Source organism: Microcoleus sp. S36a_B3 (assembly GCF_036700745.1).
Classification (GTDB): Bacteria; Cyanobacteriota; Cyanobacteriia; order Cyanobacteriales; family Microcoleaceae; genus Microcoleus.
In genome coordinates this window covers 115,344-173,014 of record NZ_JAUBPN010000001.1, presented here as the reverse complement: position 1 = coordinate 173,014, position 57,671 = coordinate 115,344, and the positions used below count along the sequence as shown (strand labels likewise).

The 57,671-nt window shown below is 46.2% G+C and carries 54 protein-coding genes and 1 tRNA gene; 29 read left to right on the top strand and 26 right to left on the bottom strand.

Annotated elements, in window-relative coordinates:
- Positions 1-486: 486 nt before the first annotated feature.
- On the bottom strand, positions 487-1,173 hold the full coding sequence (locus tag QUA01_RS00735) for a peptidoglycan-binding domain-containing protein (protein WP_333088629.1): 687 nt from the start codon (positions 1,171-1,173) through the stop codon (positions 487-489).
- Positions 1,174-1,417: 244 nt separating this feature from the next.
- On the opposite strand from QUA01_RS00735, the gene QUA01_RS00730 reads away from it, so the two are divergent.
- From QUA01_RS00730 to QUA01_RS00715, 4 genes are all read left to right on the top strand, one after another.
- Positions 1,418-3,349, top strand: a complete 1,932-nt coding sequence (locus QUA01_RS00730; protein WP_333088627.1) for an SdrD B-like domain-containing protein — start codon at positions 1,418-1,420, stop codon at positions 3,347-3,349.
- A gap of 176 nt (positions 3,350-3,525) precedes the next feature.
- The gene (locus tag QUA01_RS00725; RefSeq protein WP_333088626.1) at positions 3,526-3,690 is read left to right on the top strand and encodes a hypothetical protein; all 165 of its coding nucleotides are present in this window, start codon (positions 3,526-3,528) and stop codon (positions 3,688-3,690) included.
- Between the two features lie 317 nt (positions 3,691-4,007).
- Positions 4,008-6,566: an SdrD B-like domain-containing protein gene (locus QUA01_RS00720; protein ID WP_333088625.1), complete on the top strand. Its 2,559-nt coding sequence runs from the start codon at positions 4,008-4,010 to the stop codon at positions 6,564-6,566.
- Positions 6,567-6,943: 377 nt separating this feature from the next.
- Positions 6,944-7,804: an SDR family oxidoreductase gene (locus tag QUA01_RS00715; RefSeq protein WP_333088622.1), complete on the top strand. Its 861-nt coding sequence runs from the start codon at positions 6,944-6,946 to the stop codon at positions 7,802-7,804.
- Positions 7,805-8,082: 278 nt separating this feature from the next.
- Here the strand turns inward: QUA01_RS00715 and QUA01_RS00710 are convergent, their stop codons facing one another.
- Complete coding sequence (locus QUA01_RS00710) at positions 8,083-9,111, bottom strand: hemerythrin domain-containing protein (RefSeq protein WP_333088620.1); 1,029 nt, start codon at positions 9,109-9,111, stop codon at positions 8,083-8,085.
- A gap of 332 nt (positions 9,112-9,443) precedes the next feature.
- Here QUA01_RS00710 and QUA01_RS00705 point away from each other — a divergent pair, with 332 nt between their 5' ends.
- From QUA01_RS00705 to QUA01_RS00680, 6 genes are all read left to right on the top strand, one after another.
- Positions 9,444-10,709, top strand: a complete 1,266-nt coding sequence (locus QUA01_RS00705) for a M16 family metallopeptidase (protein ID WP_333088619.1) — start codon at positions 9,444-9,446, stop codon at positions 10,707-10,709.
- A gap of 487 nt (positions 10,710-11,196) precedes the next feature.
- Positions 11,197-12,465, top strand: coding sequence for a M16 family metallopeptidase (locus tag QUA01_RS00700; protein ID WP_333088829.1), 1,269 nt, complete (start codon positions 11,197-11,199; stop codon positions 12,463-12,465).
- 684 nt (positions 12,466-13,149) lie between these two features.
- Entirely contained in the window at positions 13,150-13,950 is an 801-nt protein-coding gene (locus QUA01_RS00695; RefSeq protein ID WP_333088618.1) for a hypothetical protein, read from the top strand.
- 240 nt (positions 13,951-14,190) lie between these two features.
- Positions 14,191-16,008: an efflux RND transporter periplasmic adaptor subunit gene (locus QUA01_RS00690; protein WP_333088617.1), complete on the top strand. Its 1,818-nt coding sequence runs from the start codon at positions 14,191-14,193 to the stop codon at positions 16,006-16,008.
- Positions 16,009-16,194: 186 nt separating this feature from the next.
- Complete coding sequence (locus QUA01_RS00685; RefSeq protein WP_333088615.1) at positions 16,195-17,460, top strand: ABC transporter permease; 1,266 nt, start codon at positions 16,195-16,197, stop codon at positions 17,458-17,460.
- Between the two features lie 144 nt (positions 17,461-17,604).
- On the top strand, positions 17,605-18,432 hold the full coding sequence (locus QUA01_RS00680) for a class I SAM-dependent methyltransferase (protein WP_333088613.1): 828 nt from the start codon (positions 17,605-17,607) through the stop codon (positions 18,430-18,432).
- A 50-nt stretch (positions 18,433-18,482) separates the two neighbouring features.
- Here the strand turns inward: QUA01_RS00680 and QUA01_RS00675 are convergent, their stop codons facing one another.
- The 6 genes from QUA01_RS00675 to ndhC all read right to left on the bottom strand — a co-directional run bounded on the left by QUA01_RS00675 (position 18,483) and on the right by ndhC (position 22,305).
- Positions 18,483-19,862 carry a class I SAM-dependent methyltransferase gene (locus QUA01_RS00675; protein WP_333088612.1) on the bottom strand — a complete coding sequence of 460 codons (1,380 nt, stop codon included), beginning with the start codon at positions 19,860-19,862 and terminating at the stop codon, positions 18,483-18,485.
- A gap of 80 nt (positions 19,863-19,942) precedes the next feature.
- Positions 19,943-20,197, bottom strand: coding sequence for a type II restriction endonuclease (locus QUA01_RS00670; protein ID WP_333088611.1), 255 nt, complete (start codon positions 20,195-20,197; stop codon positions 19,943-19,945).
- Positions 20,198-20,365: 168 nt separating this feature from the next.
- Positions 20,366-20,605, bottom strand: a complete 240-nt coding sequence (locus QUA01_RS00665) for a hypothetical protein (protein ID WP_333088610.1) — start codon at positions 20,603-20,605, stop codon at positions 20,366-20,368.
- A gap of 125 nt (positions 20,606-20,730) precedes the next feature.
- Positions 20,731-21,234: an NAD(P)H-quinone oxidoreductase subunit J gene (locus QUA01_RS00660; protein WP_194067010.1), complete on the bottom strand. Its 504-nt coding sequence runs from the start codon at positions 21,232-21,234 to the stop codon at positions 20,731-20,733.
- Complete coding sequence (ndhK, locus tag QUA01_RS00655; protein ID WP_333088609.1) at positions 21,227-21,952, bottom strand: photosynthetic/respiratory NAD(P)H-quinone oxidoreductase subunit K; 726 nt, start codon at positions 21,950-21,952, stop codon at positions 21,227-21,229. The genes QUA01_RS00660 and ndhK overlap by 8 nt, the downstream gene beginning before the upstream one ends.
- Positions 21,943-22,305 (bottom strand): photosynthetic/respiratory NAD(P)H-quinone oxidoreductase subunit C, encoded by a 363-nt coding sequence (gene ndhC, locus QUA01_RS00650; protein ID WP_006635500.1) that lies wholly within the window; start codon positions 22,303-22,305, stop codon positions 21,943-21,945. Before ndhC ends, ndhK begins: the two co-directional genes overlap by 10 nt.
- A 161-nt stretch (positions 22,306-22,466) precedes the next feature.
- On the opposite strand from ndhC, the gene QUA01_RS00645 reads away from it, so the two are divergent.
- The 7 genes from QUA01_RS00645 (at position 22,467) to QUA01_RS00615 (ending at position 27,434) form a co-directional block, all read left to right on the top strand.
- Positions 22,467-22,802, top strand: coding sequence for a rubredoxin (locus QUA01_RS00645; RefSeq protein ID WP_194009013.1), 336 nt, complete (start codon positions 22,467-22,469; stop codon positions 22,800-22,802).
- On the top strand, positions 22,789-23,802 hold the full coding sequence (locus QUA01_RS00640; RefSeq protein WP_333088607.1) for a photosynthesis system II assembly factor Ycf48: 1,014 nt from the start codon (positions 22,789-22,791) through the stop codon (positions 23,800-23,802). The genes QUA01_RS00645 and QUA01_RS00640 overlap by 14 nt, the downstream gene beginning before the upstream one ends.
- Before the next feature lie 56 nt (positions 23,803-23,858).
- On the top strand, positions 23,859-24,107 hold the full coding sequence (gene psbE, locus QUA01_RS00635) for a cytochrome b559 subunit alpha (protein ID WP_194009015.1): 249 nt from the start codon (positions 23,859-23,861) through the stop codon (positions 24,105-24,107).
- 20 nt (positions 24,108-24,127) lie between these two features.
- Positions 24,128-24,265, top strand: coding sequence for a cytochrome b559 subunit beta (gene psbF / locus QUA01_RS00630; protein ID WP_194009016.1), 138 nt, complete (start codon positions 24,128-24,130; stop codon positions 24,263-24,265).
- Positions 24,266-24,274: 9 nt separating this feature from the next.
- A complete protein-coding gene (locus tag QUA01_RS00625) occupies positions 24,275-24,397 on the top strand; it encodes a photosystem II reaction center protein L (protein ID WP_194009017.1) in 123 nt (40 codons plus the stop codon).
- A gap of 69 nt (positions 24,398-24,466) precedes the next feature.
- Entirely contained in the window at positions 24,467-24,589 is a 123-nt protein-coding gene (locus QUA01_RS00620; RefSeq protein WP_006635506.1) for a photosystem II reaction center protein J, read from the top strand.
- Positions 24,590-25,181: 592 nt separating this feature from the next.
- Complete coding sequence (locus QUA01_RS00615) at positions 25,182-27,434, top strand: transglycosylase domain-containing protein (RefSeq protein ID WP_333088604.1); 2,253 nt, start codon at positions 25,182-25,184, stop codon at positions 27,432-27,434.
- Between the two features lie 386 nt (positions 27,435-27,820).
- Here QUA01_RS00615 and QUA01_RS00610 read toward each other — a convergent pair whose 3' ends face one another.
- From QUA01_RS00610 to QUA01_RS00590, 5 genes are all read right to left on the bottom strand, one after another.
- Entirely contained in the window at positions 27,821-28,408 is a 588-nt protein-coding gene (locus QUA01_RS00610; protein WP_333088601.1) for a cytochrome b, read from the bottom strand.
- Between the two features lie 198 nt (positions 28,409-28,606).
- Entirely contained in the window at positions 28,607-29,431 is an 825-nt protein-coding gene (gene cobA / locus QUA01_RS00605) for a uroporphyrinogen-III C-methyltransferase (protein WP_333088599.1), read from the bottom strand.
- Entirely contained in the window at positions 29,428-30,168 is a 741-nt protein-coding gene (locus QUA01_RS00600) for a sirohydrochlorin chelatase (RefSeq protein ID WP_442921519.1), read from the bottom strand. The genes cobA and QUA01_RS00600 overlap by 4 nt, the downstream gene beginning before the upstream one ends.
- 199 nt (positions 30,169-30,367) lie before the next feature.
- Positions 30,368-31,051, bottom strand: a complete 684-nt coding sequence (locus QUA01_RS00595) for a manganese catalase family protein (RefSeq protein WP_333088598.1) — start codon at positions 31,049-31,051, stop codon at positions 30,368-30,370.
- Positions 31,052-31,453: 402 nt separating this feature from the next.
- Positions 31,454-31,519: a 4-Cys prefix domain-containing protein gene (locus QUA01_RS00590; protein WP_333088826.1), complete on the bottom strand. Its 66-nt coding sequence runs from the start codon at positions 31,517-31,519 to the stop codon at positions 31,454-31,456.
- Between the two features lie 326 nt (positions 31,520-31,845).
- On the opposite strand from QUA01_RS00590, the gene QUA01_RS00585 reads away from it, so the two are divergent.
- The 3 genes from QUA01_RS00585 (at position 31,846) to QUA01_RS00575 (ending at position 37,454) form a co-directional block, all read left to right on the top strand.
- A tRNA-His gene (locus tag QUA01_RS00585) sits at positions 31,846-31,918 on the top strand.
- A 342-nt stretch (positions 31,919-32,260) separates the two neighbouring features.
- Positions 32,261-36,565: an AAA domain-containing protein gene (locus QUA01_RS00580; protein WP_333088596.1), complete on the top strand. Its 4,305-nt coding sequence runs from the start codon at positions 32,261-32,263 to the stop codon at positions 36,563-36,565.
- A complete protein-coding gene (locus QUA01_RS00575) occupies positions 36,543-37,454 on the top strand; it encodes a hypothetical protein (protein ID WP_333088594.1) in 912 nt (303 codons plus the stop codon). Before QUA01_RS00580 ends, QUA01_RS00575 begins: the two co-directional genes overlap by 23 nt.
- Before the next feature lie 276 nt (positions 37,455-37,730).
- On the opposite strand, the gene QUA01_RS00570 is transcribed toward QUA01_RS00575, so the two are convergent.
- Together QUA01_RS00570 and QUA01_RS00565 are read right to left on the bottom strand one after the other, a co-directional pair.
- Positions 37,731-39,011 carry a DUF3747 domain-containing protein gene (locus QUA01_RS00570; RefSeq protein ID WP_333088592.1) on the bottom strand — a complete coding sequence of 427 codons (1,281 nt, stop codon included), beginning with the start codon at positions 39,009-39,011 and terminating at the stop codon, positions 37,731-37,733.
- A 396-nt stretch (positions 39,012-39,407) separates the two neighbouring features.
- Positions 39,408-40,400 (bottom strand): ribose-phosphate pyrophosphokinase, encoded by a 993-nt coding sequence (locus QUA01_RS00565; RefSeq protein ID WP_333088591.1) that lies wholly within the window; start codon positions 40,398-40,400, stop codon positions 39,408-39,410.
- A gap of 131 nt (positions 40,401-40,531) precedes the next feature.
- Here QUA01_RS00565 and QUA01_RS00560 point away from each other — a divergent pair, with 131 nt between their 5' ends.
- From QUA01_RS00560 to QUA01_RS00535, 6 genes are all read left to right on the top strand, one after another.
- A complete protein-coding gene (locus tag QUA01_RS00560) occupies positions 40,532-40,708 on the top strand; it encodes a hypothetical protein (RefSeq protein ID WP_333088590.1) in 177 nt (58 codons plus the stop codon).
- A 110-nt stretch (positions 40,709-40,818) separates the two neighbouring features.
- Positions 40,819-41,277: a GatB/YqeY domain-containing protein gene (locus QUA01_RS00555; RefSeq protein WP_333088588.1), complete on the top strand. Its 459-nt coding sequence runs from the start codon at positions 40,819-40,821 to the stop codon at positions 41,275-41,277.
- A gap of 540 nt (positions 41,278-41,817) precedes the next feature.
- Positions 41,818-43,524 (top strand): serine/threonine-protein kinase, encoded by a 1,707-nt coding sequence (locus QUA01_RS00550; RefSeq protein ID WP_333088586.1) that lies wholly within the window; start codon positions 41,818-41,820, stop codon positions 43,522-43,524.
- Between the two features lie 59 nt (positions 43,525-43,583).
- Positions 43,584-44,291 (top strand): dethiobiotin synthase, encoded by a 708-nt coding sequence (gene bioD, locus QUA01_RS00545; protein WP_333088585.1) that lies wholly within the window; start codon positions 43,584-43,586, stop codon positions 44,289-44,291.
- Positions 44,292-44,435: 144 nt separating this feature from the next.
- A complete protein-coding gene (locus QUA01_RS00540; RefSeq protein WP_333088582.1) occupies positions 44,436-45,647 on the top strand; it encodes a M20 family metallopeptidase in 1,212 nt (403 codons plus the stop codon).
- 108 nt (positions 45,648-45,755) lie between these two features.
- Positions 45,756-46,091 carry a hypothetical protein gene (locus QUA01_RS00535; RefSeq protein WP_333088580.1) on the top strand — a complete coding sequence of 112 codons (336 nt, stop codon included), beginning with the start codon at positions 45,756-45,758 and terminating at the stop codon, positions 46,089-46,091.
- Positions 46,092-46,156: 65 nt separating this feature from the next.
- Here the strand turns inward: QUA01_RS00535 and QUA01_RS00530 are convergent, their stop codons facing one another.
- Together QUA01_RS00530 and QUA01_RS00525 are read right to left on the bottom strand one after the other, a co-directional pair.
- On the bottom strand, positions 46,157-47,137 hold the full coding sequence (locus QUA01_RS00530; protein WP_333088579.1) for an aldo/keto reductase: 981 nt from the start codon (positions 47,135-47,137) through the stop codon (positions 46,157-46,159).
- A gap of 458 nt (positions 47,138-47,595) precedes the next feature.
- Positions 47,596-48,912: a glycoside hydrolase family 10 protein gene (locus tag QUA01_RS00525; protein ID WP_333088577.1), complete on the bottom strand. Its 1,317-nt coding sequence runs from the start codon at positions 48,910-48,912 to the stop codon at positions 47,596-47,598.
- A gap of 279 nt (positions 48,913-49,191) precedes the next feature.
- Here QUA01_RS00525 and QUA01_RS00520 point away from each other — a divergent pair, with 279 nt between their 5' ends.
- The 3 genes from QUA01_RS00520 to QUA01_RS00510 all read left to right on the top strand — a co-directional run bounded on the left by QUA01_RS00520 (position 49,192) and on the right by QUA01_RS00510 (position 52,220).
- Complete coding sequence (locus QUA01_RS00520; RefSeq protein ID WP_333088576.1) at positions 49,192-50,457, top strand: FAD-dependent oxidoreductase; 1,266 nt, start codon at positions 49,192-49,194, stop codon at positions 50,455-50,457.
- Between the two features lie 143 nt (positions 50,458-50,600).
- Complete coding sequence (locus tag QUA01_RS00515; RefSeq protein ID WP_333088575.1) at positions 50,601-51,263, top strand: DUF2834 domain-containing protein; 663 nt, start codon at positions 50,601-50,603, stop codon at positions 51,261-51,263.
- Positions 51,264-51,467: 204 nt separating this feature from the next.
- Complete coding sequence (locus QUA01_RS00510; RefSeq protein WP_333088574.1) at positions 51,468-52,220, top strand: gamma-glutamyl-gamma-aminobutyrate hydrolase family protein; 753 nt, start codon at positions 51,468-51,470, stop codon at positions 52,218-52,220.
- Positions 52,221-52,224: 4 nt separating this feature from the next.
- Here QUA01_RS00510 and QUA01_RS00505 read toward each other — a convergent pair whose 3' ends face one another.
- The 9 genes from QUA01_RS00505 to QUA01_RS00465 all read right to left on the bottom strand — a co-directional run bounded on the left by QUA01_RS00505 (position 52,225) and on the right by QUA01_RS00465 (position 57,584).
- Positions 52,225-52,413, bottom strand: a complete 189-nt coding sequence (locus QUA01_RS00505; RefSeq protein WP_006635525.1) for a CPXCG motif-containing cysteine-rich protein — start codon at positions 52,411-52,413, stop codon at positions 52,225-52,227.
- Positions 52,397-52,858, bottom strand: a complete 462-nt coding sequence (locus QUA01_RS00500; RefSeq protein WP_333088572.1) for an SRPBCC family protein — start codon at positions 52,856-52,858, stop codon at positions 52,397-52,399. The genes QUA01_RS00505 and QUA01_RS00500 overlap by 17 nt, the downstream gene beginning before the upstream one ends.
- Before the next feature lie 12 nt (positions 52,859-52,870).
- Entirely contained in the window at positions 52,871-53,224 is a 354-nt protein-coding gene (locus QUA01_RS00495) for a helix-turn-helix domain-containing transcriptional regulator (protein ID WP_333088570.1), read from the bottom strand.
- Positions 53,225-53,228: 4 nt separating this feature from the next.
- On the bottom strand, positions 53,229-53,558 hold the full coding sequence (locus tag QUA01_RS00490) for a type II toxin-antitoxin system RelE/ParE family toxin (protein ID WP_333088569.1): 330 nt from the start codon (positions 53,556-53,558) through the stop codon (positions 53,229-53,231).
- A gap of 41 nt (positions 53,559-53,599) precedes the next feature.
- Entirely contained in the window at positions 53,600-54,013 is a 414-nt protein-coding gene (locus QUA01_RS00485; protein ID WP_333088568.1) for a helix-turn-helix domain-containing protein, read from the bottom strand.
- Positions 53,988-54,296: a type II toxin-antitoxin system HigB family toxin gene (locus QUA01_RS00480; RefSeq protein WP_333088566.1), complete on the bottom strand. Its 309-nt coding sequence runs from the start codon at positions 54,294-54,296 to the stop codon at positions 53,988-53,990. Before QUA01_RS00480 ends, QUA01_RS00485 begins: the two co-directional genes overlap by 26 nt.
- Positions 54,297-54,318: 22 nt before the next feature.
- Positions 54,319-55,974 carry a B12-binding domain-containing radical SAM protein gene (locus tag QUA01_RS00475; protein ID WP_333088564.1) on the bottom strand — a complete coding sequence of 552 codons (1,656 nt, stop codon included), beginning with the start codon at positions 55,972-55,974 and terminating at the stop codon, positions 54,319-54,321.
- Positions 55,975-56,291: 317 nt separating this feature from the next.
- Positions 56,292-56,801 (bottom strand): signal peptidase II, encoded by a 510-nt coding sequence (gene lspA / locus QUA01_RS00470; protein WP_194008963.1) that lies wholly within the window; start codon positions 56,799-56,801, stop codon positions 56,292-56,294.
- Positions 56,802-57,005: 204 nt separating this feature from the next.
- On the bottom strand, positions 57,006-57,584 hold the full coding sequence (locus QUA01_RS00465; protein WP_333088563.1) for a biotin transporter BioY: 579 nt from the start codon (positions 57,582-57,584) through the stop codon (positions 57,006-57,008).
- Positions 57,585-57,671 lie beyond the last annotated feature (87 nt).

Genomic DNA, 57,671 nt, shown 5'->3' with positions numbered 1-57,671 from the left:
GTGTTTGACTGCGCGATCGCCATTCTAACTTGTTGACATTCGATTTCTCAAATCGCCTCAAGCTATTTCACAAATCTTGATCGCAAGATCAACCTTTATTTGCTAATAAACTATACGATTCAGGCATTGCCTGCGAACTAGAGTCGATCGGGACAAATACTCTAATTTCAAATTTTTTATCCAAGTTTTTTTGCTTCTTGGTTCTGCCCTTCATGTATTTAACATAACACCAACTTCCGCCATGACAATACTTTGTTTACCAAACTTGACACTTTTTAAGGAAGAAGGAAGAAGTCATTAGTCATTAGTGCTGTCGCCTCGGAGCTTTCCGTACAGCGTCATCAGGAAGAAGGTATATACAGCAAGCTTTTTAGCATTCCAGACTGTATGTTTAATTAGGTTAATGGACTTAACAATTTGTACGATCGCCCGTTAGACCTCGAAGAGGATCGCGCAACGTGCATATCCGACAGTATTTGCTGGCTTTCAGCGCAGCAAAGCTTCCCAAGTAGCGCGGCCGACAATGCCGTCTGCTGGTAGTTGATATTGTAGCTGAGCAGCCTTGACAGCAGCTAGAGTTTCCGCCCCGAACACGCCGTCAGCACTAGCGCGCAAAAATCCCTTCGCCCGCAGTCGTTCTTGCAAATCTCTGACCGCCGGGCCCCGCATTCTTCTTCTCAAAACCGGAAAATTGGTGGGCTGCGGTTGTGGGTTAATCTCTGAGTTTTCTGCCGTTGCAGGATTGTTGGCGATCGGGCTTTCGATCGCCCCAGGAGTCGCAGGAAACAGCCGGTTCCAAGTATCTTGACCGACAATACCGTCTGGGGCGATGCCTGCTGCTTGCTGGAACTGAGACACAGCTTTAGCGGTGCTTTGCGAGAAAATCCCGTCTACACTATCAGCGTAAAATCCCAACAATGCAAGAGCAGCTTGAAGTTCGCGCACTTCCGAGCCGCGGCTGCCCAATTTGATTGCCGGACGGACGATCGCACCTGTTTGGGCTGTTTGGGCGATCGGGCTATTATTGTTAGCGGGTTCGGAGGCCCGTAGCTGTGCAGCAGCAGGAGTGGAGGCGATCGAACTTATTGCCAAAAAACCGCACAAACCCCAGCCTAGGGGCCAACTCAGAACCTCGCGAGCTTCATTCCAGCGTGCTGTCTGGTTTCGGGACATGGAAAATTCGACCTCTGTCTGCACAACTCTTGGCGATCGTACATCAAATCTGGCCAAAATTGGGCGGAGCGAAGCGGAGGGATGGGGAATGGGGAATGGGGAATGGGGAATGGGGCATTTTTGATTCTCAGCGCTTCCCTCCGATCAAAAAATTAATCCCCTCAAATAGCTGCAATTGGCAAAAAAACTGCTAGATTGCCGTAGAGCAAACATTGAATTGCGTTCATTGGGCCACAGCAACACCATGACCGAATCCACCATCCCCACCAGAACTGCCAGCCAAATAGACATCGGCAATGTCAACATCGGCAACTTCCAAGTCGGCAGCATCAGCGGCAATAAATACAACGACTTCAACGCCAACGGCCGCCCGGATCTCCCAGAAGTGCCAATTCCTAACTGGCAAATCTACCTCGACCTCAACAACAACGATCGATTTGACTTTAATGAACCTTCCACCCTCACCAACGCCCAAGGCAACTACACCTTCGTCAACCTGCCGCCTGGAACTTACCAAGTTAGGGAAGTCCAGCAGCCGAACTTTCGCCAAACTACGCCCAATCCCGCGCCCATCACGATTAACAGCGGGACTTTTGCTGGCAATATCAATTTTGGCAACAACTTCAACGCCGGGACGATCGCCGGGACAAAATTCAACGACATCAACAGCAACGGCAGCCAAGACCCAGGGGAACAACCCCTAGCTAACTGGCAAATTTATCTCGACCTCAACCGTAACAACAGGCTCGACGGCGGCGAACCTTCTACTGTTACAAACCTTCAAGGCAATTACGCATTTGTCAATATTCCCGCAGACACATATTTGGTGAGAGAAGTCCAGCAACCGGGTTTTATCCAAACTACGCCAGACCCTGGCCCGATTGAGGTTACTTCCAATGCCAATATCAACAACGTCAATTTTGGCAATGTCTTTTTTGTCGGCAGCATCAGCGGTATTAAGTACAATGACCTGAATGCCAACAGCATCCGAGACGCGACTGACCCGCCTCTGGCTAACTGGCAAATTTATCTCGACCTCAACGGCAACAACAGCCTCGATCCGGGCGAACCGAATACCATCACTAACCCGGAAGGTAACTACACTTTTGGCAATGTTTCCCCCGGTCGCTATTTGGTGAGGGAAGTTCAGCAGCCCGGATGGGTTCAGACTACGCCAAATCCAGGGGCGATCGACATTACGGGCAACACTAACGCTGTCGGCGTCAACTTCGGCAACAATTTCCCCACCGGCAGCATCAGCGGCTTCAAGTTCAACGACCTCAACGCTAACGGTATCAACGAACCGACGGAACCGAGAGTTGCCAACTGGCCGATCTACATCGACCTCAACAACAACAACGCTAACGATCCCAACGAACCTTCGACTTTAACCAACCCCCAAGGCAATTTCTCTTTTATCAACTTGCCCCAAGGCACTTATTTGGTGAGGGAAGTCCCGCAGCCCGGTTTTCGACAAACTACGCCAAGTCCGACTCCGATTACCGTGGGTAACGGCACAAATGCAACTAACCTCAGCTTTGGTAACGTGTTGGTAACGGGGACGATTAGCGGTGTGAAGTTTAACGATTTTAATGCCAACGGTCGCCTCGATGCTGGGGAACCGCCGATCGCCAATACCCAAATTTACATCGACCTCAACAACAACAGCAGTTTAGATCCGGGCGAAGCGAGTACCTTGAGCGACAGTCAGGGGAATTACAGTTTCCGCAACGTTCCGGTAGGTAGTTACGTAATCCGGGAAGTTCAGCCTCCGGGCTTCATTCAAACGACTCCGCCTGCGGTGGTTGTTGTCTCGTCAGATGTTCGGGGTAGCAGTATCGATTTGCTGACGGGAGAGGCTGAGGGTCGATCGGCTAAATCTTTGAATGGCGACTCGCTGACGGATGGGGGCAACTCTGCGGGGGCGGAACCGGAGGCTTTGATGGCGGCGGATAGCTTGCTTTCGAGCGCTGGTCGTGCTATTTATCCAATTAGTGATTTTTTGGTCGATCGACAAGCGGCGAGTTTAGGCAATCTTCCTAACTTGGTGCAACAGAATGTCGGTCGGGAGCTAAATGCACAAGCGGGTGAATTTGTCAATAAAAACGAATTAATTAATTGGAATCTCGGAAACTCTTTCGTGCCGTCGGGTGCGAGGGATTTGTCGGTGATGTAGTGTAAAAAAAGCTCGATCGCCGGAATGCCAAACAGCAGATCAAAATCAGGAAGTGGTTAAAGGGCGATCGCGTGATACCGTATTGTTGGCAACCTCCAACACTCAAGCCTGAGTTCCGGCAACTCCGAAGCAGGCTTGTATATTGGGTGCAAGATTCAGAGGCTGTAGGATCGATCGTGAGTGAGAAACTATCAGACAGTTCCCCAACGCCGACCGACATATTTCCAGGCAAAGCAAGTCAGTTCGAGTCCGATCGCTCGATCGATCTAAAGTTTTTTCAGGTTGGCAATCCCAGAGGCTGCGATCGCCTCTTCACAGCGAACCTTGACAAACCTGAATGATTCAGCCTGACTAGATATCGGGGAGAACACTAAGTCTTAGCCTTTTTAAAGCTCGAAACAGCAAGTACGTAGGGACACAGAAGGCGTGCAAATCTTGAAGAGGTTGCCCTCAAATTGCCAGGGTTCTTCAAAACCTGATATACTTGCCAGCGACAAAGCTTGAGGCATTGTTGTGTGAGATGGGGAACATTACCTCAAGCGCAGACGTATGTAAAATCGAGTGGCAATTGTCAGCGACTAGCAAAAGCTACTCAGCTATTGACAAACCCATACAGTAGTCTGTAATTAACTTGGATTTAGGTGTGAAGGAGAAAATCATGGCAGATTTAACTAACGAAGAACGCATTGCCCAGCAATTACAGCCAGTTGTGGTTGGGAATACTGGCCCGGCAATTTTAGGAATCAAGTTCAATGACCGAAACGGGGATGGCATCAGAAATTCTGGTGAAGAAGGTCTGGCAAATGTCCCCATCGTCCTCACTTCAGCCGGCAGTGCGCCAGTCTCAACCACGACGGACGCTAACGGCGCGTTCTCATTCATAAATCTTGTCCCTGGCAATTACGTAGTCACAGAAACGTCACCTCCAGGCTTCAGTCCTACTACTCCCAATCCCCTTGCTGTCACTCTTGGAAACACAAAGGTCAACGTTTTATTTGGCAACACATCAATTCCAGGCAGCCAGATCGTAGGATGCAAATACCTAGACATAGATGGCGACGGCTTCCGAGATGGGAATGAACCGGGAATTAAAAATGTCAGGATATATATTGATGCCAATGGCAACGGTCAACGCGATGAAGGGGAACAGAGCACCTTAACAGGCAAAGATGGTGGATGGTCGTTCAACGTAGCACCCGGGACCTACAAGATTCGGGAAGAACGGATCAGACAACAAATTAATCCTGTTACCGGACTAGAAGTTAATGCTACGGACGCAGAACCCTTAGAAACACAAGATTTTCCTCAAAGCACTCCCCCCGGCAACGTTCCCGTACTGGACGTGACGGTAGCAGCAAATCAAACCTTTGCCTGCGCTCAAGTTGGCGATACTCCGCTCTATCAAATTGAAGTTAACAAATTTCGAGACATAGACGGCAACGGCTCTCGAAATGCTATCAGTGGAGTGTTGGAACCCCCCATTGCCCGAGTACCCTTCATTTTAGATGTGAACGGGGACGGTAAATGGGATTCAAGCTCCGAACCAATCACAATCACAGATGTGAATGGAGTGGCTACCTTCAAGAATTTGCGAGCTGGCAATTACAAAGTCTTGGAAATTTTTCCATCTGTACTGCCGGCAGCAGTAGGTGGCGGTGTCCCAGGAAATTTAAATTTTCCAGTAGCAACCACTGCTAATCCCACTCTGGTTTCGGCACCAGGGCCGCAGGCACGGTTCCAGGGTACGATCAGCAAAGAGCAACCGCTGTTAGTAGTAGACCCAACCTATACACTGCAACCAAACGACCCTAAGTTCGTAGACACCAACCGCGACGGCATCCAACAGGCTGGGGAACCTTCTATTGCAGCAACGGGTGTACGACCGATTTTTGCAAACACTTCTTTCTCTTTACCAGCGACTAACCCCGCGCCAGCACTTACCTTTACTCCTGTGTTACCTAATAATGCCACTGGAGATAATGCTAGTGTGGGAAACACTCTACCTAACATCAATGTATTCAAATACAATGACCTGAACGGAGACGGTCGCTACGAGCCAACTCAGGGTGAAGCGCCCCTTAGCGGTGTCACTGTCTTCCTCGACACCAATAATAATGGAGCTCTAGATGCCGGAGAACAAAAAATAGAGACTAATGCCCAAGGGAGAGGAGCATTTACCAACTTGCAGCCGGGCAATTACACGGTGCGGGAAGTAGTAACCGCTGGTTTCTCGCCTTCTACATCTGAGGTCGTCCCGTTGACTCTCAACATTCAGGACGCTAACGTTACCTTTGCCAACACACCCAACAGCAACATTACTGGTTGTAAGTTTGAGGACTTTAACCTGAACGGTTATCGAGATGGCAATGAACCAGCTATTTCTGGTGTCACCATTGCTATCGATACCAATAACAACGGTGTTTTGGATGCAGGGGAACCCACTTCTATTACCGATCAGTTTGGTCGTTTTGCATTCACCAATTTGAGCCCTGGCAATTACAGCGTTCGGGAAGTATTACCTTCTGGCTTCTTCAAAACGACTCAACCGGTGGATGTTGTTCTCGGTGCGAATCAAACCTTTAATTGTGCTTTGGTGGGTAACTCTCGCCGTTATGACCTCTTGGTTCGTAAATTCGAAGATAACAACCGCAACGGTTTCCAAGACGCAAACGAAGGGCCGCTTGCCAATGTGCCCTTCACTTTGGATTTGAACGGCAACGGCAGCTACGATGCTGCGACTGAGCCGTTGGTGAGAACTGATGCTGCTGGTATTGCTCGGTTTAATGACTTGTCTCCAGCCACCTACTCGGTTTTGGAAGTCTTCAATACTCCGGGCGTTCCCAACAATTTCCCGATCGCAACTGGCCCCAACCCGGTTAGCTTTAGCGTGCCGGGCCCTAACACAGTACCTACAACGGCTGTGACGGCCCCAGACCCATCGGGAATAGTAAGACTAAGTAGCCTCGATCCGTTGACTGGCGACACGGGTGTGGCTGCTGCTAGCATCGATCCTTTGACCAACGGCGGCAGTTCCGCTGTGGTGCAGGCTAGCAGTGTCGATAGCTTGCTCGCTCCTGAAACTGCAGGCGTAAGTAGCTTTGACTTCAACGGGTTGAAAGACGCGGCGGAAGCTTCAATTGTCACGTTTTTAGAAGCTCAGAAGCTCGATGAACCTAAATTACTGTTGGGCGCTCCAACTTCGACTCCGCTGTTTTAAGGTTAATTGGATTCTCTAGTTTGAGACTCAGCAATTAGCAGCTAGCTGGTTTAAACTGCACCTCAAAACATGATTTTGGGGTGCATTTTGCTGCGATCGCGACTTTTGCATAAATACCTTTAGGATTTATATCAAGTCCGATCGAACTACGGTAATATCCAGGCTTGGGAAGGCTTTTTGAGATTTTCAATTATTGGTCGGTATTGTTGGTGACCCGAGTCCCTACGGAAATCGCGACTGGATGCTAGTCAAGATCCTAACAAGCGGGTGCCGATCGCCCAAACTGTCTTTAGTCGTAGAGTGCGATCGGCAAAAAGAAGGATTCGCTACCTCGAAAAAACCTTTATTTATGAAGGTAGAACTTAGAGGAATATGTTATGCCAGCTCAACAACAAACCAATCCGGCTCAACATCAAGAACAGCAACCGGGCATCGAATCTCAAATGACTCCGCAACCTGAATCCTTTGCCTCCGAGTATCGCGGCAGCGACAAACTGCGCGGCAAAGTAGCCTTAATTACCGGCGGAGACAGCGGTATCGGGCGCGCCGCGGCCCTGGCATTTGCTAAGGAAGGGGCGGACGTGGCGATCGGCTATCTCAACGAAGATGGAGATGCTAAAAAGACTAAAGGGGCGATCGAACAACTCGGCCGCCGCTGTATTGCGATCGCCGGCGACATCGGCGAAGAAAGCGTCTGCCAAAACCTTGTAGAACAAACAGTTAAAGAATTCGGCCGCCTCGACATCCTCGTCAACAACGCCGCCGAACAGCATCCCCAAGAAAGCATCGAAGACATCACCGCCGAACAATTAGAGCGCACCTTCCGCACCAACATTTTCTCAATGTTTTACCTCACAAAAGCCGCTCTAAAACACCTCAAAGAAGGAAGTGCAATTATCAACACTACCTCAGTCACCGCCTACAAAGGCAACCAACAATTGCTAGATTACTCCTCCACAAAAGGAGCAATTGTTGCCTTTACCCGCTCTTTGTCTCAAAGTTTAGCTGAGAAAGGAATTCGCGTCAACGGAGTCGCCCCCGGCCCGATTTGGACACCTCTAATTCCTGCAACTTTTCCCGAAGAAAAAGTTGCGAAATTTGGTGCAGACACGCCCTTGGGACGCCCCGGTCAACCCGATGAAGTTGCTCCCTGTTACGTGTTTTTAGCTTCAAAAGATTCGTCTTACATGACGGGTCAAATTTTGCACCCCAACGGCGGCTCTGTGATTAACGGATAGAATCTTCTCGATTCCGATGCTCGTAGGGGCGGGTTTTACCAACAATCTTTGATAAAATTCACCAAATAAATAAACCCGCCCCCACAACCAAATAAGGAAAAAGGCGGGTTTATTTATCTCTTTAATTACCCGAAAAATCTGTCGTGAAACCCGCCGCTACAAGTAATATATTGTTTTCCACAAAAAACATTAATCCCGCCACCTTGGTAGCGGGATTTATAGGTTGCAGTTTAACTATCCTCTAGTTTTGCTAGAGTGGAAATTAGCTTACTGCTGAATTAGCTCATCTTAGCCATTTCTTGCTGAATCGTGCTTTTTGCTTCTTTGAATTGAGTAGCCATTTGTTCCATTTGGGCTTCGCTCAGGTTGCGGCGAATTTGAGGGAACATATCGCCTTCTTCTTGCTTGACGTGATCCTGAACCGCTGTTTTAAGCTGTTTGATTTGAGCTTTGAAATCCGCAGAACTGGGGTTCATTGCCTTGATTTTGGCGAGCATTTGCTTCATTTCTGCTTGCTCGTCGTACAGTTCTTGGGTATCGGTGTAGTAGCTGCGAACTGCTGGATAAACTATTTGTTCTTCGGCTTCTGCGTGCACGCTTAAGTCTTTGTAAATTTGACCGAAGAATTCTTGCAGTTTTTGAGGCTCGTCGGTTTTTTCGATTTCCATAAATAGGGTATCGACTTTGCGGTGATCCATTGTGATAATTTCGACAATGTTCATCTCATCTTTGCTGCGGGTGACAGCACCGCCGATGATGCCGCTCATAGCAGCTACAGCATCTTGGACGCGAGCCCAAACGCCTTGGTCGGGGTCTTTTCCGGTGAGTTCGCGCACGCCCAAAATTTCGAGAACTCCTTTGAGTTGTTCTTGGTGAGCGCGGTTTTCAAAGTTAACTGTGTTGAGGGGAGTAATGGCTGCTTCGATGTCTGCGCCGACTACTTGAGCGGCTTTGTGAACTAACATTCCGGCCATTGTTTGTTGGTGTTTGAGCAGTTCGTGCTGACCCACTTTTTCAAACATTGTGAGTTCAGAACCTTTCATTAGTTTGTGAACTGCTTCGATCATTTTTGTGGTGGTTTCTTTGGGTTCACTTTGAACCCCGTATTGGACGATCGTAGTTTCCAGTACGCCCAAGTTTTTGCGATCGTCTTCGAGCATATCGCGGAAGCGATCGCACAGTTCGGAATCGTTGCAGGAATTGATAAACAATTGTTCGTTAGCAATTAGCAGATTTTGCACTGCTTTCATGTCTGCTAATTTAGTTGCGATCGCTTGGCGCTTTGTATCTTCTAAGGTAGCTACCATCTGTCGTGTCTCCTCTCGATGTCTTTAGTGTTCTTTCGTGTTCTGATATCTTTTAATTTATTGGAATATTCCGATCGCTTCCTCTTTCTCCCGACTGATTCATTAATATCCCGCGCAACCTATTGACTTTTAACCCAAGAAATGATAATAGATTAAGGCTAAGGTCGTTTTAAAAAAAAGCCAAAATTACCCTTAATAACAGCCAACAGTCAACAGCCAACAGCCAACAGCCAACAGCCAACTGAGTTTTGTATCAATTAATCCAGATCGCAAATCAGTAAAGCGCTACCATAGTTGCAGCCGAAGTTAACTAAAGTTTAAGAATAACTAGCTTGTCTCAACTGCTCGCTGCTTTAGAGTTCCCAGCCAATGTCTGGAAGCTGCACAATGGGTTAACGGTCATTCACCAACGGATGCCGGCCACACCTGTGGTTGCGCTAGACGTGTGGGTGAGGGCTGGCGCTACGCGGGAAACCGATGCTTGGTCGGGAATGGCTCATTTTCTCGAACACATGATATTTAAAGGGACGGATTCGATCGCCCCAGGACAATTTGACCGGGTAATCGAAAATCGCGGCGGTGTCGCCAATGCAGCTACAAGTCACGACTACGCCCATTTTTTCGTCAACTCTGCGGCTGATTATTTAGCAGAAACGGCGCAGCCACTGGCAGAATTGCTGCTGCGCGCTGCGATTCCCGATGCAGAATTCGATCGCGAACGAGATGTGGTGCTCGAAGAAATCCGCCAAGCTCAAGACAGTCCCGATTGGCTGGGTTTCCAAGCATTGATGGAAACAGTTTACCAGCGACATCCCTACAGGCGATCGGTATTAGGAACCGAAGAGTTGCTGATGTCGCGAACTCCCCACGAAATGCGGTGTTTTCATCGGTGGCACTATCAGCCGGATAATATGACTGTGGTGATAGTCGGGGGAATTGATGAACAACAAGCCAGAGACATCACAGAGAAAGCATTCGATCAATTTTCCGATCCGTGGGAATGTCCCAAATTTGCAGCAGAAGCGGAACCGCCGCTGGTAGAAATCCGCCGTCAGGAACTCCGCATCCCCCGACTGGAACAAGGGCGGCTGATGATGGCCTGGACTGGGCCGGGAGTTGAACAGTTGCAAAATGCTTGCGGCTTAGATTTGCTCTCAGTGTTGCTCGCAGACGGGCGGACTTCGCGTTTGGTCAGGGAACTGCGCGAAGAATTACAATTGGTAGAGGCGATAGAAAGCTCTTTCTCGCTACAACGAGAATCTAGTTTGTTTACTATTAGTGCAGTCTTGGAAGCGGATGATATCGAACAGGTGGAAGCTCGGATTTGCGATCGGCTTTGGGAATTGCAATCTGAGCCGGTTTCGGAGGCAGAACTGATGCGCTGTAAGCGTTTGCTGTGCAATGACTTTGCTTTTTCGATCGAAACGCCGGGACAGTTAGCCGGTCTTTACGGATATTACAGTACGATCGCCACTGCCGAATTAGCGCTCAGCTATCCCACCACGATTAAAGCATTTCAACCATTAGACCTGCAGCGCCTAGCTCAACAATATTTATCTCCCCGTCGCTACGCGGCTGTGGTGCTCAAGCCTGTTTGATTGTTAAGCAAGTGAATATCAATAGACTTCAGATTTCACAGGAGAAGTCACGGACTCGATAGAGAAACCGCAGATATCAAACAGATAAACACTGATTCACCCAGATGATTTCAGGGTATTTTCCGATTTTGCAAAAAAGGTCTAATATCTTTTGTACCGGATAGATGTTTGTTTGTGCGGGGTTTTTTGTGCTGGCGGCGCAGCCGGATCGAGTAGATTTTGTTACATTTAGATATTGTGCGTCCAACCCTAGCCGGTCTGACAGCATCAGTCTGGAACGCACCACTATCAAAGAAACCGGTTTTTTTACTTCATCTGTGAACTACAGCGCGTCTTTTCGTGAAAAACCCGGTTTCTGAGCACCCGTGCGTAAGTCCCGATTGTGACAAGATCCAAATGGAAAATAGCAAAATGCCGATCGAGTAATTCCAACTTATCTTTTTCCCAATTACACATTCCCAATTCCCAATTATCAACTAAATTAATGATGAAAAATGAAATCCAGCGCACTATTTTAGATAACGGTATCGTTGTCTTAGCAGCAGAAAATCCAGCCGCAGATATTATTTCAGCTAGGATATTCCTGCGGGCCGGTAGTCGCTGCGTACAGCCCGAACAAGCAGGATTGTGTCATTTGCTGTCGGCGGTAATGACTAAGGGAACCGATCGCCATTCTTCGCTGGAAATAGCCGAACGTGTAGAATCGGTGGGAGCGAGATTGGGTACAGACTCGACTACAGATTATTTTTTAGTTAGTGTGAAGACGGTTGCTGCCGATTTTCAAGACATTTTGGAATTGGCGGCGGAATTGATGCGATCGCCCACTTTCCCGGAAGCTGAAGTCGAACTCGAACGCCGCATCGCCATATCAGCAATTCGATCGCAGCAAGAACAGCCATTTGCGATCGCCTTCGAGCAATTGCGACAGGCGATGTACAAAGAACATCCCTACGCTTTCTCTACCTTGGGCACGGAAGCTACGATGTCAAAGCTTACCAGAAACGATCTCGAACAGTTCCACAAAACCTATTTTCGTCCCGACAATGTAGTTATTTCTGTAGCCGGCAGAATATCGACCGAAGATGCGATCGCCCTGATCGATCGCACGTTTGGCTCCTGGAAAGCACCTTTAACACCCCTACCCACCTTAAACTTCTCCCCCCTCACGCCCTCCCCTCAAACCGTAGCTAAAGCGCAAGATACCCAGCAATCAGTGATTTTGCTCGGCTACCTTGCACCCTCGGTAAAAAATCCCGACTACGCAGCAATTAAGTTGCTCAATACCTATTTGGGTAACGGTTTGTCGAGCCGGTTGTTTGTGGAATTGCGGGAAAAACGGGGTTTAGCTTACGACGTTTCCGCCCTCTACGCGACACGCCTAGACGCGGCTCAGTTTGTCGCGTACATGGGTACAGCACCGGAAAATACGGTGACAGCTTTTGAAGGATTGCGTACTGAGGTCGATCGGCTAGCCAATACCCAACTAAGCGAAGAAGAATTGCAAGATTGCAAGAATAAAATGCTTGGTCAATATGCTTTAGGAAAACAAACTAATTCGCAAATTGCCCAAGTTTTAGGCTGGTACGAAATTTTGGAATTGGGAATTAAATTTGACGAGCAATTTCAAGCAGAAATTGCTGCAGTTACGACAGCCCAAGCTCAGGAAGCTGCTAAGAAATACTTCATCGAACCGTATATTTCTCTGGTTGGCCCGGAGGCGGCGATCCAGGAATTGGGCGTGATGGCTGTTTGTTGAAAAATTTGTGAGTTTATACCAATTTCATAAAGTAGCGCTAGATATTACCCCCCCCAACTCCCCCAAAGCATCGGGGGGGGCTAAGACTTCATCAGCACATCTTTATAAAAATGGTATTATATCGTTTTCGCTTGCATCGGAATGCTTTAACCGGCGCTAGAACACAGAGTACACAGAGTCCGAGAATATATATCTGAATCATTCCGATGCTACCGGATTTGATATTACTCGTTACCAGGCAGAGCCTGGTAACGCAGATCCGGAGGCTCTCATTCTATTGAATGTTCGATCCAATATTCCCCTGTTTAACTTCCAAGCAAGCCAAACTTTTCAAGGGTAAAACAAACTTTCAAGCAGACTCTGGAAATTAGTTTGTCTAAAAGATATCTGCGTTTATCTGCGTTTATTTGCGGTTTTATACAATCCAAGAGTTTTTGCAAAAATGTCATATTATATGGATGAACCGCCATAAAAATCCATCGCGCGTGCGAACTTGGGTTCTGGGACAGAAAGCGGATTGAAGTCCGCACGACAAACCGTTTTTGTTATGGTAATCGATCGCGTGCGATCTAAGTTTACTGCCCAAAAAAATTGATGTTAATCCCAGTAACTCAAGTCAGATATGGATACAAACCGCAATTATTTGGTACCAGTATAGAAGCCGAATTGCTGATGTTTTAACTGTTGCAGCGGCTGACTCCCCAAGCAAAAGTAACTCTCGCCATCGACTTTAATCGAGCCGTGCGGAGCCTAGCAATATCGGGAATAGAAAGCCAGTACAAGAGTGCAAATCCTGTATTTAAAAGGCAGGAATTTATTAAACGGCGCTTGGGTTCTGATTGGATAAATATTTTATTTTATACTTATAATTGGGGTGATTTGGTGATTCAAAATCCAATTTGGTTGGCGCGAAAAATAGCCGATATTCTGGAACCGTTAGGCATTTCCTATTTAGTTGGTGGCTCTGTGGCAAGTTCTTTGCTGGGAGAAAACAGAGCTACAAAAAATTTAGATTTGATAATTAATATTTTGCCACAGCAAGCGGCACAACTAATCTGCGCCATGTCCGACGATTTTTATATTAGCGAATCGGCGGTATTTGAAGCAGTTTTTAGATCTAAAAGTTTACCTCGCAAATCGTCTTTTAATGTGATTTATTTGCCTGCCATTGAAAAGGCTCATTTTTTTGTAATGAGTAATGACGATCCTTTTTCGGTTTCTGTGATGAACCGCCGCCAGTTGCACGTTACGAGTGCTGGATCGGAGCGAGGAATTTATATTTATTCAGCCGAAGATATCATTCTGCAAAAACTCTGTTTCTATAAACAGAATGGGGCTGTTTTTAAAAGGCAGTGGAAAGATGTATTGGGTGTTGTGAAGGTACAGGGCGATCGGCTAAATTTTAATTATTTAAACGAATGGGGGGAATGTCTAAAGGTTGTAGATTTGCTAGCACAAGCGTTGCAGCAATCTGGATTAGAGTAGTTACATTCTCCCAAGTTGTGTATTTAACTTTTTAAGTTGATTCGGCTGCGTCAGATTGGGTGATTTGCCGATCGCCCAAAATTATAAACTGATGAACTCTACTGATTTCTGGGACGATCGCCCGCAAGCATTAAAAGCCACAAAAAAATCAGCACGCTGCCATTGAACCTTTAGTGTGCGCGATCGGTCTAAATCACATACAGGCCCATCAGGTCTAATCTATATGTACTTTTTTAGAATATGTACCTTGTAAAAAACTTTCACATTAAAAAAGAGCTGACTCCCTGGCTGGGCGGGCTTCTCGCCACCGGATTGCTGGCAGGAGCAGGCTACACAGCTTACAGCCAATTCGCAGTCCAACAGCGTAGCGAAACCGGACGCAAGGAAAAAACCGTTGCTGTAGAAAGGCTCAACCTGCCGATTACAATTTCGGCAAACGGCACGATTGTGCCGGAACGTTCCGTCAACGTCAGTCCCAAAACTTCAGGAATGCTCAAAAGTTTGCTTGTCAACGAAGGAGATAGCGTTGAAAAAGGGCAGATTCTCGCCTACATGGACGACTCCAACCTCCAAGGCCAACTTACTCAAACTCGCGGACAACTCGCAGCCGCCGAAGCAAACTTGCAAAAATTGCTCAACGGTAATCGAAGCCAAGATATTGCTTCGGCTCAGGCAGTTTTATCAGAACAACAGGCAAGTCTGGAAAAATTGCTCAACGGTAATCGAACCCAAGATGTTGCTGTCGCTGAGGCGCAATTAGCTGAACAACAGGCAAATTTACAAAAATTGCTCAATGGCAATCGAACTCAGGAGATTGTCGTCGCCGAGGCACAAGTGGCAGAACAACAGGCAAATTTACAAAAATTGCTTGAGGGAAATCGGCCTGAAGATATCGCCCAAGCAAGTGCCAAACTCAAAGATGCCGAATACGCTGAAAATCAGGCAGAGGAAGAGTTTCAGAGAAATCAAGAACTTTATACTGCTGGGGCGATTGCTTTACAAGTTGTCAACAATTCCCGCACCGCGCGCGATCGAGCCGGCACGCAAGTCAGACAAGCCGAACAAGCTGTAGCTTTGCTGAAAGCGGGTGCTCGCCCCCAAGAAATCGCAGCAGCTAGGGCTGCAGTGGAGCAGAAACGGCAAGCTTTGGCCCTAGCGCAATCGGGCGCACGCCCCGAAGATATCGCTGCAGGGCGGGCTGCAGTGGAGCAGAAACGGCAAGCTTTGGCCTTGGTGCGATCGGGCGCGCGCCCCGAAGAAATCGCCCAAGCCCGCGCCGCTGTCGAGCAAAAACAGCAAGCTTTGGCACTGCTAGAAGCCGGTTCCCGCCCCGAAGAAATCGACCAAGCCCGCGCCCAAGTTCTCTCCGCTAAAGGCAGCCTGCAAAGCGTTCAAGCCCTGATCGATGACACTGTGTTGCGGGCTCCTTTTAGCGGCACTGTCACCCGCAAATACGCAGATCCGGGCGCTTTTGTGACTCCAACTACGGCGGGAAGTGCGGTTTCTTCGGCGACTTCTTCTTCGATTTTGTCCTTAGCTTCAAAAAATCAATTAATCGCAAACGTAGCAGAAACTAATATTGCTCAGATTCAGATCGGCCAAGCTGCGTCTATTCAAGCCGATGCTTTTGCAGGAAAGACCTTTGCCGGTAAAATCACTCAAATTTCCCCTCAGTCGATCGTCCAGCAAAATGTGACGAGTTTTGAGGTAAGAGCCGCAATTATTGATGACAAACAAATGCTGCGTTCTGGGATGAATGTCAACGTAGAGTTTAAAGCAGGCGAGCTCAAAAATGTTTTGGTAGTCCCCACTGCGGCAATTGTCCGCCAACAAAGGGCAACCGGGGTATTTGTTCCCGGTGGAAAAGATGGCAAACCTGCTTTTATGCCGATTAAAACTGGTATGACGGTGGATGACAAGACGGAAGTGCGATCGGGTTTGAAAGGAGATGAAAAAGTGCTGATTAGTGTACCCGCCGGATTGCGGCCGAAATCCCAAAATCCATCGTCGGGCGGAATTCCGGGTTTGCAACCAGGTGGTAGAACGCGATTGCGTTAGTGGGAAAAATGAAGAAGGAAAGCACAAAACAGATTAATTATTGAGCATAAATCATATTAAATATGTTGGCATCAGAAATATCGATCTCTTTCTTCTCTCCCTCTGTGTTCTCTGCGCTCTCTGCGGTAAAAAAAATCTTAATCCTCACCAATTAGCCATTACCTATTACCTATTCCCAACTACCTAATGAAATTAAAGACTCGCCCACCTATTAAGAAAATATCCAACCTTCAAATCGCCTTCATGGCGACAGAAGCGCTGTGGAATAATAAATTGCGTACCAGTTTAACCATGCTGGGTGTAATTATTGGGATATCTTCAGTAATTGCCATTACTTCGGTAGGACAAGGAGTCCAAAAATCAACAGAAGAACAGTTAAAATCTTTGGGTACAAATGTGCTGTTGGTGTTATCCGGTGCTTCTCGAACTGGCGGTGTCAGTCAGGGAAGCGGTTCTGCTACTACCCTGACTTGGGATGACGCAAAGGCGATCGGCAAACAAGCTCCCGCAGTCAAAGCAATTACCGCTTATTTGCAGCGCCAAGTGCAAATTGTTTACGGCGGGCAAAATTCATTTACTGCTATTTTGGGAACAGATTTAAACTATCCAGATGTGAAGAACATTCAACCCCAACAAGGACGGTTTTTTACTGAAGATGAATTGAATGCTGCTGAGCCAGTAGTCGTCCTTGGTTCTAAGGTGCGGGACGAACTTTTTGGAGCCGGAGTTAATGCGTTATCCTCCGATATTCGTATTCAGGGAAACCGCTACAAGGTGATTGGAGTGATGGAAACTAAGGGGTCTGTAGGGGGAACCGATCAGGACGATAGAGTGTATATTCCCCTCAAAAATATGTCTTCGCGGATTGTGGGGAGAAATTCTTTGGCCGGGATTGCAATCTCTGGTTTTTGGTTGGAAACTGCCGGCGAAGCAGATTTAGCGGATGCTCAATTTCAAGTTGAAAATATCCTGCGTTTGCGCCACAATATTTATCCGCCGCAAGCGGATGATTTTCGAGTTGTCAATCAAACTGAGATTGTTAATACTTTCAGCAATGTGATAGGTTTATTTACAGTTATGGTGGGATCGATCGCCGGAATTTCTTTGGTTGTTGGCGGCATCGGTATTGCTAATATTATGTTGGTGTCGGTTGTGGAGCGGACTAAGGAAATCGGGATTCGCAAAGCGGTAGGTGCTACTAATGCAGCAATTCTGATTCAATTTATGGCGGAATCTATTTTAGTTTCCACGGTGGGGGGAACGGCGGGTATTGGGTTGGGAATTGCGATCGCCTTTGGGGCCGCGACAGCCTTCAAATTTCCATTTGTGGTTTCTGTATGGTCGATATCAGCAGGTTTTGGGCTATCTTTTACCGTCGGGCTATTAGCAGGAGTATTGCCGGCCAGGAATGCCGCTCGCTTAGATCCGATCGCAGCCTTGCGGAATGATTGAAATTGAGCCGGTCGTGGGGTACAATTAGAAATTGCCGAAAAAGGTATTTAACACATTATCTATAGCCTTCTGTGTCTTCCGCAGCACAGGCGGGATGCGCGTAAATTTCTACGCCTGTAATTTTCTACAGCAAACAAAACCTTAATGAGCAACCAACCTGAACTCAACAAATACAAGCAAGAAATAGCAGATTTGTACAGCAGCAGAAGTCAAACCTATGACAATAGCGATTGGCATTTACAGATTGCTCGCCGTCTGGTAGAATACGGGGGAGTGAGTTTGGGTCACCAGATTTTAGACATTGCAACGGGAACAGGTCATGTGGCGATCGCAGCAGCTCAACTTGTGGGGTCAGAAGGTCGAGTTGTAGGCATAGATATTGCAACGGGAATGCTCGATCGAGCCAGAAAAAAAGCTCAAGAATTAAGTCTCAAAAATACCGAATTTCTACTTGCAGATGCCGAAGCGCTCGACTTTCCAGTCAATAGCTGCGATCGCATATTTTGTGCCTCTGCCTTTATTTGGATGTCCGACTTGCACGCAGCCCTCACCCACTGGCACAAATTTCTCAAACCAGGCGGCATCCTAGGGATTCAAGCCTTTGCCGATACCGCTTTTGTGGGAGGAATTGTGACGCAGAAAGTAGCTAAAAAATACGGCATTTCCTTCAAAATGAGCCAACCCACAGGTACTGTAGAAAAGTGCCGCAGCTTGCTCGAAAAAGCAGGATTTAAGGATGTAGAATTTAAAATTGATCGAGATGGTAGCTATATCAGTTTAGAAAAAGCAAAAGCAATGTGGGCGGGAAGTTTTCATCCGGCTCCCGGACAGTATCCGCCTCCTTTGTCAACACTTTCAACCGAGCAATTAGCGCAAGCCAAAGCTGAGTTTGATGCTGAAATAGAAGCGTTGCAAACCGAGCAAGGAATTTGGAACGATATCACAACTTTTTATGTTTTCGGTCGGAAATAGTAGGAGGGCGCGCACTGCACACCTTACTCCCTGTGTGTACTCATCCGCGTTTATCTGCGTGCATCTGCGGTTAAAGATTCCAAATCTTCCAGCATAGTTAGATTGAGACAATTTAAGATGCTAGATTTAATCGGGCGCTTTTCATCCCAAAATACCATTGATGAATAAAAGCTAATTGCAGCAGGTGAATTCAATAACTTAAAAATTTTACGTGCGATTCCTTCGTCTTCAAAGCTGAGAAAATAAACAGTATCATCAAAAATTACAGATTGATTAGCGATTTCACCAATTAATCTGAAATCCAATTTTTTATAAAGTCCGCAAATGGCTATTTTCCAAAATTTAAAACTATAATCGCCAACTCCAAAAACAGAAAAGCGAGGATTATGTTGATAAATCTTGCTTTTGCGATTGTCTAAATATTGTGCGTTTTTTTCGAGATAGTACCCAGTTTTAGGAGCTATATGGCTGATATATTCGGTTGATTCGCCAATAAATTTTTGAGTTACTAAAATATAGCGATTTGTGGCATCAATCCGATTTTGAGCGACATCCGAGCCTTTAAGTAGCGGAAATAGATAAGTTTCCTCAAGTTCGACAGCTTCCCCAAATCCATTGACAAAAAGATTATCAATTTTACGAAACTCCATCACATTCGAGCAGTCATGTTTGACACCCGATCGCCATTTTACCCCTGAATTCACCGCATATAAATTACCCAATTTACTGAAAGAGTTTATATCCTTAACCAGGAGATTGTTGTGATATCCGATTCGGTGGCAGTCAGAACTTTCTAAACTGCTAAATACATCGCAGAAGTAGTTTTGTGAACTTAAGTCAAATTTGCAGAATAACAGACAGGCATCAACATTTGCATCAAAATACTTTTTAGCATCTATGGTGTAAGTTGCACAGCTAGCGAGATTAAGTTTTCTTGAATGAATGTAGTTCAATAACTTTCTGGAAACGGAAGTCTTGCAAAGCATTGCCAGAGTTGCGTCACGATTTTGCAACCAGTGAATCGCTTTAATCAGCATCCATTCTGAGATGTCGAAATTACTTTTACCTGTGAGTGCATCTAAGCCAGTGTGCTTTTGAAAATTACTTTTCTTCGGCAAGTTTTTACTGCCAATAGTTCCTTGTTGTGAGTTTGTTACCCAAGGAAAGTTGCCAAGTACCAGCACCCTATGATTAAATTGGTTGATTAATGATGTCCAGTCAAACTCAAAAAAATCTCCGTGTTTAACCTCACATCTTTTATCCTGCAACAATTCATGCTTAGGTTTTAATTCTATTAAATAACTTTGATTGATTTCAACCCCGATAATCTTGCTGGCGGATGGAAACGAATTTGCAGCAGCTTTAATGAAATTACCTATCCCGCAAGTTGGCTCAATGATGACTTTGGGGTTAACATCAAGTTCTATCAATTTCCGACACACCATCTCGGCTAATGCCAGCGGTGTCTGAAAATCACCGTATTCTAGTTTGGTTTTGCGAACTGTGGAAATCATGAGTTAAATCTATAAACTGCGATAACGCCGTCTTGTTGTCCGGCACGCTCAATTACTCTGCCATACTGAAGTCGCCATTGTAACGCATTAGAAATGGTTAAAAAACCCTGTAGTGGCGGATTTATCATGATTTCGCCTACAATTTTATCTGCCTCTATTTCGTCAACTGGTAGATTTTTGTCAAGCAGAAAAGCCAGCAAATCATCTTTGTTGCCTTCGTTGTCTAAAATATTGCGAATTCCACGGGTCATTTGAAAATCTGCTGTTCTTTCGGCACTTACGTAAATTGTATGCAAAATATTCAGCGTTGCAGTTCGATTTGTACTGTTGTCTGTCTTTTCGTAAACAAAGATAATCAGTGAATATCCCAGCCCAAAAATCTTTTGCCTTGCAGATTTGAAAGGACATGACGACTGCGGTTACCTAATGCTTGTTACCTTCACCTCAACTAATATCCCTGGGAAATCGATGCCGCTTGCTGAATTGCCATCTATAAATTCATATTTTTGCTTGAGATAGAGTCTGAACTTTTGCTCCAAATATGTCCCAACAGCCTTTCCGTCTGTGATGCCGTAAAGCAGAGGTTCCGGGTGTTGAGACTCGGCGGCTGAAAATATTGCCGCCTCAGAACAAAGAATTTCTGCGGTCAGAGTCGTCATAGGGAGTTTGCGTGTATCTGCGGTTAAAAAATCAAAATTAGCCAAAAAACAGAGGGCGAGTTTCACATAAAACTTAACCCCAAAAGTCAAATTTTATGATCTAAACCCGCCCTCGCAAAACTCTCTTAATAAGCGTCTTGCAATTCGTAGAAATCAGGGGAAATGTAATCTTTCCGCAGCGGCCAGCCAACCCAATCTTCGTTCATCAAAATCCGTTTCAGATTCGGATGTCCTTCGTAGACAATGCCGTACATATCGTAGGATTCCCGCTCTTGAAAGTCGGCTGCTTTCCAAATCCAGTAGACTGATGGCACTCTGGGATCTTCGCGGGGGATAAATACTTTGACGCGGACTTCTTCGGGATGGGAAGCATTATCTGTCAGCTTAGCCAAGTGGTAGACGCTGACTAAATCTTCTCCAGGGCCTTGGTCGTAGGCGCACTGGCACTGCATATAATTGAAGCCGTAGGCATACAGTGCTGTTGACATCGGAATTAGGAATTCTCGATCGACCTTTAATATCTCCACGCCCAAATTATCGGCCGCTAAAGCTTCGTGTTCAAAGCCATTTTGAGTCAGCCACTGAGAAACCTTCCCAGCTTCAACAATCGAGGTTTCTGTCTCAGCCACGTTGTACCTCCTGTTTTTGTCCTGCAAGCAGGGCGGGCGGTACTGGCATTCCCATTGCTTCAGTCAATTCCTTCGGCGGGGCCATCCGGCCGGGAATTGACAAATATTTGCCGTCCAAAATGTCATCTACTACTTTCATTTTGTGGGGTCTGGTGTAGTAGCGGTGGGTGGGCAGCAAGTTGCCACGTTCTTGCATAGAATCGTTGGCGATTTTTTTCCGCAGTTTGATAATTGCGTCAATAATCGCTTCTGGACGTGGAGGACAGCCGGGGATGTACACATCTACGGGAATCAGTTTGTCAACGCCTCTGACTGCTGTGGGGGAGTCTACGCTGAACATTCCGCCGGTGATGGTGCAAGCGCCCATCGCGATGACATATTTGGGTTCGGGCATTTGTTCGTACAGCCGCACCAAAATGGGGGCGTACTTCATGGTAATTGTGCCGGCGGTGATTAACAAGTCGGCTTGCCGGGGACTCGATCGGGGTACTAAGCCGAATCTGTCGAAGTCGAAGCGCGAACCGATCAAAGCTGCAAACTCGATGAAGCAGCAAGCCGTACCGTAAAGCAGCGGCCACAGACTCGAAAGTCTCGCCCAGTTGTAGATGTCGTCAACCGTGGTTAGGATGACGTTCTCTGATAATTCGGATGTGACTTGCGGGCGCTCTGCCGGATTGACAATTAGCGATTTTTGTGATGTGTCTGAACTTAAGACCATTCTAAGGCTCCTTTGCGCCATGCATATACAAGAGCAATAACGAGGATCGTGATAAAAAACAAGGCTTCGATGAAAGCCAAGAGTCCTAGCTGGTTGAAAGCTACCGCCCAAGGATATAGGAAGACAGTTTCTACGTCGAAGATGACGAAGACCAGGGCGAACATATAATATCGGATGTTGAACTGAATCCAGGCTCCGCCGATCGGCTCGACGCCAGATTCGTAGGTAGTGCGTCGGTCGTAGGGACGACTTTTGGGCCGTAGTACCTTAGACGCCGTGAGGGCGAGGATAGGCACTAGGCTCGAAATTAGCAGGAAGCCTAAAAAATACTCGTAGCCGCTGAGTGCAAACACGGTGAATAATTACTGCCTCGGTGAAAGGGTTTGTAACTCTATCTTTACATTATATGGATTTTGCGTAGCTAGAATTACGAATTAGTTGAGATTAATCGTCCATATTCTGCAATAATTTTTAATGTATCTTTTAAGATTAGCTTACGTACCCTTTTGGAGCTATGAGCGATCCAGCCACTGAGACTAAAACCCTCGATCGGCACGAGTGCCGCGCCTGCGGCTACGTCTACGATCCGAAAAAGGGAAATCCTAAAGTTGACATTGCCCCTGGCACGGCTTTTGAAGATTTGCCCCAAACTTGGGTTTGTCCCGTTTGCGCGGCACGCAAGTCCATGTTTCAAAATCTCGGTCAGCAGGAAGGGGTTTCGGGATTTAAGGCAAATCAGCGCTATGGTGTCGGCGTCAACGGTATGACGGAAGGTCAGAAAAGTTTGCTGATTTTTGGCGGCTTGGTCGTTGGTTTCTTGTTTTTACTTAGTATGTATGGTTTGCAGTAGGACGATTGTGAGATTTTGGCAACGAATTGTAATGTTATTGGCGGCTGCGCTCATTTGTACGAGTTGCAGCACGATCGGTTCTGTGAGTTACAACCCCTGGCAGGTGATATCCTTGCCGACGGAAGCTAATTTGCAGGATGTTGCCTTTACGGGCAATCCCGATCGCGGCTGGGTTGTCGGTTCGGAGGCAACTCTGTTTGAAACGACCGATGGCGGCACGAACTGGAAGCAGATAGTTCTGGATATTGATGAGCCGAGGTCGCGTTTTTCGTCGGTGAGCTTTTCCGGTTCCGAAGGCTGGATAGTCGGCCAGCCTTCGGTTTTGCTCCACACTACCGATGAAGGCAACTCTTGGACGCGGATTGCTTTGAGTGCTCAGTTACCGGGTTCTCCAAGTACGATCGCCGCCTTGGGCCCGAAGGCCGCCGAGATGACGACGGATGTGGGGGCAATTTACCGGACTTCTGACGGTGGCAAAAATTGGAAAGCTGTCGTTCAGGATTCCTTTGGGGTAGTTCGCAACATCAACCGTTTTGAAGACGGGCAATATGTGGCAGTTTCCTCCAAGGGCAATTTCTATTCCGTGTGGAAACCCGGACAAGAAGCTTGGGAACCTCACAACCGCAATAGTTCTCGCCGCCTGCAAAATATGGGCTTTACCAAGGATGGGCGCTTGTGGATGCTCGCCCGCGGCGGTCAAATTCAATTTAGCGATCCAGAAAGTGCCGAAGGTTGGGCAAAACCGTTTTTTCCCGATCGCAAGGCAAGTTGGGGTTTGCTAGACCTGGCTTACCGGACTGATAATGAAGTTTGGGTAGCCGGCGGCGGCGGCAATTTGCTGTGCAGCTTAGATGGCGGGAAAACTTGGCAAAAAGACCGCGAAGTTGAGGATGTTCCCGCTAATTTTTACAAAATTGTCTTCATGGGGCCCGATCGCGGATTTGTGCTCGGCGCTAAGGGCACTCTACTGAAATATCAAGGTTCAGCACAAGCTGCTTGATAGTAGAATAGTAATAGAGATTGTCTGTCGATTTGTTGTTGAAAGGAGGATTCTAAATGTCAGGTACAACTGGAGAGCGTCCGTTTGGGGACATTATTACAAGTATCCGTTATTGGGTAATTCACAGCATCACCATTCCGGCTTTGTTTATTGCTGGATGGTTGTTTGTGCAAACCGGTTTGGCTTACGATGCTTTTGGCACTCCTCGCCCCAACCAGTATTTCACAGAGCAGCGCCAAGAAATCCCGATTGTCTCGGATCGCTTTGAAGCTAAACAACAAGTAGATCAGTTCATTGCCAAGTAATTTAACAAGGAGTTGGAAAAATGACTAGCAGAACGCCAAACAATGAGCCGATTTCGTATCCGATTTTTACGGTACGCTGGTTGGCAGTTCATACTTTAGGTGTCCCAACAATTTTCTTTTTGGGCGCGATCGCAGCAATGCAATTTATTCAACCATAGGAGTTTACGATGCCTGAACGCATTCCTAATCCCAACGAACAACCCGTAGAGTTAAATCGCACTTCCCTTTATTTGGGTCTGTTGATGATTTTTTGTCTGGGTATTTTGTTCTCCAGTTATTTCTTTAACTAACTGGTGACGCTAGTTTGATGTCTGCAGTTCGATGAATTTGTTTTGCTGTGAATTAATGAGGTGATGGCTATGTTTAGTGAAAGTGGCAGAATTCCTTTGTGGCTGGTAGCTACTGTCGCAGGCCTAGGTGTTCTGAGCATTGTGAGCCTTTTCTTCTACGGCGCTTATGCCGGTTTGGGTTCTTCGATGTAAGGAGAATCTCGCGTATTTTACGCCTCAAACCCCCCTAAAAAAAAGGGGGGTTTAATTATGCGAATTTGGTTGGTAAATCCGGGATAAATATTAGAAAAATTGTTGATTATTTGGCAAATTTATGATATTAAACTGCTTTTGGTCAATAAACCTGTAGGGACGGGTTAACCAATCATATCGTTTCCGGTTGCATCGGAATAATAAAATCGAGTCAACAGTCAGTAGGGGCGGTGCCTGTGAATGCGGGCCCTCTTAACAGTCAACAGTCAACAGTCAACAGTCAACAGTCAACATCATAAGGAGTGTTACCGGAAATGATATCACCCTCTCATATCATGTCCACACTACGAACCCACGAGAAAATCTCGCCCGAAACCGGGTTTCCTTCGAGAGATTTCGCCACCAAACCGAGATTTTCCCAGAAACCTGGTTTCTGAGCCCCAGGGGCAATCTCGCCCGAAATCCGGTTGATTTCGAGATATATCCATAAAAACTGGATTTTTATCTGATCGGGCCTGCTTTGGGAATTAGCCAAAAGTTGCGAGTAGAATAGTGCAAGAGCCGATCGCTCGATCGTAGTCCATAGCGAAATATGACCCCACCGCAGCCGCCCCGCAAACCTCAAACCGTCTTGGGTGCGATCACCCAAGCAGTCCAGACTATTGCCAAGGTTAATTTTAACCAGCTAGCCCTGAAACCGAATGCCAAAGTACCCGAACTGTGGGTACAAGATGCGGGTGCAGCTAAAGCTGAGGTTTATCCGCTATTGGGCGATCGATATTTATTAGGTCGATCGTCCAAATCATCAGATATTGTAGTTCGCAATCCCGTTGTCAGTCACGTCCACCTATCCCTGTCGCGGGATACTCGGCGGCGGACTCCTTTTGTGATCAAAGACGAAGACTCAACCAACGGCATTTACTCCGGCAAAAGGCGAGTTAAAAGTATGTCCCTGCGTCACGGAGACGTGTTCACCTTGGGCCCGCCGGAACTCGCCGCCGCCGTCAGAGTTCAGTACGTAGATCCGCCGCCTTGGTATTTGGAATTTGTGCGCTACAGCTTTTACGGAGTCAGCGGCATCACCGCTTTGATTGCGGTGTTGGTAGGTGTTGAATCGACCAAGTTTCAAGTGCGGCCTCTGCCGAGAAGCATCAACGGCCCCGTGATTGTTTACGCCCGCGACGGACAAACTCCCCTGCGCCCTCCCCAGAACAACGCCCACGTAGAATTAAAGGGATTGCAGGATTTTTCGCCTTATTTGTCCAAGGCGGTACTTGCTTCCGAAGACAGCCGCTACAATTGGCATTTGGGCGTAGATCCGATCGGGGTTTTGCGCGCACTGTTGACCAACGTGCGCGGCGGAGGAATTCGCGAAGGCGGCAGCACAGTGACGCAGCAGTTAGCCAGGAGTTTGTTTCGAGATTATGTGGGAACTCAAGATTCCGCCGGACGCAAATTGCGGGAAGCCGTAGTTGCTTTGAAACTGGAGAATTATTACAGCAAAGACGAATTGTTGCTGACTTATTTGAATCGCGTGTTTTTGGGAATTGACCTGTACGGTTTTGAGGATGCGTCTCGGTTTTATTTTGGCAAGTCGGCGAAGGATTTAAGTTTGTCGGAGGCGGCGACTTTGGCAGGTATTTTGCCCGCACCAAATAGTTTCAATCCGATTCAAAATTATCAGTTGGCTGTGCAGTATCGCGATCGGGTCATCGAACGGATGCGGGCACTGGGGACGATTTCTCAGGAAGAAGCCGATCGCGCGAGGCGATCGCGAATCGACATCAATCCCAAAGCCCGCCAATATCTGCAAAGTACGATCGCTCCTTATTTCTACAGTTATGTATTTGACGAATTGGAGTTTTTGCTGGGAGAACAGTTAGCCAGAGAAGGCAATTTTATAGTAGAAACAGGCTTGAATCCCAGCCTGCAAAAAGTAGCCGAATCTTCCCTCCAAAATGCCGTAGAAAATGTCGGAGCCAGTGCAGGTTTTTCTCAAGGAGCCGTAGTAACTCTCAATACTGCCACCGGGGAAGTCTTAGCATTAGTTGGGGGCGTAAGTTACTTGCAAAGTCAGTTTAATCGAGCTACCCAAGCATTGAGACAGCCCGGTTCTACATTTAAGATTTTTGCCTATACAGCAGCCCTAGAACGCGGAATTCCCCCCACCAAAACCTATTCGTGCGAGCCGCTTTCCTGGGGCGGACAAAGTTACAGCGGCTGCGAAAGAACCAGCGGCAGTGCTGATATGTATCGGGGCATAGCACAGTCGGAAAATGCAATTGCTTTGAGAGTAGCACAAGATGTCGGTTTAGACAATGTAGTGGGAATGGCAAGACGTTTGGGCATTACATCTCCACTGCGTTCTTCTCCCGGTTTGGTATTAGGTGAAAGTGAAGTTAACGTATTGCAATTAACGGGTGCATTCGGGGTTTTGGCGAACCGGGGTTTGGGCAACCGCCCCCACGTAATCAAGCGAATTATTGACAGCAGCGACTGCAAAGATCGAAATGATTTTAACAGTTGTCGGGTGATTTATGACTATCAAAAAGATAGCGTTGCCAACCGGCAGTTAGTTTCTGAAGCTGTAGCGGATACGATGACGGATATGCTGCAAGGTGTGGTGCGGGGAGGTACGGGGAGCAGTGCTGCTTTGGGGTTGGGAGAAGCGGGAAAAACAGGCACGACTAATGATAATAAAGATTTGTGGTTTGTCGGTTATATTCCGAGCCAGGAAATGGTGACGGGAGTTTGGTTGGGGAATGATGATAATTCTCCGACTGCCGGAGGCAGTGCAAATGCTGCTCAGTTGTGGGGGGAATATATGCGGCAAGTGGCGCGTTAAGTCATTAGTCATTAGTCATTAGTCATTAGTCATTAGTCATTAGTCATTAGTCATTAGTTAGTAGTTAGTAGTCATTGGTCATTTCGGTGGCGCACCTGATACCAAATCGGGTGGATTACCATAACAAAAACGGTTCGTAGTGCGGACTTGCATACGCTTGGAGTTGGAGAATCTAAGGAATGAAAATTTAATAACTTAAGCGATTGCTCGTTGCTCGTTACCAGGAAGAGCCTGGTAATGCTTCTGGGGCGAGGCTCTGCCTCCTTTTATCTGGCAACTTACAGGAGAGAGGACTGTAGGAGGTGTTTAACTTATTAACTTTTCGCTCCTAAGCGGACTAAAGTCCGTACTACGAACCAATTGTTGCAAAAGTTTTGAACATTGTATTAACTCAGGGATGCTTTTTTTAGGGCTTGGGTGGTTCGCCTCCAGATCGATCGCACATATTTTCGTTGGTCGATCGCGTGCAGTACAATAAATGCCAGGAAAGTATAAACCATCCAGAAATGGATATTTCTTGCCAAATCTACAACCGCTGCATTTTGAGGAAAGATATCGGGCAGCGTTGCAACCCAGAAAAAAGGCACATTCCCGCTTTTGTAAGAATTAGAGAGGAAAAATCCGCTCAGGGGAACCGCTACCATAAACAAATAAATTGCCGCGTGCAGTAGAAACGTGCGAATCCACTCACCTGTAAACTTGGGAAGGCGGCGCGTATACTTGCGCCACCAAACCCGCTGCAAAATGAAAATACGCCAAGTTAGCAATGCCATTGTCAGCGCCCCAATCGATTTGTGCAAGCTGTAAGCGTTGCCTTGCAATGGTGTACTGTCTGGCATTTTTACCATCAAAAGTCCCCCAGCCAGCAGCAGCAGATAACAGGTTGCCATCACCGCGTGCATTGACCACAATTGCTTGAAGGCTGAATTCGATCGAGGTTGCGGCTTTGTTTGCGGAACTAATTCGGAACTCATCAAATACCTCCTAAGCTGTTGCGGCATTTAAACTGTATGTTAAAAAACAATTCCCCCAATGAGTGGGGTGTCCCGCCCGCCCTGATTATACAATTTAAATGTGCGACAGCTTAGACGCACTTGCAACCTCAGAAACTGGGTTGTTGATTCGTATATTTTTGATTGGGGGACAGCAAATATTTCCTAGAAACCGGGTTTCTAGCCCGCGATGATCGAGTCCTGAGTCCGAGAAACAGGGCGACATCCAGACAAAATAGAGTGCAAATTAACTACATTTCCAATTACCGCGATCGCAGGTGCTGAAAATCCAGTAACCTCAACTTGCTCTACAATTGTACCCAAAGTTCCGATCAATTCTTCTTGTTCCGGCCGCGTTCCCCAGCGCACTAATGCTACGGGCGTTTCTGCGCTCAATTCGGCTGCTGTTAACTGGTCGATAATGTAAGGCAAATTGTGGATTCCCATGTATACTACAATGGTTTCGGAGCCGCGGGCGATCGCCTGCCAATTTACCTCCGGCCGATATTTTCCCGCTGATTCGTGGCCGGTGACAAAAGTGACTGACGAACTGTACGATCGGTGTGTCAGAGGAATTCCCGCATAAGCCGCAGCCGCAATCCCGGAAGTTACACCTGGTACAACTTCCACCGCAACTCCAGCTTTTACCAACTCTTGCATTTCTTCGCCGCCGCGCCCGAAAATAAAAGGATCGCCGCCTTTAAGACGAACTACGATCGCATTATTTTGAGCTTTTTCTATCAATAGATCGGTTGTTTCGTCCTGCATTAACGAGTGGCGGCCTTTGCGTTTTCCAGCATCAATTCGTACTGCTTCGGGATTGATGGCTGCCAAAATTTGAGGGCTGACTAAAGCGTCGTAAATCACCACATCCGCACACTCTAACAGAGCCTTTCCCTTCAAGGTCATCAAACCCGGATCTCCTGGCCCGGCACCTACTAAATACACTTTACCTAAAGACATTTTTCTGTCTTCCTTTACCTCTTCCGTGCCTCTGCCGTTCATTTTTGAATTAAATTCCCAATTAAATCTGCTAATTCTGCACTTGCGCCTAGAGGGTTTGCCAGATGAAGTTCTGCCGCCGGAAATTGCTGCTTTAGCTGTGCGACATTTTTGGCGATCGCATCTGTAATTCCTCCATTAAATAAGAAGTATGGCACAATTCCTATTTGCTGCTGTCCACCGCGAACCAAATTATCAATTTGTGCTTCCAAACTCGGCTTTACCGACCAATAAGCCGTCAGTGCACCGAGTTCGCTGGCGATTTTCTCCACCGTCGAGTTACCTCCGGGGCGGCGGCTGCCGTGAGATAGTAAAATCCATTTTGGCAATAGCAAATTGGGAAGAAAAGCCACATCTTGCATCTGATTTTTTAGCAAGCGTGTTAAGCCAGCTTCCTGGGAACCTAAATGCGGGCGCAATTCAATTTTTAGTTGGGAACCCAAAGTTTTTTGGGCAGTTTCTACCTCTGCGGGTATGTCTTCGGCGACGTGAACTCCCGGCAATAAAAATGCGGGCAGGATTTGCAATTGTGTCAGCCCCAGCGACAGGGTACGTTCGCCAAAACTGCAAATTTGTTCGTGCAGCGGCGCGGGGCCGAGTTCTAGGGTAGCCGTTGCTACTGCGGGGAACGAGTCGGCTAATTTTTGAGAAAGCAGTTGACCGAGGTTTTCCAAAGCCCGTTGGGGTCTGGGGTCACGGCTGCCGTGAGAAACTAATAAATAGGTCGATCGCAATTTCAATATGGATTTGATGTGAATGTTCGACAGAAAATTTATAATAATTATAACACCGTAGGGTGCGCGACTTCAAAATTGCTCGACATTTCGTCGGCATCTCTCAAATCGCGCACTCTACATACACCAATAAGGTAAAACAATGCTTTGACGCGCACTTTTTAGCGCTCTAGGTGCGCGGCGCGCACCCTACACAACTCTCAAATTAACCTTTGGGAGCTGGATCTGCGATGTACTTAAAAGTAGGTTCAGAGTTCCAATTACCGCGTTCGTCCTTGCCATTTGTAGACAAATTAAAGTATAGATCCACAGTCGAATCTGGCTCAATATTACCGAAAAACGGATCGGTGAGTTTGCCCAACGATTCGAGAGCTTTCATGAACATTTGAGTGTGAGAAATTTCGCGAGTCAGTAGAAACTGCAGCGTTTGTTTCGTTCCCGCATCAGGTGCGAGTTTAATCAATGCTTCGTAAGTTTGACGCGCTCCGGCTTCCGCACCGATATTAGCGCGCAAGTCTCGCACGACATCGCCACCTTCGTTGACATAAGCACCACTCCAAGCTTGACCTTGGCTGTCCAACAAGTGCGGGCCTACACCGCGCACGGCAAACAAAGTGCTTTTGTAAGCTTCTGTTTGATCAACATTTTTAGTGTGCATTTCTATCATTTTGCCAACCATTTCTAAGTGGCTAAATTCTTCGATTGCAATATCTTGAAGCATATCCTTAATCCCTGCATCTTCACAGTGAAAGGACTGCACCCAGTATTGCAAAGCTGCTGTCAATTCTCCGGTGGCTCCGCCAAACTGTTCTAAGAGCAATTGAGCAAAGCGGGGGTTTGCTTCGTCTACTTTTACGGCAGACATTAGTTGTTTTTTGTGAAAAAACATGGATCGGTACCTCGGTTTGTTTCGGTTGTTAAAGTCGTCAAATTGCCGACTTTGGGTGTGTTCATCCTCAGAATCCATTGTGCGATAAGCGATCGCCTCCAACCTCGGTCGCTGGATACATATAGCGGAACAAATTTCTCTACTTTCAGGTAGAGTTTAAATTAAAAAATTTCATTACTTAGCAGCCATGAAAATTACTATTTAGCAGCATGATTATTGTCGCACTCGGTTAATTTTGGGCAGATCTCAAATCCTCTTTTCATCGGAATAGTAAATTCACTGTTGACTGTTGACTGTTGACTGTTGACTGTTGACTGTTGACTAAAGTTTTGCAAAATCCACCTTTCCCTACAAGTTGAATCTGTCGATATCGCTGTCTCAGCAACAGGCTAGAGCCGCAGTTTAAGCAAAGTTTTGCGGTGTTGGATTTTCGGGTTGTTGACATTCTGGATTGAGACAGTAAGTCATATTGATTTTAGATTTTAGATTTTAGGTTGCAAAGAAGACTTTTTTTAAGGAACCGCGAAGACGCAAAGGGCGCAAAGGAAGAGGGAAGAGCGAAGAGGGAGGGTTGACAACTGATGCAGTTCGGGATGTGTGTCTATTTTAAGGCGCTGGGGTGCGGGATATTTGCCGATCGCCCAAACGAGAAATTGTGCTAAACTCTTGTTGTGCAAGGCGTTTGAGGCACAAGTGATGCGATGGGTTCGGGGACGCTGAAAAAAAAATCAAAATTTTTTTGCTTGACCCCTAGACTTTTTCGGGAATATAGTGCTATAGTTAGAAAAGTTATGGCGAGTGTAGCCAAGTGGTTAAGGCAGTGGTTTGTGGTACCACCATTCGTGGGTTCAATTCCCATCATTCGCCCTTTTGATTCTAGACTTTTTGATGAGATTGCTGTAGGTTGTGCACTGCACGCCTCATTTTTTTTGGGATTTAGCGGTTCTGCCGGCATCATTTATGTCAGCTTAACGTTAAAAATAGTGTCGGTCTGCTCTTTGACGATTAGGCTCGATCCCCCCTAGCCCCCCTGAATAAGGGACAAGAGCATCATCAAAGTCCCTCTTATTCAGGGGGATTTAGGGGGATCTCGACTAAGGGAAAAGCGAGATTTATCATGGTTTTCAGGCTCGTTGTTGGCACCAATGTGTCGGCATAAGTTGCGATGTGCTAATCTAAAATCTCCAATCAAAAATCAGAAATCAAAATATGCGATCTTTAGTAGCAGAAGATTGGGGATATAAATTTAGTGGCGATCGCACAATTAATAAATTTATTCGGGATATAGAAGGAGAAGCCGCTTTAGCGAAATATTACGATTGGGAATGCAGAGAACGCGCCCAACTTTTGATGTCGGAAATAGCCGGCACATCCCACAGTCTTTTCTACGTGCGCCGCCAAAAGGTAAATGAGAGATTTTCTGAAGAAGAAATTTGGGAATTGATTCTTGCTACGGATGGAGATAATTTTGAATTGCCAGAATTGTTGCAAAAAGCCGATCGCACTTTGCGATTGTTAGCAACAGTACGCACAGAAGACGGAATCGGCGGCTTGAAATTGCTAGATGCTGGTTTGGTGGCGGTTCCCAGAGGTAGAAAAGATGGCTATGTTTTGCCGGTGCAGTTGCGACTTTTGCCACAAACTCGCTCGCCAATTCCTGCAAAGTCGATCGCCCGCATCCAACAAATACCATTTTGGGACGACAGACACATACCGACTACCGAACAATTAAAAGTTTGGCACACTTTCTTAAATGTAGAAAAACGCATCGCCGAAGCGCGTCAATTTTGCGTACCTTTCCGCGCCCACAACTACGGTTCTGGCTTAAAAACCGTAACTTTTGAAATCGATCGCAATTCTGCAACTCTTGACGGCTACGATGAAAATCCCTTACAAATCGGCGACTTTCGCGAAAGGCTAAAACAAGCCAGAAATGAAGATATTATCTTATTTGATTCGCCGCCCGGAAGCAGAAGTTCGCGCGATGGCGAAACTTTGGGTAGCATTGCTGAAATTGAGTTTGAACGCGGTAAATTGCGGATTAAGTTAGATTTGGATTTGGGCGATCGCATGGCTGGCGGCAGATATCAACTTCCCAAACAAGGATTTTTGTATTTTGAAGCTGCAGGCGATATCAGTCAGATCGATCGAAAGAAAAAAGCTTTAAAAATGCTGACTGACGGACGCGCTCAAAATCCGTATTTGAGCGAATTTTTATTCGACTCTTCCCAGGCGAGAATTCCCGATAAACTAATTAAATTGGATCGGGAAGATTTATTAAATCGAAATGCTAACGACGACCAACTCGCCGCCGTAGAAATGGTGCTTTCGGCGCGGGATTTAATTTTGATTCAAGGGCCGCCGGGAACTGGAAAAACGACGGTGATTGCGGAGATTTGCTATCAAATTGCTCGTCAGGGCGGGAAAACGCTAATTGCTTCCCAGGCAAATTTAGCCGTTGATAATGCTTTGAGTCGGTTGGTGCACAATCCGGCGATTCGGGCTTTGCGGAAGGGAAAAGCTCATAAGGTGCAGGAAGAAGGCCAGCCGTTTTTGGAGGAAAATGCGATCGGCACTTGGCTGCAAAATACGGCGATTGATTGCGAACAAAAGCTCTCGCAGCGCCAGATAAATATCACATTTTTGCGGCAGTTGCTGGCAGATTCTGACCGATTTAATGCCTACTTTGCCACGGAAAAAGTTTTTTTTAAGCAATTAAAGCACCTTCACGACGGAAAGGCAGATATTGAGGAAAAGTTGACCGCGCAAACAGCAGTCTATGAACTAAGTTTAACGGCTAAAAGCGAGCTTGATTTTTTGGTTGATGGCTTAGCAAATCTGCTATCTACACCGGATATCAACTGGGAATCTTCGGAAGTTGCCGAGTTTATGCCGAAACTAAAATCTTATTCTGAAGGTAATGTTTTAGTAGAAAACTTTATGGCAAATGTGCGAATTTGTGTTAATCATGCTATTCAAATTGGCTTGGATCGCCCTATGTGCGGCGCGTTTGGAATTGCGGTTTGGTTGCGGGAAACTGTAGCAGCGCAAATGTCGGAATTTAAGGCGGCGGGCGATCGCGCTGATGAGGTTTGTCGCGCTATGTCAGCGGTTGCGGAGTCTTTGCGGGTGTCGCGGCAGTTGTCGGAGGCGGTGAATCAGCTACAGTTGGGCGATCTGCAAAATCAGACGCACCGCCACAATCTCGAACAGAAAATCAAGAATTTGGAACTGCGAAAAACGGAAATTGCCGCCGTTGTCGTCAGCGTTGCAGAGTGGATTGAGACAGCAGATGCAACACTTTATAAGGTTGTGCAATCTTGCTGCGAAACTAACGCGATGCTGACTGATGAAATGGTAGAATTGCCTGCGGGATTGCTGAAAATTGCCCGATCGCTCAAATTGCCGATCGTCCCTCCTAAGACTAAAGTAAATTTGCCCGATTTGGAAAGACTGCAAAACGCAATTTCCCATGAAGCCAGCGCGGGTTTTAAGGACATTCAGGGGCAGCAATTCCGGTTTAGCGAGTTTTTGCACCTAAATTTGAATCAAACGCCCCTCGTGCTCGCTGCGGGCGATCGGGCGCAATGGCAGCAACTAGCCAAAGACTTCGCCAGCTACGCCCAAATCAGCCCCAGCCAGCGCAAATTTATCGTAGAAAAAGCGAATAATTTATTCAGTAAAATTCAACAACTTTACAGTGAATCCTTGCAGCCCAATCAAATCCAGACAACTTGCGATCGCCTAGTCAAAGAATTGCTACACAGCATCCTCGCCAACGCCCGCCAGTGCATAATTCCCCTCAAAACCGAAACCGAACAACAACTGATCAAACAGCAACAATTATTAGATAAAATCGGTCAAACATTGAATCAGCAGCAAATATCTGCCGCCCAAAATCAGGTAGAAATAGCGCAGCAAGATGCGAATTTAAAAATTAGCGAAGTTACTAATTTGTTGCAAGCAATTGTCGCCCAGCCAAATGTACCTGAAAGATTGCGGAGTTTAGCCGAACAATATCTCGCGCAAAAGTCTAATATTTGGGAGCAACCGCAGCATTTTGTCAAGCAAATTGATGCTTGGAAGTTGAGCGCGATCCAGCTTGAAAAATCCATTGCTGACTTAGATCCTTTCGGGATTTTGGAAAATATTAAAAGCCGTCTTGACGAGCAATTATTACCGCTGCAAACAACCAGCGCCGGTTTGCAGCAGCAACTCGCACAACTTCAAGCAGAATTAAACGACATTACGGCTAAACTGCAACAGCAGCAACCAACAGCCGAATTAATAATTGAGAGAAATTGGTGGGAGTCAGCATGGCAAAGTTTCCCGGAAAAATACAAACCAGAAATTCCCAATGTCGAATTATTTGCCGTGGATTTTTTACGCAAAATTAAGCGTATTTTCAATAATTTTCAGAAGGAATTAGAACGAGAAGAAACAGCATTAAATCGTTCTCAAATTTTTGTTACAGATTGGATCGAAAAACTTCGCCATCCATCGGAAAAAGACCGCAACGATTTAAAGCAAATTTATATTGACAATGCTAACGTCATCGGCATTACCTGCGTGCAAGCTGCGAGTTTTGATTTTAGCAAAAACTTTCCTAGCTTTGATGCAGTCATAGTTGATGAAGTTAGCAAATGCACTCCGCCAGAGTTATTAATCCCAGCTTTGAAGGGTAGAAAATTAGTATTGGTGGGCGATCACAGGCAATTGCCGCCGATGTTCGATCGAAGTACGATCGATGATATCGCCGAAGATATCGGTTGCACTGGAGATGAACTTAGCTTTATCAAAGAATCGCTGTTTAAAGTATTGTTTGAAAATGCTAGCGACGGGATCAAGAAAATGCTGACAACTCAATACCGAATGCACCCGCAAATCATGGGCGCAATCAATCAGTTTTACCAACAAAAACTTAACTGCGGGATTCTGGAAGCCGATACGAGACGCGCGCACAATCTCGCAGGTAAAATTATTCAAGAAAACAATCACCTCCTGTGGGTGAAAACGCCTGTGGGACAAGGGTTTGAGGAGGAGAAGCAGGGTACTTCGCGGCTGAATGTCAAGGAGATTGATGCGATCGAGCTTTTGTGCGAACAGATGGAAAATGCTTGGCGGCCTAAAGTATTAGAGGGTGAACCGCCGAAGGAAATCGGAATCATTACTTTTTACGGCGCACAATTGAACGCCATTAAAGATAGAATAGAAGCCGAAAAGTTTCCTTCTTTGAGCATCCGCACTGGTACGGTTGACATATTTCAAGGCATGGAAAGACCTGTAATTATTGTCAGCACGGTGTGCAATAATGTTAGGGGTGATATTGGATTTGCTAAGGAACCGGAACGGGTGAATGTGGCATTTTCTCGCGCCCAGGAATTGCTGGTAGTTGTCGGCTGTCACGATTTATTTACCCAACAAACAGGTACTGTGGGAAAAATGTATCAGGAAGTTTCAAAAACGGTGCGTCACTGGGGAGGTTTTGTAGATGTTTCTAGCGTCCTCAGCTAAATCAATTGACTCGAATTTAAGTTCGCTAGCTGCACAAATCGAGCAACAAAATCCTGGTTTGTCGGTGTTGGCGGCGCGTCAATTGAGGTTTGCTATCCGCCAAACTCCGCTGGAGGTGACTGTTAGCGAACCGCGCGAGTTTAACGTGTTGGAGGAGTTTATTTTGCGGGCTGGTGTTGAGTTCGATCCTGCGCCGACTTTGCAGGAATTGGCGGATTTGTTGGGGTTGGATTTGGTTTTTGTGAAGACTGCGGCGGCGAATTTGGTTGGTTTGGAGGTTTTGGAGGTGGCGGATAATGGTAAAATTGCGTTAGCGAAGCCCTCGAAGAGGATCGCCCCGCAAGGTCAAGATTTTTGCGAAAAAGGTATGGTTAGTCGATCGCACGTTCAATCAATTTACGCGATTTCCGATCCTTTAAATCAAACTCTCACCTTCAAATTCGATGCTATAGCAGCAGAATCCAGCGATTTACCAGATTTAGCAGAATTAGTATCGCTGGAACATCAAATTACCGACTTTGCCGATTTAAGCATAGCAGAAATCCAGCCGTTAATCGAAGCATCCGGCCTAGGAATTCACGTCCCCGAAAACGGCAAAATTGTCTCCAAGTGCGATGTCATCGGCGACGATTTAGATGTTTTACAAACCGTATCAATTTTTGTGTTGCTGGATGGAATAGAAAATAAAACTACCATTCAAGCCCGACAGGGAAAGCAAATATTAGAAACAGCATCAAACTTTCTCAACCAACTCGAATCTCAGCAGAAATTGCTGAATGAATTGTGCAAATCAACGGAAGAAATTGCACAGCCTGAGTCAGGAACAATCCCGGTTCAAAAAACTCGCAAAAAGTCATCTACAGCCGCAGGAAAAAAGAAGAAACCCTAAAAGTTGCGAGTCCCCAAGAAAAGAGCGGACTCGCATTCTACACGCGCAATCCGTTTTTGTTATAGTAATCTACCGAACACGATTTAACTAATTCCTAGATTTCAGTATTTTCTATCCTGTAGGTGCGTCATATCAATTCCGGTTCACTCCTCATGATGTCAACAGTCAACAGTCAACAGTCAACAGTTAACAGTCAACAGTGAATTTACTATTCCGATAAAGAGAGGATTTGATATCAGTCTTAAGATTGCTAAACTGACGCACCCTACGATATTTCTACTGAGCCTTAACGCATTTCAGCATCCGCAAAGTAGCCGCCGCCCCGTAATTCCGCTTTGCAGAATCATCGGGAGCAAACCGATTCCCAATTTCGTTAAGAGGAGAAGCTACACCACAATAACCAGACATTTGATTGATAATCGCAGCAGCCCAATGATTCTGAGTATCTGAAAAAGTTTTAGGCTGCTGTTTAGCCAATAAATTCGGCTGCATTCCCCGCGCCAACAAACCAAATTCTGCAGATCTTCGCATCACCGCCATCAATTCAGCGCGAGTCACAGGCTGCGTAGGTTTAAAAGTTCCATCTGTGTAACCGCTGACTATCTTATTGTCTCGCGCAAATTGAATTTTTCCCGCACTCCAGCGTGAGTTATCAACATCGCTGTAGGGACGGGAAGCAACTATGCTGGGAAATGCGATATTAGCACCTTGTATTCCTTTCAAGGATTCCAATACTAAAGATACTAATTGCTCTCTGGTGACAGCAATTTGGGGCCGAAAGGTATTATCTTGAGCAAAGCCCGCTACAAATCCCAGCGCGACAGCTTCTTTAATTTCGGAAGCGTAGATATCAGTTGCAATATCTCCGAATGTAGAAGATCCAGTATTTCCGCCAGTATTTCCGCCAGTGTTTCCTCCGGTATTTCCTCCGGTATTTCCACCAGTATTTCCTCCGGTATTTCCGCCAGTATTTCCGCCGTTATTTCCTCCGGTATTGCCAGTTTCTCCCGGCGCGTTTTGACTGGTTGTGAAATAAAAATGACCTAATACTTTGCCTTGATAAGCTCTTTTACTAAATCGCCAGCCCGGATCGAGGGTGATTTTCATAAAGCCGTTAACATCACCGTTTGTCCGGCCGATAATTATCGGTTTAACGTTGGGATCTAGGGAAGTTCCCATGAGTACAACATTGCCATCAATTTTTTCCAAACTTAGGCTGTATTTTAATGCTAAATCGGTGCCGCCCATGCGAATAGAAAAGCCGTTGCTGTCTGTGGCGCGGCCGCAAATGCCGGTGAAATCAAAATTAACTAATAAGGGATCGATTCTGACGGGATTAGAGCCGTTTTCGCTCCAGCATTGCCGTTTGTCTGTTACTTGTTCTACAATTAGCAATTGATAGCCACCGAAGGGGCGGGGTTGGGCGATCGCAACTACTCGCTCTTGGTTAATTTCGGTTTCGTCAAAAGTAAATGCTTTGACTGGGGCGATCGCGCCTAGTGTTAAAATTGCTGAACCTGCCAGTGCGGCTGCTGTTCGTAGCAGTAAATGTTTCATAGTTTTTCCCTCTTTACTCCTTGTGTTGATGAGACATACCTAGAAGATTAAAAGGTCGCGGTCTTCTGACAACAAGATAGAATTTTACCATCTGTTGTTCCGTTGATGCGCCCTGAGTCGGAGAAATATAATAAAATTCAATACCGTGCAAATTAAATCTGAGCCAACCTAGCCTCCCAACTATCGGGGGGACAAGAGTATTTTATTTCGTCAGCCTTTTTTAGAGGATGTGATATCAAATTCTCTCTTCATCGGAAGAGTAAATTCACTGTTAACTGTTAACATCATGTATGAGTGCAACCGGAATTGATGTGAGGGGAGATCCTATAAAAAAATGGTGCGTTACACGCTGGTTAACGCACCTTAAAATAAATATTAAATAAAGGCCTTTTATGCCTACCGGAACATACTGCTAACAGAACTATCTTCGTGAATCCGCCAAATAGTTTCGCCCAGCAAATTCGCTACCGAAAGTACCGTTAACTGTTCAAAACGGTGTTCTTCAGGTACAGGAATTGTATTCGTAACAATTACCTCTTCCAAGACTCCGCTAGACAAACGCTCGATCGCCGGATGCGAAAATACTGCATGAGTAGCACAAGCATAAACCTGCCTCGCACCCTCGCGGCGCAACAATCTGGCACCCTCACAAATCGTGCCGGCAGTATCGATCATGTCGTCCACCAACACAGCAGTTTTGCCACTGACATCACCGATCAGGTTCATCACTTCTGCCACATTGTGAGCTTGGCGGCGCTTGTCAATAATTGCCAGGGGAGCATCGCCAAGCTTTTTGGCAAATGCTCTCGCCCTAGCGACTCCGCCAACATCCGGCGAAACCACAACAATATCCGACAACTGCTTGCTCGCCAGATAATCCAAAAGCACGGGCGAACCGTAAACGTGATCGAAAGGAATGTCAAAATAACCTTGAATCTGAGCCGAGTGCAAATCCATTGCCAAAATGCGACCGGCCCCTGCTTCAGTAATCAAATTAGCCACTAATTTTGCAGTAATCGACTCTCTGCCGGCCGTTTTGCGGTCTGCCCTAGCATAGCCGTAGTAGGGAATGACGGCAGTAACTTGTCTTGCAGAAGCGCGGCGACAAGCATCGATCATGATTAATAATTCCATGAGGCGATCGTTTACCGGACAGCAAGTTGGCTGAATCAAGTAAACATCACAACCCCGAATCGATTCTTGAATTTGAACGTAGAGTTCGCCATCCGCGAACCGCTTGCGAACCATCGGCCCCAAATCGATCCCCAGATAGCGAGCCACCTCTTGGGCGAGGGGAATATTAGCGGAACCGGAAAACAGCCGCAGACGGTCGTTGCCAGAAATCGGCGACTCGGGAAGCGGAAGCGGTAAAGTAGCAGAACGGATCACAGCAGGCCTCTTGCAGGACGTTTATTCCACCGCTATCTTACCATCTTAAACTCGAAATATTAAGTCATTATTTTGATAGATTTAACTTTCGGAGCGATCGCAAGTGTTAATTTAGGCGAACTGAATAGGAGTTGCAGAATTACGTCCAAGAAACCGCGTTTCTACCAAGTTCTGTACTGCCAGAAGTGCGATCGCCCGCCAGCCCGCCGGTGTCTCAAAATTTTGGCGACAGTCAATGTCCGCGCCCTGACTGGAAGTTGCGATCGCCCAAAATTGGGTCAAAGGCCGAAAGCATCCGGCTTCAATAGTGATAAAAATGCGACCGACAGACAATAAACTTGAAAAATACTGTAAAAAAAGTTAAGAATCGGAAGCATACTCCTGATTTTTGATATTGGGCAAAGCAAGGTAGAAATCGATGAGCTTAAGAGAACGGATTGACGCAGAAATCAAAGCAGCCATGAAGTCCAAGGACAAAGTTCGCTTGGAAACAGTGCGCGGCATCAAAAAATTTATTCTCGAAAAAGAAGTCAGCTTGCGTCCTTCCGGGCAAGAGACGCTGACAGAAGCTCAAGAATTGGAAATTTTGATGCAAATAGCCAAACAGCGCCGGGATTCGATCGAACAATACCGCAAAGGCGGCCGCGAAGACTTAGTGGCACAAGAAGAGGCGGAGTTGGTAATTGTGGAAGAGTATTTGCCGCCGCAGATGTCAGACGAAGAGGTGAGTCAAGTGGTTGACGAAGTGATTGCCTCGGTGGGCGCTACTTCTGCAAAAGAGATGGGAAAGGTGATGGGCAAGGCTATGCAGCAGCTTAAGGGCAAAGCAGACGGTAACAGAATTCAAGACATGGTGAAAGCAAAGCTTAGTCAGTAGTCAGTTGGCAGTTGGCAGTTGGCAGTTGGCAGTAGTCAGTAGTCAGTAGTCAGTAGTCGGTTGGCAGTTGGTAGGGGGGGTGGATGGTGCGTGCCCGCCCTCTTATTTGGCAGTTGGTAGTAGTCAGTAGTCAGTTGGTAGTTGGTAGTTGGTAGTTGGTAGTTGGTTGCTCGTTACTTTCGCTCTGCCTGGTAATGCTTCTGGGGCGAGGAAGAGCCTCCTTTGAGGAAGGCAACTTACAAAAGAGAGGACTGTAAGAGGTGTTTAAGTTATTAAGTTTTCGATCCTTAGTTCAGTAGTCAGCAGTCAGAACAAAGAATGTATGGGGATTATCCCGCTGCGTTAAGCGAAGCTATCCCCTAGGGAATCGCCCCTACTTAAATTTGCTGATTTATCAAAGTTGCGTAAAAAAATGTAAAATGCTAACTTTGGTCGGGACTGGGAACTACAGACAGTGAAGTATGTTCGAGAGCACTAAAGACCTAGCATTACTATGTCTGCGAGCGATCGCCTATTTTTTAACAATTTCTACTTAAACTTATGCAGCCACCTATTGCTATTGGAACTCTCCTACAAAACCGTTACCGCTTGGTGAGTATTTTAGGTCAAGGGGGATTTGGCCGCACTTATTTAGTAGAAGACGAGGGGCGGTTTAAAGAACGCTGCGCCCTAAAGGAATTGATTCCGGTGCAAAGCGGGCCTTACGTTTTGGAAAAATCGAAGGAATTGTTTCAAAGAGAGGCGGCAATACTTTACCAAATTTCGCACCCGCAAATTCCCCAGTTTCGGGCAATATTTGAAGAGAATCAACGTTTGTTTTTAGTGCAGGATTACGTGGAAGGGATGACTTACCGCGAACTGTTGCTCGATCGCACTTCTGCAGGCGGCAGATTCAGCGAAGCCGAAGTCTTGATATTTATCCGGCAAATGCTACCGGTACTGGCTCACATCCACGCCCGCGGCATCATCCACCGCGACATCTCCCCTGAAAATATCATCCGCCGGGAAAACGACCAGTTGCCGGTGCTGATTGACTTTGGAGTGGTGAAAGAACTCGCCACCAAAGTCCAGTCTCCCGAAGGAACAGCCCACGCGACAACAGTCGGTAAAATCGGCTACGCGCCGATGGAACAGTTGCAAAGCGGGCGCGCAACTGCCAGCAGCGACCTCTACGCTTTAGCTGTAACGGCGATCGTCCTGGTGACGGGCAAAGAACCGCAGGAATTGCTCGATCAAAGAACCCTGCAGTGGAATTGGCAGCAGCAAGTGCAGGTGAGCGCGGGCTTGGCGGCGGTACTGAATCGGATGTTAAATCGCTCTCCGGGCGATCGATATCAATCTGTCAGCGAAGTAGCCAAAGCACTCGACGGAAAAACCAACCCTCAGCCTAACCAGCAAACTTTACCGCCAGCGCCTGCTGTAGTCCCGTCAAACGCTTCGCTAATCGCCACGGTAGCCGTGGGCCGGCCGCCCGATCCCGCTCCCGCTCCGATCGCCCCTAGTTCTTACCCGCAAAACCAACCTGACCCCCTAATTCAGCCCGCTGGCGGCTCTGTTTGGGACAATCCCGTTGCTGCGATCGGATTGCTAACAGGCTTAGTAATCTTGACTGGCTTCGGTTCCTGGGCCTTAGTAGGCTCATTTCTCAACAAACCGACACCCAAACCCACTCCGACACCACCACAAGTCATAACTCCGACACCGATCCTAAATCCGATACCAAGCCCAGAACCGTTACCAACCCCAACCCCAAAACCTTTACCAGAACCAAGCCCGGAACCTTTACCAGAACTAAGCCCGGAACCTTTACCAGAACCAAGCCCGGAACCTTTACCAGAACCAAGCCCGGAACCTTTACCAGAAACAAGCCCGGAACCTTTACCAGAAACAAGCCCAGAACCTTTACCAGAAACAAGCCCCGCGCCGACTCCGACACCCAAACCGACACCAGCACCGACTCCGACACCCAAACCAACTCCGACACCCAAACCGACACCAGCCCCGTCACCCAAACCGACTCCGACACCCAAACCGACACCCAAACCAACTCCGACACCCAAACCGACACCCGCCCCGACACCTGCACCAACTCCCGCACCGTCGCCGGAACCGGTACCAACTCCCGCGCCGTCGCCGGAACCCGCACCAACTCCCGCGCCGTCGCCGGAACCCGCACCAACTCCCGCACCAACTCCCGCGCCGTCGCCGGAACCCGCACCAACTCCTGCCCCCTCGCCGGAACTCTAAACTTTTGGCAAGACAATGTAGAGTGAAGTTGAGGCCAATTACTTGTTAGCTATTTGCCAATGAACTCGTTGCTGATTGCTGGAACTGATACCGACGCGGGCAAAACTGTTTTGACCAGCGCTCTGGCTGCTTATTGGCAAATGTATTTCCCCGATCGCAGTTTGGGAATTATGAAACTCATGCAAACGGGAACGGGCGATCGCGAACTCTACACTCGTTTGTTTCGTCTCGACCAATCCCCCGAAGAACTCAATCCGCTGCACTTTGATGCGCCTCTAGCACCACCAATTGCTGCAGAACGGGAGGGGAGACAGATCGAACTAGAAAAAGTCTGGACGGCGCTGCAAAGCCTCTCTGAGCGCAAGGATTTTGTGTTGGTGGAAGCTTTGGGAGGGCTGGGTTCGCCTGTAACGCGGGAACTGACGGTGGCCGATATTGCCAGGGATTGGCGGCTGAGGGGAGTTTTGGTGGTACCTGTGAGGCTGGGGGCGATCGGGCAAGCTGTGGCAAATGTTGCTCTCGCCAGACACGCGGGTTTTAAGCTCAGAGGAATTGTCCTCAATTGCGTTAAAGCTTGTTCTGCACAAGAAATTGCCGACTTGACACCAATAGATTTGATCCAGTCGCTGACTCAAATGCCCGTGCTGGGTACTTTGCCTCATTTAGATGACCCAAATGACCTGACAAAATTAGCAGCATCAGCTTCAGAATTAGATTTAGAGCGATTACTTCCGGGGGTTAATTTAGTTCCTCAGACTTCTAAATAACCCTATTCAAAACACCTCTCTTTCTCTGCGTACTCTGCGGCCTCTGCGGTGAAAAATTAAGATTTTATTTTAACCGCAGAGAGCGCAGAGAGCGCAGAGCAAGAGAAGAGAGAGGTTCGCAAATTGCTATAAGGAGAATGAAAAATGGTTTCTACTTTACCGAATTTAACTGATGTCGATTTATCTCAATTGCGGCTGGAGATTAGAAACTTGCAGCCTCAGTTAGTCGAATGGCGGCGGCGTTTGCACGAAAAGCCGGAGTTGAGTTTTGATGAAAATTTAACGGCCCAGTTTGTCTCGCAAAAGTTGCAAGAATGGGGGATAGAGCATCAAACTAATATTGCTAAAACTGGTGTTGTCGCCACTATCGACAGCGGCAAACCGGGGCGGGTTTTGGCAATTCGGGCTGATATGGATGCTTTGCCGATTCAAGAGGAAAATGAGGTGGATTATCGATCGCAGCATGATGGTATTATGCACGCTTGCGGCCACGACGGTCATATTGCGATCGCCCTCGGTACAGTTTGTTATCTGGCCAAGCACAAACACAGCTTTTCGGGTCAAGTAAAATTTATCTTTCAGCCCGCCGAAGAAGGCCCGGGCGGCGCAAAACCGATGATTGAAGCGGGAGTTTTGCGAAATCCTGATGTTGATGCGATCGTCGGCTTGCATTTGTGGAACAATCTACCATTAGGCACTATAGGCGTTCGCAGCGGGGCGCTGATGGCTGCTGTCGAAGTTTTTGACTGCAGGATTTTTGGCAAGGGCGGGCACGGGGGAATGCCGCATCAGACAGTAGATGCGATCGTCGTTACAGCCCAAATTGTCAGCGCCTTGCAGGCAATTGTCGCGCGGAACATTGACCCGATCGACTCAGCCGTAGTAACAGTCGGCAAATTCCACGCAGGTGACACCCACAACGTCATCGCCGACACCGCCCAAATCGGCGGTACAGTGCGCTATTTCAATCCCACATATCAAGGTTATTTTTCTCAACGAATCGAGCAAATAATTGCCGGAATTTGTCAGAGTCACGGCGCAAATTACCAACTAGATTATTGCTCGCTTTATCCGCCAGTTATCAACGATGCGAGCATGACTCAATTGGTACGCAGCGCCGCCGAATCGGTAGTAGAAACTCCTGCAGGAATAGTGCCGGAATGTCAAACAATGGGCGGCGAGGATATGTCATTCTTTTTGCAAGAAGTCCCCGGTTGCTATTTCTTTTTGGGCGCGGCAAATCCCGAAAAAAACTTGGCTTACCCGCACCATCACCCGCGCTTTGATTTTGATGAAACTGCCTTGGGGATGGGTGTAGAAATGTTTGTGAGGTGCGTAGAAAAGTTTTGCAATTAGCTTTATTTGTAGGGTGCGCAATGCGCACCTTACCATTCTCAATTAGCTTTATTTGTAGGGTGCGCAATGCGCACCTTACCATTCTCAGACGCGGTTTAGGAGAAGCTAATGAGTAAAGAAGTCAAAGAATTTGATGTTGATAATGTTACAGAGTTAGAGGAAAAATATTGCGTTCAAGGAGCTTGCAATAAAGGTATTATCAAAATAGGAGATATTTTCCTAGTCTCCTATCAATACATAATTACAACGTCTGTTTTTGAAGCAAGATATGAGTTTGAAAAGTTCGGCAGGTCAGATATTAGAGAGGTTAAACTGCAAGTCATTAGAATCAGAGCGTATGGTAGGGATCTTGATGAGCTTCACCAAGGTATGACAGGAGAGCTTTACTTAAAAGGAGAAGGGGGTGATATTCTTAGAGAAAGAGATCATTTGGGTTTGTCCTAAAGGTGGTTGGCTACCTTATCAGCAATCATATCTATTTAACCACACTTGATATTCCCAATTACCAATTACTTAGTTTGAAAGATATTCTGCACCATTTTTTTATCCACACTCGCCGCCGCCTTATCCAATTCTGCAATCTCCCCGGAGTCTAACTCCCAGCCCAAAGCACCAATATTATCCCTCGCCTGTGCGGCAGATTTAGCGCCGGGAATGGGAATAGTTTCTTTGCAGATGCACCAGTTGATTGCTACCTGCGAAACAGTCTTGTTTCTAACAGCAGCTATTTCTCGCAAACATCCCAAAAGCGATCGCATTCCCGGAAGTAGCTGCTTGCACGCCAAACCTCGAATACCTTTAGGAAGAGAGCCATTTTCCGAGTATTTCCCCGTCAGCAACCCCAAGGCTAAAGGACTGTAAGCAATCAATTTTATCCCCAATTCATCGCAAACATCTTTCAAGCCGAGTTCTGTTACCGGATAGGTGGAAAGTAGGGAATATTGCACTTGTAAAGTAACAATTGGAATTTGGCGGGAGCTAAATCTTTGATGCACCCATTTCAGCCGTTTCGGCCCGTAATTAGACAAACCTACACCCTTAACCAATCCTTGCTCGTAAAGGTCGCCTAAACCGTCCAAAAGAGCCCCCTCTTGCCAAGGAGCGTAATTAGCTGTAGACCAGTGCATTTGCACCAAATCTACATTTTTTCCGAGGCGCGAAGCCGAGGCTTTACCAGCAGATATCATGGATTGTCGCGTCAGTCTCCAAGGATAAGCCGCGAGTTTTGTCGCAATACATATATTGTCTTTATTTGCACCTTGATATTGTTGGCAAAACTGCCCCAAAAGTTGCTCGCTGCGTCCGTTTAATTTTCCTGTTCCGTAAGAGTCGCCGGTATCGAACAAGGTGACACCGCTGCTGACGCAAAGATTGAATGCGGCTTGCAATTCCTCGTCCATACTTTCATCGTAGCCCCAGAGTAATCTATTACCCCAGGCCCAAGTGCCGCAGCCCATTTTTGGCAGTAAAATTTTTTGGTTAGTTTGCATTCTTATTGATGGTTGTTATATTAACTCTGCTCTGAAATCTTGCACTTCTGTCAAAAAGTGAATTTTATTGTGGGCCTTTAACTAATGACTAATGACTAATGACCAATGACTGTTAGCTGTTAGTTGTTAGCTGTTAGCTGTTAGTTGTTATTTGTTAGTTGTTATTGGGAAGTGAGAATTGGAAATTGGGAATTCGTAGCCAATAACCAATAACCAATAACTAATAACTAATAACCAATTCCCAACTAATGACTAATGACTAATGACTAATGACCAATGACTGTTGACTGTTAGTTGTTATTTGTTAGTTGTTATTGGGAAGTGAGAATTGGAAATTGGGAATTCGTAGCCAGTAACCCATAACCAATAACCAATTCCCAACAACTAATAACCAATTCCCAACAACTAATGACTAATAACCAACAACTAATGACTAATGACCAATGACTAATGACTCTTTACTTTTGTGATGTGGTTGGTGAGGGAGAAGGTGGGGAGTCTTTTGTAGGTTGCTGGGGCTTAGCTTTGGGATCGGGTTTGGGTGGCGGCGGCGGTGGGAAAGTTGCGGCGCGTCTGGGTATTTGTAGCGCTGTTCGGAATGCAGCAAATGGGAAGAATTCACTAAATTGAGAAAATCGATCGCCAATTGGTTCCGGTGCATCTTCCCACAAGCTTTCGTAGTAGAAGAAAGCCGCACCTAAGCCGTATTGTTGGACGGCGCGCACCTGGGATTGAATTTGCTGTATCGCTACTGGGCGATTTCTCAAACCTGTCATAATCCCAACTCCGGTGGGAATCTTTTGCTGTGCTTCTCGCATTTCTGGACGGCTAATCTTGTCCACAAATGATTCTAGATTGGGACGGTAAACTTGCACGATTAGTTCGTCTGCAATATCGAAACGCACCCAATTTAGCCAATCTTGCAGGTGATGTTTGTAAGCAAATTCGTAGTAATTGGGAGAAATTGAGAAGATAGCGTTGGGTTTTACTGCTTTTACTGCTTGATTTAGCTGCGACATAAAAGCGGTGATTTTATTGGCTCGCCATTTCACCCATGCTGGATCTTCAAAATCTTTGGGCGGTGCTTTTTTGGTTTCTTTGGTATACAAAGCAATGGTATATTCATCGTAGCCAAATTCTGATGGCAAACTCATGTGGTCGTCAAATTGAATGCCATCGCCGTTGTATTGGGTGTTGATTTCTAGTACGAGTTCGGTAATGAATTCCTGCACTTCTGGATGAAATGGATTGAGCCAAACTACTTCGCCGCCTGCGCCGTTTGATGTTTGTGTGCCGTCCTGTTTTTGTGTCAGCCAATCGGGATTGCTTAATGCTAATTCTGAGGTGGGAGGTGTCATAAAACCAAACTCAAACCAAGGAATTACTAGCAGGCCTTGGCGGTGGGCTTGGGCAATTAAATCTGCGAGCATATCCTGTCCGTCTAACCCTCTGTAAACAAATGGTTGAATGTCTCTTTGCTGGGCGACTGGGCTGGGATACATGGCATAGCCAGAGTTCCAGACTACGGGATAGATCGTGTTAAAATTTAACCGCTTTAATTTAGCGATCGCATCTCCTAGTTTGTGGCGATCTCTGAGGATGTCTTTGTCGTTTGTCGTCATCCAAACTCCGCGAATTTCTTGGCGGTGTTGTTGGGCGATCGCCGGAGTTAAGTTATTAACCAGCAATACTATAATGAATGATATCGCAAATAGCAGCGGGAAAATTGTTTTAATCGATCGCTGCCAACTGCGAGGAATGATGCGTAATGTCATAGTTGTGAATGGTTAATTAGCTATAAAACACACCCCGGCATAATTTGGTGATGAAGTTTGCTCGTTCTACAGTCTACAGCAATTTGTGCTGAATGTGCGATCGCCGCGCCGGTCAAATATAATCTTGGATTCAGAGAGTAAGTCAGAGCATTTTGTCAAAGTGCTGGGCTATAATTAATTACGCGCTGCAAATTCTCCTGACCGGACAGTGCGGTCTGCGGGAGTGCTAGTGCTGTACAATATTTGTGGTGAAAAATCTCGATCGAACATATCTAATTTGTGAAACATTTAGTCTTAATTGGTGGCGGCCACAGTCATGCTATTGTATTAAAAATGTTCGGCATCAAACCGCTGCCAGGAGTGCGTTTGACTTTGATTAGCGATGTCTTGTACGCGCCTTATTCGGGGATGCTGCCGGGGCACGTTGCTGGGTTTTACGATTATGATGAATGTCACATCGATTTGCGATCGCTCGCGGAATTTGCCAAATGTCAAATATTGGTCGATCGGGCGATCGCCATCGACTTTAGCAAAAATTTAGTTATTTGTCAAACTCGCCCTCCAGTTAATTCTGACGTGCTTTCTGTAGATATCGGCAGCACTCCCGCGACTCTATCGGTGCGTGGTGCCGCAGAATACGCAATTCCAGCTAAACCGGTACCGGAGTTTTTAGCTAGCTGGAATCAGTTAATTTCCGAAAGACAAAACCATCCCCAAAAACCGCTGCGGATCGCCATTGTCGGCGGCGGTGCCGGTGGCGTAGAATTAGCATTAAATATGCAATCTCGATTGGGGAAGGAAGAGGGGTTCGGCAACGGATTGTGTAACGGATTTAACGGATGGATATTAAGGTACAGCGAAAGACGTAAGAGAGAAAAGGGAAGGGGGAAGAAAGAAGAAGAATTAGAGATTCATTTGTTTCACAGCGGTGCTGCATTGATGCAGGGACACAATCAGCGGGTGCGTCGCCGCCTTCAAGAAATTCTCATCAGTCGCGGCATTCAATTGCATTTAAAGGAAAAAGTCTGTGCAGTAAAAAAGATTGAGAAAGAAACCAATCCTCAATTCCCTACCACTTACCAAATTTCCTGTAAATCAGGTTTAGAATTAGAGTGCGAGATCGTTTTTTGGGTGACACAAGCATCGGCAGCCAATTGGATAAGAGAATCCGGTTTAGCAGCCGACTCAAACGGCTTTATGCAAGTCAACGATTGCCTACAATCAGTCTCTCACCCCAACGTATTTGGGGCTGGAGACATCTGCGCGATGGTGAATTATCCCCGTCCCAAAGCAGGCGTGTTTGCTGTGCGTCAGGGCAAACCGCTGTTTGAAAATTTGCAGCAGTTTTTATTGGAAAAACCGCTGAAACCCTTTGCACCGCAGGAACAATACTTAGGGTTAATTGGTACTGGGAATAAAAGGGCGATCGCATCTCGCGGCAATTTCATGTGGGAATCATGGTTATTGTGGTATTGGAAAGATTGGATCGATCGCCAATTTATGCAACAATTTAGCAATCTGCCCAAAACAGGCGATACCAAATAGCAATACATTCAGAAGATGCTCACATTTTATCCGCTCTCATCTTCTCTTCTCTTCCTCTGCGCCCTCTGCGTTTAATAAAAAAAGTGTTATTCAAAAACGCTTTAAAATTGTTATAGTAATATCAGAAGTAAAGAAAACTAACTATGTTCAAAAAAATTGGATTTGGGCTGCTTTGGATTGCATTTATCACCTACGCCTTTGTATTTTCACCACCCGACAGTCCAGAAAAAACTATCACACTAATTACCAATATTTCCACAGGCAAAATAGCAGACATCAACCCTTTAATTGTAGCGTTATTCAACCTCATGGGAGTCTGGCCGCTCATCTACAGTTGCGTCTTATTTGCTGACGGCAGGGGGCAGAAAATACCTGCATGGCTATTTGCCACTTTATCCTTTGGCGTCGGCGCCGTTGCCTTGCTGCCTTATTTAGCCCTACGCGAACCGAATCCTGAATTTCCCGGTCATAAAAATATCTTTTTAAAGATATTAGAGTCCCGTTTTACTGCCATTGTCCTAACATTGGGTGCTGCTTCTTTAGTTTCCTTTGGGTTGACAAAAGGCGATTGGTATGATTTTATGATACAGTGGCAAACCAACCGTTTTATCCACGTAATGAGTTTAGATTTTTGTATGCTTTGCCTACTATTTCCTGCCTTATTAGGAGACGATATGGCGCGCCGAGGAATGCAAAACTCTACAGCATTTTGGGCAGTAACATTAGTACCGCTGTTCGGGCCGTTGGCTTATCTGTGTACGCGCAAACCGCTGCCGGAAACTAATACTAAAACTGTTACAAATTAGACAGCAGTGCAGGGAATTCTCAGTTTAATGTAGGAATCAATCACAAGTAATCAGACAAGAAACAGGCAAGATGCCTGTTCCACAATAAGTAAGTTTTATTGTGGGGAGTAGGGGTTGGGCTTCTAGCCCGCCCATGAAACACTGATTACAAATAGTGCCAAATCTGAGTATTAATGTAAATAATTATCTCCCAGTCTCTAGCAAATGAAAAAATTTCCGATTGTTGGCATCACAACATCCAACCGCTGTTCAGCAGGCGAGTATCGCTTAAATGGCACTTATATTGATGCAGTTCAGGCGGCTGGTGGCATTCCGATTTTGCTGCCGCCCAATCAATTAGATCCGGCTAGTATTTTTGATGCAGTAGATGGTTTGATTTTTTCCGGGGGCGGAGATATAAACCCAGAACTTTACGGCGGTTATGTCGATCGCACAGTTTACTCAGTTAATGCAGAACGCGACAATTTTGAATTAAGCTTAGCAAAGCTAGCTTTGAAAGCTGACATACCTGTGTTGGGGATTTGCCGGGGAATGCAAATGTTGAACGTAGCCAGCGGTGGCAGTTTGGTGATTCACGTACCGGATGCTTACGGAGATGAGGTTAATCACGGATCGGGAATTCCCCCGCGCGCGATCGAGCATACCATTGAAATTGAGCCAAACAGTCGCCTAGCAAAAATTATGGGAAAAACTTCAACAACAGTTGTTTCCTGGCATCATCAAGCAGTGAGGAAGGTAACATCCGATTGGCGAATTGTAGCCGATGCACCTGACACTTTGGTAGAAGCAATGGAGCACTGCTATCACCCTTGGATGATAGCAATTCAATGGCACCCGGAAATGTCGCCAAACTGTTCGGTAAACTCTCGAATTTTTCAGGCTTTCGTAGAAGCAGCAGCTTCAAAATTCATGAATTCTACCAAGTCAGCATCACAAGCAATTCCTACATTTTTATAGTCACTTATTCTTGATAGTCCGTATCTATTTCGATATCCAGGGTATCTTCATCTATTCTGACATACAGAACATTCGGGCGACAGCAAACCTGACAATCTTCGATATAAGATTGCTCCATACCACCGCTGATATCAACAAAAGTTGTACTCGGTTCGCCGCAGAAAGCACAGTAATATTCAGCCGTTGTTTGCATCTTTCTCGCACTCTCTTTTTGTGACTTCGTGGCGGTAGCGAAACATATCTGTTAACCGCATTTCCACCCACCAACTTAACAACAAATCGACAATCGGGCCGCCCGGTATCGAAAATGCGATCGCATCTGTCAATCTAGTTTTGCCATTTTCTGAGGTAAACTCGTGTCGGTGAGTCCAACGTGCCATCGGCCCCTCAGTTTGTTCATCAACAAACAAGCGATATTGTTCGCACTCAGTGTGAGTCGCCACCCATTTTACAGGAATCGGCCCCAATAACAAGCGAAATTCTGATACAGCACCCACATCTAATCCCCCTTCGCGGCGAATGATTTTCACCGGTTGCCAAGGCGGAGTCAAAAGTTGCAGAATGTCGGGCCTTTCGTGAAAGTTCCAGACTGCTTCAACGGTAGCATTAATCAGCGACGAATATTTAAAATTGGGCATTGTATCGTTGGGCTAGACAGTTAAGTGCGATCGCGTTTCAGCATTTGCAGTATTATCCTCTGTATCAGTACAAACAGCAACAGTTAGTTTCAATCCCAAAGTATTCAGCCAAGTTCCCAGATTATAAATCGCATCACTTCCTTGCTGCGACAGCAATTCATCCAATTTTTTTAAGTGCAATTCATATTGTTCAGGAGTCATTTTTGGTTGACCCAAAGCTTCTGCTACATCGCTGAGAGCTCGTTTTAGCAGTTCAGGTTCCGGCTCTTCCTCCTCTAATGTCGCCGTTATATAGGCGGCTGACAATGCCGGATTTTTTCTCAGAGATTCAATCAAAAATGGATGATAAGGTAGGCTTTTAGGCATTGTCTTAACTCCTATAATCTGTCCAGTATTCTGTAGCTTGGCGGATATCTCTGTCTTGAGTGCTTTTATCGCCTCCGCAGATGAGCATCACAATTGTCATCCCTATTTGTCCAAAATAAATTCGGTAGCCAGGCCCATAATTTATTTTAAGTTCGCATACACCTTCCCCCACGGAGCGATAGTCTCCTAAATTACTATCAGCAATTCGGTTAAGCTTAGAGATAATCTTGGCTTGAGCATTGATATCTCTAAGCGAATCAAACCACTGATCGAAAGGCACTTTGTTATCTGGCGTAGTATAACGCTGAATTTCTCTCGGTTGGACTTCGGGCATAATTATATTATAGTGCGTCACTCATCCCAGTATCCTGGCAATTAATTATACTCAAGAAATGCCACAGGGGAAAGATGAAAAAACTTAGCTAACTTTTGAATTTGACTCGCCGTCAGTTCCCGCTTTCCATCCATCATCTCAGATACCCAAGACTCGGATTCAAAAATATCAACCAAATCTTTTTCTTGAATATTGTCCTCAACCATCAATGCTTTCAGTAGTGCGATACCTTTCAAGACTGGCATTGGCTCATGTTTTTGTTCGTAATCATAAACAAGAGTACCCAACACGTTTAAGTAATCCCGATCGTCTTGCGTGAGATTGCTCCGACTCACAATAGAATCCATCCGATTTTGTGTAGCGATTAACTCAGCTTCACAAGTAATTGGACGCGGTGGAAAAGTTGTGATTATCTCAATATAGTAGCTACTAGGAGTTTTTAAACCAGTCGTCATTTTTCCAGTTCTCCTTATCATATTCTGCATGAGTTAAAACAGAGCGGACAAACACTATCTGGTATGCATAATCGATAAAAGCAATTAACCGATAGTTATTGCCACCAATATTAAATACCGTAAAGTTACCTACTAAGTCAGCCGAAGGAAATACTTTACGAATATCTACTAAACTTTGCCATTCAGCATCACAACTACGCTGATACCACAGCAACAGACTTGTTTCAGCATTGGGGTGTGTTTCCCAAAATTCTTTTAGTCGTTTTCGGCTAATAACACGCATGAGGCTATTATAATCTAATTTACTAAACGCGACTTAGTGAATTTTCACATTCTTGATTTTGCTGTCGTGTTGTATGACTCATCGCCTCAGCCAAATGCTTCTTCAAAGTCGCCTCCGGTAGCGGCCCTTTTAAATGACTCCAAGGCAAAACCTGATCCAATTCCCACTCTTGAAAAACGTAAAAATCCATCTCCGGCAACTGTCCCCGCAACTCCTTAAAAGCCCGCCGATAACTGCCCAAAGTATCGCCGTAATGTCGCACTAATTCCAACAGCCGAGACAACCGCCGATCGCCCTTTGACAACAAACCCTGAATCACCGACCAGTTATAGCTTTCAGGTCTAAATTCTAAACCTAACTTCCGCAATTCTTTATCTAAAAACTTCAGCCTCTTCTCCGCATCTTTATTCACTCCAAACCACTGAAAAGGAGTGTGAGATTTCGGAACAAAAGTGCTGCATCCAAAAGTCAACCGCAAACCGGGAACAGCTTTTTTAATCGCCCGCATCATCGCCACCGTCTCCTCCAAATCCTCCATCTCTTCGCCGGGAATTCCCGCCATCCCGTAAAGTTTAATTCCCTTTAAACCACCAGCCTTAGCATTAATGGCAGCTTGGATAATTTCATCGTTAGTGAGTTTTTTATTAACAATTTTGCGGAGGCGAGCGCTGCCGCTTTCCACCGCAATCGTCACAGATTTGCTGTCTCTGTTTGTCAAAATTTCTGCCAATTTAACTGTCACCGTATTCGTCCTTACCGAAGAAAGACTCAACCGCACGCCGTCGTATTTTGGATGATTCAAATGATCCAGCAACGCTTCAAATTCCGGGTGCTGAGTGACAGAAGCACCCAACAAACCCAAACGATTAGTCACAGCTAAACCGCGATCGATCGCCGGAATTAGCGAAGCCTCCAAACTCGCAGTTCTAAACGGCAAAGTCAGATAACTTGCCAAACAAAAACGGCACATTTCTGGACAACTCCGAACCACTTCCACCATGTAAATATTTTCCCAAGCCGCTTTTTCTGTCACCACAGTGGAAGCAGATAAAGTATTGCCGCGATAAGTCTGTTTTTCAACCACACTGGGAATTCCCGAATCGACAGGCTGAATCGATTTAATACCCTCCGTCGCATCCAGATAAGTTACTTCATACAAACTGGGGACGTAAACTCCCGAAACTTGGGCTAAATGCCGCAATTTAGTTTGTCTGTCGGCGGTACGAACTTCTTTACAAGCATCAATAAAATTGTCTATGAGATGTTCGCCATCTCCCAGCAAAATAACATCAAAAAACTCGGCAAAAGGTTCTGGATTAGCAGTAAAAACCGGGCCACCACCGAATACTATCGGATGATTGTCAGTTCGTTTAGATGCCCAAATCGGAATGTCTAGAGATTCCAGTAAATTGAGAATATTTACATAGTCAAGTTCCCAAGAAAGCGAAAATCCCAGTAATTCTGGATGTCGGGGAAGTTGTTCGTGGATATCAGTAAATAAACGGCTGACTTCAATATCCGATCGCACAGCCAAAGTTGCCCACACTATCTGATAGCCGAGACTGGTAATACCTACCGTGTACTCGTTGGGAAAAGCAAAAATAGTCGGGATAGCATCAGCATCGGGGGTTGCTGGGGCAAATAGCAGGCGTTCTTGAGCAAAAGGATTAGGAGTCATGGGCAAGTTTAACTTTAACAATAGGTTTGTTACTATCTTATTTTAAGTTATTTCCAAAGTTATTGTATGGTGTATAATTTATGAATAGACTTGCATTGTACTCAGTCCATTTCAATTATTGAATTGCAATTATCTGCGTTAATCTGTGTTGCATCTGCCTTCAGTCAGCGGTTGCCCGATCGAGCTTTTATGCAGATAAAGTATAAATTTTAAAGGCAAAATAATAATCAACCGCCTAGCGCAGCCTAGGATTAGTTAGCAGTTACATCTGTTACATCCGCTTTCACTAATCCGTTTCCGAACTTGGTGTTTCAAAGTTACTCTGAAATAGAATTACTCGCGTCTCGGTTTTTCGGCGGCGGTGGGCCGTGAAAAGTCGCAATCAGCAAACAGATAATCCCAGCATTAATAAACACATCTGCCAGATTAAAAACCGGGAACCGAATTATCCGAAAATCCAAAAAATCTATAACGTGGCCCAAAACAAATCGATCGATCCCATTACCCAGCGCGCCCCCCAAAATCAAACCGTAGCCAGCTTGTTCCCAGCGGTTAATTCGCGGCCCGAACCAAGCCAGCACCATCAATCCCACACTCACCCCCAAAGACAGCCAGCGCAACCAACTCGCCCCGCCATTGCTAAACAAACTAAAAGCCGCACCAGTATTAACAACATAAGTGAAGTGAAATATCCCTGGTAACAGCGGCTGAGTCTGCGGAGGAATTGTCAAGTCAAAATTTTGCACTACCCAAAACTTGCTTAGGTGGTCTAAAACTAAACTGATAATAGCAGCAACCCAGAACAAGGGATTTCTTTTAAAACGCATGGATTAGCCAATAGAAGATGGGGTATCGGGCATGATAGAATTTACTCAAATCTCGCGTTTCATTGCGAGGAGAATGCAGTGCAGCAAAGCAATCCCAACCGCAGCGAGATGATTTTCCAGTTTCGCAATGATAGTATAACATTATTTGACACAACAACCAATCCCCAATTCCCAATTCCCAATTCCCAATTCCCAATTTCCCAATCAATAAAACATCAAGCGACGCAAAGTAAATGATAGCAATGCGATCGCACAAACCACGGCCAATTGTCCCGGCAGGGGATAAACCGAATAGGTCAGAATTTCATCTAATAAAGGTACTTTTTTGCCAGGAATCAGCAAGTAGCTAAAAATTAGATAAATTAAGCCGATCGCGTGAACTGTAAATAAACCGCATAAACAGCTAAAAGCCATAGATTCCAGTCGCGAAGCCACCTTAAAAGCGACCCAGCCACACACCCAAGCACCAGGAATAAAACCCAGCAAATACCCAAAACTCGCTTCTTTAAGATAGCCGATGCCGCCGCCTCGATCAAAAATCGGCCACAAAGTTAATCCTAATACCAAATAGGCAATTTGCGAGAGAGCAGCAGCATTTTTGCCGCCCATGCAGCCTACTAGCAACACGGCTCCAATTTGATAAGTCACGCCTAAAGAGTACGCCTGCAGTCCGCGATCGTCCCACAACCCGATCGGCATTGTCACAGATGCAGGCAAAAAATTGCCTCCAATCGTTAGGAGCAAACCAATAAAAGCCCAGATTAATTCAAGAGGAGCAGGCATTATAGCAGATGTTGAAGGAAGAAGTCATCAGTCATTGGTCATCAGTCATTGGTCATCAGTCATTGGTCATTAGTCATTAGTCATCAG

What these genes read in the sequence shown, in the direction of transcription:
- QUA01_RS00735 (WP_333088629.1), bottom strand. Translation starts at nt 1,173, where the DNA reads ATGTCCCGAAACCAGACAGCACGCTGGAATGAAGCTCGCGAGGTTCTG.
- QUA01_RS00730 (WP_333088627.1), top strand. Translation starts at nt 1,418, where the DNA reads ATGACCGAATCCACCATCCCCACCAGAACTGCCAGCCAAATAGACATC.
- QUA01_RS00720 (WP_333088625.1), top strand. Translation starts at nt 4,008, where the DNA reads ATGGCAGATTTAACTAACGAAGAACGCATTGCCCAGCAATTACAGCCA.
- QUA01_RS00715 (WP_333088622.1), top strand. Translation starts at nt 6,944, where the DNA reads ATGCCAGCTCAACAACAAACCAATCCGGCTCAACATCAAGAACAGCAA.
- QUA01_RS00710 (WP_333088620.1), bottom strand. Translation starts at nt 9,111, where the DNA reads ATGGTAGCTACCTTAGAAGATACAAAGCGCCAAGCGATCGCAACTAAA.
- QUA01_RS00700 (WP_333088829.1), top strand. Translation starts at nt 11,197, where the DNA reads ATGAAAAATGAAATCCAGCGCACTATTTTAGATAACGGTATCGTTGTC.
- QUA01_RS00690 (WP_333088617.1), top strand. Translation starts at nt 14,191, where the DNA reads ATGTACCTTGTAAAAAACTTTCACATTAAAAAAGAGCTGACTCCCTGG.
- QUA01_RS00685 (WP_333088615.1), top strand. Translation starts at nt 16,195, where the DNA reads ATGAAATTAAAGACTCGCCCACCTATTAAGAAAATATCCAACCTTCAA.
- QUA01_RS00680 (WP_333088613.1), top strand. Translation starts at nt 17,605, where the DNA reads ATGAGCAACCAACCTGAACTCAACAAATACAAGCAAGAAATAGCAGAT.
- QUA01_RS00670 (WP_333088611.1), bottom strand. Translation starts at nt 20,197, where the DNA reads ATGACCCGTGGAATTCGCAATATTTTAGACAACGAAGGCAACAAAGAT.
- QUA01_RS00665 (WP_333088610.1), bottom strand. Translation starts at nt 20,605, where the DNA reads ATGACGACTCTGACCGCAGAAATTCTTTGTTCTGAGGCGGCAATATTT.
- ndhK (WP_333088609.1), bottom strand. Translation starts at nt 21,952, where the DNA reads ATGGTCTTAAGTTCAGACACATCACAAAAATCGCTAATTGTCAATCCG.
- QUA01_RS00645 (WP_194009013.1), top strand. Translation starts at nt 22,467, where the DNA reads ATGAGCGATCCAGCCACTGAGACTAAAACCCTCGATCGGCACGAGTGC.
- QUA01_RS00640 (WP_333088607.1), top strand. Translation starts at nt 22,789, where the DNA reads ATGGTTTGCAGTAGGACGATTGTGAGATTTTGGCAACGAATTGTAATG.
- psbE (WP_194009015.1), top strand. Translation starts at nt 23,859, where the DNA reads ATGTCAGGTACAACTGGAGAGCGTCCGTTTGGGGACATTATTACAAGT.
- psbF (WP_194009016.1), top strand. Translation starts at nt 24,128, where the DNA reads ATGACTAGCAGAACGCCAAACAATGAGCCGATTTCGTATCCGATTTTT.
- QUA01_RS00625 (WP_194009017.1), top strand. Translation starts at nt 24,275, where the DNA reads ATGCCTGAACGCATTCCTAATCCCAACGAACAACCCGTAGAGTTAAAT.
- QUA01_RS00620 (WP_006635506.1), top strand. Translation starts at nt 24,467, where the DNA reads ATGTTTAGTGAAAGTGGCAGAATTCCTTTGTGGCTGGTAGCTACTGTC.
- QUA01_RS00615 (WP_333088604.1), top strand. Translation starts at nt 25,182, where the DNA reads ATGACCCCACCGCAGCCGCCCCGCAAACCTCAAACCGTCTTGGGTGCG.
- QUA01_RS00610 (WP_333088601.1), bottom strand. Translation starts at nt 28,408, where the DNA reads ATGAGTTCCGAATTAGTTCCGCAAACAAAGCCGCAACCTCGATCGAAT.
- cobA (WP_333088599.1), bottom strand. Translation starts at nt 29,431, where the DNA reads ATGAACGGCAGAGGCACGGAAGAGGTAAAGGAAGACAGAAAAATGTCT.
- QUA01_RS00595 (WP_333088598.1), bottom strand. Translation starts at nt 31,051, where the DNA reads ATGTTTTTTCACAAAAAACAACTAATGTCTGCCGTAAAAGTAGACGAA.
- QUA01_RS00580 (WP_333088596.1), top strand. Translation starts at nt 32,261, where the DNA reads ATGCGATCTTTAGTAGCAGAAGATTGGGGATATAAATTTAGTGGCGAT.
- QUA01_RS00575 (WP_333088594.1), top strand. Translation starts at nt 36,543, where the DNA reads ATGTTTCTAGCGTCCTCAGCTAAATCAATTGACTCGAATTTAAGTTCG.
- QUA01_RS00570 (WP_333088592.1), bottom strand. Translation starts at nt 39,011, where the DNA reads ATGAAACATTTACTGCTACGAACAGCAGCCGCACTGGCAGGTTCAGCA.
- QUA01_RS00555 (WP_333088588.1), top strand. Translation starts at nt 40,819, where the DNA reads ATGAGCTTAAGAGAACGGATTGACGCAGAAATCAAAGCAGCCATGAAG.
- QUA01_RS00550 (WP_333088586.1), top strand. Translation starts at nt 41,818, where the DNA reads ATGCAGCCACCTATTGCTATTGGAACTCTCCTACAAAACCGTTACCGC.
- bioD (WP_333088585.1), top strand. Translation starts at nt 43,584, where the DNA reads ATGAACTCGTTGCTGATTGCTGGAACTGATACCGACGCGGGCAAAACT.
- QUA01_RS00540 (WP_333088582.1), top strand. Translation starts at nt 44,436, where the DNA reads ATGGTTTCTACTTTACCGAATTTAACTGATGTCGATTTATCTCAATTG.
- QUA01_RS00535 (WP_333088580.1), top strand. Translation starts at nt 45,756, where the DNA reads ATGAGTAAAGAAGTCAAAGAATTTGATGTTGATAATGTTACAGAGTTA.
- QUA01_RS00530 (WP_333088579.1), bottom strand. Translation starts at nt 47,137, where the DNA reads ATGCAAACTAACCAAAAAATTTTACTGCCAAAAATGGGCTGCGGCACT.
- QUA01_RS00525 (WP_333088577.1), bottom strand. Translation starts at nt 48,912, where the DNA reads ATGACATTACGCATCATTCCTCGCAGTTGGCAGCGATCGATTAAAACA.
- QUA01_RS00515 (WP_333088575.1), top strand. Translation starts at nt 50,601, where the DNA reads ATGTTCAAAAAAATTGGATTTGGGCTGCTTTGGATTGCATTTATCACC.
- QUA01_RS00510 (WP_333088574.1), top strand. Translation starts at nt 51,468, where the DNA reads ATGAAAAAATTTCCGATTGTTGGCATCACAACATCCAACCGCTGTTCA.
- QUA01_RS00505 (WP_006635525.1), bottom strand. Translation starts at nt 52,413, where the DNA reads ATGCAAACAACGGCTGAATATTACTGTGCTTTCTGCGGCGAACCGAGT.
- QUA01_RS00500 (WP_333088572.1), bottom strand. Translation starts at nt 52,858, where the DNA reads ATGCCCAATTTTAAATATTCGTCGCTGATTAATGCTACCGTTGAAGCA.
- QUA01_RS00495 (WP_333088570.1), bottom strand. Translation starts at nt 53,224, where the DNA reads ATGCCTAAAAGCCTACCTTATCATCCATTTTTGATTGAATCTCTGAGA.
- QUA01_RS00490 (WP_333088569.1), bottom strand. Translation starts at nt 53,558, where the DNA reads ATGCCCGAAGTCCAACCGAGAGAAATTCAGCGTTATACTACGCCAGAT.
- QUA01_RS00485 (WP_333088568.1), bottom strand. Translation starts at nt 54,013, where the DNA reads ATGACGACTGGTTTAAAAACTCCTAGTAGCTACTATATTGAGATAATC.
- QUA01_RS00480 (WP_333088566.1), bottom strand. Translation starts at nt 54,296, where the DNA reads ATGCGTGTTATTAGCCGAAAACGACTAAAAGAATTTTGGGAAACACAC.
- QUA01_RS00475 (WP_333088564.1), bottom strand. Translation starts at nt 55,974, where the DNA reads ATGACTCCTAATCCTTTTGCTCAAGAACGCCTGCTATTTGCCCCAGCA.
- lspA (WP_194008963.1), bottom strand. Translation starts at nt 56,801, where the DNA reads ATGCGTTTTAAAAGAAATCCCTTGTTCTGGGTTGCTGCTATTATCAGT.
- QUA01_RS00465 (WP_333088563.1), bottom strand. Translation starts at nt 57,584, where the DNA reads ATGCCTGCTCCTCTTGAATTAATCTGGGCTTTTATTGGTTTGCTCCTA.